Source organism: Sphingomonas sp. LR59 (assembly GCF_036855945.1).
GTDB lineage: Bacteria > Pseudomonadota > Alphaproteobacteria > Sphingomonadales > Sphingomonadaceae > Sphingomonas.
This window is the reverse complement of sequence record NZ_JASPFL010000001.1, coordinates 1666755-1724425: the sequence shown is the minus strand read 5'-3', so window position 1 is coordinate 1724425 and position 57671 is coordinate 1666755. Positions and strand designations below refer to the sequence as shown.

General features: G+C 66.1%; 45 protein-coding genes and 4 pseudogenes (2 of these 49 cut by a window edge). 26 read left to right on the top strand and 23 right to left on the bottom strand.

The annotated features are described in order from the left end of the window. From nuoH to QP164_RS07710, 11 genes are all read left to right on the top strand, one after another. Positions 1-387: the end of an NADH-quinone oxidoreductase subunit NuoH gene (gene nuoH, locus QP164_RS07760; protein WP_056058320.1), read on the top strand. It extends 660 nt beyond the left edge of the window; only the last 387 of its 1047 coding nucleotides appear in the window; the start codon falls outside the window, past its left edge; the stop codon is at positions 385-387. Then, positions 384-869 carry an NADH-quinone oxidoreductase subunit NuoI gene (gene nuoI / locus QP164_RS07755; RefSeq protein ID WP_055877898.1) on the top strand — a complete coding sequence of 162 codons (486 nt, stop codon included), beginning with the start codon at positions 384-386 and terminating at the stop codon, positions 867-869. Before nuoH ends, nuoI begins: the two co-directional genes overlap by 4 nt. Positions 870-912: 43 nt before the next feature. Beyond that, on the top strand, positions 913-1524 hold the full coding sequence (locus tag QP164_RS07750) for an NADH-quinone oxidoreductase subunit J (RefSeq protein ID WP_060524713.1): 612 nt from the start codon (positions 913-915) through the stop codon (positions 1522-1524). Continuing rightward, on the top strand, positions 1521-1829 hold the full coding sequence (gene nuoK, locus QP164_RS07745) for an NADH-quinone oxidoreductase subunit NuoK (RefSeq protein ID WP_082441002.1): 309 nt from the start codon (positions 1521-1523) through the stop codon (positions 1827-1829). The genes QP164_RS07750 and nuoK overlap by 4 nt, the downstream gene beginning before the upstream one ends. A gap of 5 nt (positions 1830-1834) precedes the next feature. After that, a complete protein-coding gene (gene nuoL, locus QP164_RS07740; protein ID WP_333922781.1) occupies positions 1835-3940 on the top strand; it encodes an NADH-quinone oxidoreductase subunit L in 2106 nt (701 codons plus the stop codon). Beyond that, a complete protein-coding gene (locus tag QP164_RS07735) occupies positions 3940-5475 on the top strand; it encodes an NADH-quinone oxidoreductase subunit M (RefSeq protein WP_333922780.1) in 1536 nt (511 codons plus the stop codon). The genes nuoL and QP164_RS07735 overlap by 1 nt, the downstream gene beginning before the upstream one ends. After that, positions 5475-6920, top strand: coding sequence for an NADH-quinone oxidoreductase subunit NuoN (nuoN, locus tag QP164_RS07730; RefSeq protein ID WP_333922778.1), 1446 nt, complete (start codon positions 5475-5477; stop codon positions 6918-6920). Before QP164_RS07735 ends, nuoN begins: the two co-directional genes overlap by 1 nt. Before the next feature lie 2 nt (positions 6921-6922). Further along, positions 6923-7654 carry a biotin--[acetyl-CoA-carboxylase] ligase gene (locus QP164_RS07725; protein WP_333924206.1) on the top strand — a complete coding sequence of 244 codons (732 nt, stop codon included), beginning with the start codon at positions 6923-6925 and terminating at the stop codon, positions 7652-7654. A 10-nt stretch (positions 7655-7664) separates the two neighbouring features. Next, positions 7665-8441, top strand: coding sequence for a type III pantothenate kinase (locus tag QP164_RS07720; RefSeq protein ID WP_333922777.1), 777 nt, complete (start codon positions 7665-7667; stop codon positions 8439-8441). 63 nt (positions 8442-8504) lie between these two features. After that, entirely contained in the window at positions 8505-10142 is a 1638-nt protein-coding gene (locus tag QP164_RS07715; protein WP_093397297.1) for a ribonuclease J, read from the top strand. Positions 10143-10146: 4 nt separating this feature from the next. Further along, a complete protein-coding gene (locus QP164_RS07710; protein WP_333922776.1) occupies positions 10147-10428 on the top strand; it encodes a DUF1467 family protein in 282 nt (93 codons plus the stop codon). A gap of 54 nt (positions 10429-10482) precedes the next feature. Here QP164_RS07710 and QP164_RS07705 read toward each other — a convergent pair whose 3' ends face one another. Together QP164_RS07705 and QP164_RS07700 are read right to left on the bottom strand one after the other, a co-directional pair. Then, positions 10483-11262 carry an SDR family oxidoreductase gene (locus QP164_RS07705; protein WP_333922775.1) on the bottom strand — a complete coding sequence of 260 codons (780 nt, stop codon included), beginning with the start codon at positions 11260-11262 and terminating at the stop codon, positions 10483-10485. A 101-nt stretch (positions 11263-11363) separates the two neighbouring features. Continuing rightward, positions 11364-13649: a hypothetical protein gene (locus QP164_RS07700; protein ID WP_333922774.1), complete on the bottom strand. Its 2286-nt coding sequence runs from the start codon at positions 13647-13649 to the stop codon at positions 11364-11366. A gap of 292 nt (positions 13650-13941) precedes the next feature. Between QP164_RS07700 and QP164_RS07695 the strand changes: the two genes are divergently transcribed. The 3 genes from QP164_RS07695 (at position 13942) to QP164_RS07685 (ending at position 17630) form a co-directional block, all read left to right on the top strand. Continuing rightward, complete coding sequence (locus QP164_RS07695; RefSeq protein ID WP_333922773.1) at positions 13942-15123, top strand: hypothetical protein; 1182 nt, start codon at positions 13942-13944, stop codon at positions 15121-15123. 35 nt (positions 15124-15158) lie between these two features. Then, complete coding sequence (locus QP164_RS07690) at positions 15159-16256, top strand: DUF2336 domain-containing protein (protein WP_333922772.1); 1098 nt, start codon at positions 15159-15161, stop codon at positions 16254-16256. A gap of 111 nt (positions 16257-16367) precedes the next feature. Next, on the top strand, positions 16368-17630 hold the full coding sequence (locus tag QP164_RS07685) for a sensor histidine kinase (protein WP_333922771.1): 1263 nt from the start codon (positions 16368-16370) through the stop codon (positions 17628-17630). Here QP164_RS07685 and QP164_RS07680 read toward each other — a convergent pair. From QP164_RS07680 to gltX, 3 genes are read right to left on the bottom strand one after another with little or no spacing between them, the layout of a single operon-like run. Next, the gene (locus QP164_RS07680; protein ID WP_107962026.1) at positions 17604-17807 is read right to left on the bottom strand and encodes a hypothetical protein; all 204 of its coding nucleotides are present in this window, start codon (positions 17805-17807) and stop codon (positions 17604-17606) included. The genes QP164_RS07685 and QP164_RS07680 overlap by 27 nt on opposite strands. Beyond that, on the bottom strand, positions 17807-19090 hold the full coding sequence (locus QP164_RS07675) for a citrate synthase (RefSeq protein ID WP_056048581.1): 1284 nt from the start codon (positions 19088-19090) through the stop codon (positions 17807-17809). Before QP164_RS07675 ends, QP164_RS07680 begins: the two co-directional genes overlap by 1 nt. Positions 19091-19115: 25 nt before the next feature. After that, positions 19116-20546 (bottom strand): glutamate--tRNA ligase, encoded by a 1431-nt coding sequence (gene gltX, locus QP164_RS07670; RefSeq protein WP_435368353.1) that lies wholly within the window; start codon positions 20544-20546, stop codon positions 19116-19118. A gap of 191 nt (positions 20547-20737) precedes the next feature. Between gltX and QP164_RS07665 the strand changes: the two genes are divergently transcribed. Continuing rightward, positions 20738-22252, top strand: a complete 1515-nt coding sequence (locus tag QP164_RS07665) for a ComEC/Rec2 family competence protein (RefSeq protein WP_333922768.1) — start codon at positions 20738-20740, stop codon at positions 22250-22252. Then, positions 22252-22845: a hypothetical protein gene (locus tag QP164_RS07660; protein ID WP_333922767.1), complete on the top strand. Its 594-nt coding sequence runs from the start codon at positions 22252-22254 to the stop codon at positions 22843-22845. Before QP164_RS07665 ends, QP164_RS07660 begins: the two co-directional genes overlap by 1 nt. A 681-nt stretch (positions 22846-23526) precedes the next feature. On the opposite strand, the gene lexA is transcribed toward QP164_RS07660, so the two are convergent. After that, positions 23527-24198 (bottom strand): transcriptional repressor LexA, encoded by a 672-nt coding sequence (gene lexA / locus QP164_RS07655; protein WP_132896753.1) that lies wholly within the window; start codon positions 24196-24198, stop codon positions 23527-23529. 68 nt (positions 24199-24266) lie between these two features. After that, positions 24267-25447: pseudogene (locus tag QP164_RS07650) on the bottom strand (molybdopterin molybdotransferase MoeA). A gap of 586 nt (positions 25448-26033) precedes the next feature. Here QP164_RS07650 and QP164_RS07645 point away from each other — a divergent pair. Further along, the gene (locus QP164_RS07645; protein ID WP_333922766.1) at positions 26034-26726 is read left to right on the top strand and encodes an energy transducer TonB; all 693 of its coding nucleotides are present in this window, start codon (positions 26034-26036) and stop codon (positions 26724-26726) included. 91 nt (positions 26727-26817) lie between these two features. Here the strand turns inward: QP164_RS07645 and moaC are convergent, their stop codons facing one another. From moaC to QP164_RS07625, 4 genes and pseudogenes are all read right to left on the bottom strand, one after another. Next, positions 26818-27285, bottom strand: a complete 468-nt coding sequence (gene moaC / locus QP164_RS07640) for a cyclic pyranopterin monophosphate synthase MoaC (RefSeq protein WP_333922765.1) — start codon at positions 27283-27285, stop codon at positions 26818-26820. Then, positions 27282-28058 (bottom strand): indole-3-glycerol phosphate synthase TrpC, encoded by a 777-nt coding sequence (trpC, locus tag QP164_RS07635; RefSeq protein ID WP_333922764.1) that lies wholly within the window; start codon positions 28056-28058, stop codon positions 27282-27284. The genes moaC and trpC overlap by 4 nt, the downstream gene beginning before the upstream one ends. A gap of 1 nt (position 28059) precedes the next feature. Continuing rightward, a pseudogene (gene trpD / locus QP164_RS07630) lies at positions 28060-29053 on the bottom strand (anthranilate phosphoribosyltransferase). 36 nt (positions 29054-29089) lie between these two features. Further along, positions 29090-29730: pseudogene (locus tag QP164_RS07625) on the bottom strand (anthranilate synthase component II). 197 nt (positions 29731-29927) lie between these two features. On the opposite strand from QP164_RS07625, the gene QP164_RS07620 reads away from it, so the two are divergent. Then, entirely contained in the window at positions 29928-30332 is a 405-nt protein-coding gene (locus QP164_RS07620; RefSeq protein ID WP_333922763.1) for a hypothetical protein, read from the top strand. A gap of 167 nt (positions 30333-30499) precedes the next feature. Here QP164_RS07620 and trpE read toward each other — a convergent pair whose 3' ends face one another. Together trpE and QP164_RS07610 are read right to left on the bottom strand one after the other, a co-directional pair. Next, on the bottom strand, positions 30500-31993 hold the full coding sequence (gene trpE / locus QP164_RS07615) for an anthranilate synthase component I (protein WP_333922762.1): 1494 nt from the start codon (positions 31991-31993) through the stop codon (positions 30500-30502). 4 nt (positions 31994-31997) lie between these two features. Beyond that, positions 31998-33953: a peptidylprolyl isomerase gene (locus tag QP164_RS07610; RefSeq protein ID WP_333922761.1), complete on the bottom strand. Its 1956-nt coding sequence runs from the start codon at positions 33951-33953 to the stop codon at positions 31998-32000. Between the two features lie 147 nt (positions 33954-34100). Between QP164_RS07610 and tpiA the strand changes: the two genes are divergently transcribed. After that, positions 34101-34847 carry a triose-phosphate isomerase gene (gene tpiA, locus QP164_RS07605; RefSeq protein WP_333922760.1) on the top strand — a complete coding sequence of 249 codons (747 nt, stop codon included), beginning with the start codon at positions 34101-34103 and terminating at the stop codon, positions 34845-34847. A 151-nt stretch (positions 34848-34998) separates the two neighbouring features. After that, entirely contained in the window at positions 34999-35673 is a 675-nt protein-coding gene (locus QP164_RS07600) for a hypothetical protein (RefSeq protein ID WP_333922759.1), read from the top strand. A gap of 221 nt (positions 35674-35894) precedes the next feature. Here QP164_RS07600 and QP164_RS07595 read toward each other — a convergent pair whose 3' ends face one another. Continuing rightward, entirely contained in the window at positions 35895-37277 is a 1383-nt protein-coding gene (locus tag QP164_RS07595; protein WP_333922758.1) for a leucyl aminopeptidase family protein, read from the bottom strand. Beyond that, positions 37274-38665 carry a serine hydrolase domain-containing protein gene (locus QP164_RS07590; protein WP_333922757.1) on the bottom strand — a complete coding sequence of 464 codons (1392 nt, stop codon included), beginning with the start codon at positions 38663-38665 and terminating at the stop codon, positions 37274-37276. The genes QP164_RS07595 and QP164_RS07590 overlap by 4 nt, the downstream gene beginning before the upstream one ends. A 164-nt stretch (positions 38666-38829) precedes the next feature. Between QP164_RS07590 and QP164_RS07585 the strand changes: the two genes are divergently transcribed. Continuing rightward, complete coding sequence (locus tag QP164_RS07585; RefSeq protein ID WP_121903249.1) at positions 38830-38976, top strand: lmo0937 family membrane protein; 147 nt, start codon at positions 38830-38832, stop codon at positions 38974-38976. Positions 38977-39083: 107 nt separating this feature from the next. Here the strand turns inward: QP164_RS07585 and rimO are convergent, their stop codons facing one another. Next, positions 39084-40436, bottom strand: coding sequence for a 30S ribosomal protein S12 methylthiotransferase RimO (gene rimO / locus QP164_RS07580; RefSeq protein ID WP_333922756.1), 1353 nt, complete (start codon positions 40434-40436; stop codon positions 39084-39086). A gap of 106 nt (positions 40437-40542) precedes the next feature. On the opposite strand from rimO, the pseudogene QP164_RS07575 reads away from it, so the two are divergent. Next, positions 40543-41683: pseudogene (locus tag QP164_RS07575) on the top strand (anhydro-N-acetylmuramic acid kinase). A 237-nt stretch (positions 41684-41920) separates the two neighbouring features. Here the strand turns inward: QP164_RS07575 and QP164_RS07570 are convergent. From QP164_RS07570 to QP164_RS07540, 7 genes are all read right to left on the bottom strand, one after another. Further along, positions 41921-42247, bottom strand: a complete 327-nt coding sequence (locus tag QP164_RS07570; protein ID WP_333922755.1) for a hypothetical protein — start codon at positions 42245-42247, stop codon at positions 41921-41923. A gap of 89 nt (positions 42248-42336) precedes the next feature. Then, a complete protein-coding gene (locus QP164_RS07565; protein WP_333922754.1) occupies positions 42337-43515 on the bottom strand; it encodes a vWA domain-containing protein in 1179 nt (392 codons plus the stop codon). A gap of 12 nt (positions 43516-43527) precedes the next feature. Beyond that, positions 43528-45441, bottom strand: coding sequence for a CocE/NonD family hydrolase (locus QP164_RS07560; RefSeq protein ID WP_333922753.1), 1914 nt, complete (start codon positions 45439-45441; stop codon positions 43528-43530). 160 nt (positions 45442-45601) lie between these two features. Continuing rightward, positions 45602-46165: a CHAP domain-containing protein gene (locus tag QP164_RS07555; RefSeq protein ID WP_333922752.1), complete on the bottom strand. Its 564-nt coding sequence runs from the start codon at positions 46163-46165 to the stop codon at positions 45602-45604. A gap of 139 nt (positions 46166-46304) precedes the next feature. After that, positions 46305-47624 (bottom strand): hypothetical protein, encoded by a 1320-nt coding sequence (locus QP164_RS07550; RefSeq protein ID WP_333922751.1) that lies wholly within the window; start codon positions 47622-47624, stop codon positions 46305-46307. Positions 47625-47801: 177 nt separating this feature from the next. After that, entirely contained in the window at positions 47802-48683 is an 882-nt protein-coding gene (locus QP164_RS07545; protein ID WP_333922750.1) for an AAA family ATPase, read from the bottom strand. A gap of 67 nt (positions 48684-48750) precedes the next feature. Beyond that, positions 48751-49467, bottom strand: a complete 717-nt coding sequence (locus QP164_RS07540; RefSeq protein ID WP_333922749.1) for a DUF6975 family protein — start codon at positions 49465-49467, stop codon at positions 48751-48753. 266 nt (positions 49468-49733) lie between these two features. Between QP164_RS07540 and QP164_RS07535 the strand changes: the two genes are divergently transcribed. From QP164_RS07535 to QP164_RS07520, 4 genes are all read left to right on the top strand, one after another. Then, positions 49734-51980 carry a S9 family peptidase gene (locus QP164_RS07535; RefSeq protein WP_443027430.1) on the top strand — a complete coding sequence of 749 codons (2247 nt, stop codon included), beginning with the start codon at positions 49734-49736 and terminating at the stop codon, positions 51978-51980. A 6-nt stretch (positions 51981-51986) separates the two neighbouring features. Next, on the top strand, positions 51987-52703 hold the full coding sequence (locus QP164_RS07530; RefSeq protein WP_333922747.1) for an MgtC/SapB family protein: 717 nt from the start codon (positions 51987-51989) through the stop codon (positions 52701-52703). Positions 52704-53070: 367 nt separating this feature from the next. After that, on the top strand, positions 53071-54096 hold the full coding sequence (locus QP164_RS07525) for an aspartate-semialdehyde dehydrogenase (protein ID WP_056482153.1): 1026 nt from the start codon (positions 53071-53073) through the stop codon (positions 54094-54096). Positions 54097-54650: 554 nt separating this feature from the next. Then, on the top strand, positions 54651-57671 hold the 5' portion of the coding sequence (locus tag QP164_RS07520; RefSeq protein ID WP_333922746.1) for a YadA-like family protein. It continues 1935 nt past the right edge of the window; the window shows 3021 of its 4956 coding nt (coding positions 1-3021); the start codon lies at positions 54651-54653; its stop codon lies beyond the right edge, outside the window.

Below are 57671 nucleotides of genomic sequence, written 5' to 3'. Positions count from 1 at the left end.
CGTGCGCCGTTCGATCTGACCGAGGCGGAGAGCGAGCTCGTCGCCGGGTACCAGACCGAATATTCGTCGATGTCGTTCGCGCTGTTCTGGCTCGGCGAGTACGCCAACGTGCTGCTGATGTGCGCGCTCAACGCGACGCTGTTCTGGGGCGGGTGGCTGCCACCGGTCGACTGGGCGCCGCTGTACTACGTGCCGGGGATCATCTGGCTGTTCGCCAAGATCCTGTTCTTCTTCTTCCTGTTCAGCTGGGTGAAGGCGACCGTGCCGCGCTATCGCTACGATCAGCTGATGCGGCTCGGCTGGAAGGTCTTCCTCCCTGTTTCGCTGTTCTGGGTTTTCCTCGTGTCGGGCTATCTAATGCTGACGCGCGTTGGAGTGGGTTCATGAGCGTCGCTCAGATCATCAAGTCGTTTACCCTGTGGGAATTCGTGAAGGCGCACGCGTTGACGCTTCGCTATTTCTTCAAGGAAAAGGCGACGATCAACTATCCGTACGAGCGCAATCCTGTGTCGCCGCGGTTCCGTGGCGAGCATGCGCTGCGTCGTTATCCGAACGGCGAAGAGCGGTGCATCGCGTGCAAGCTGTGCGAGGCCGTGTGCCCCGCGCAGGCGATCACGATCGAGGCCGAGCCGCGTGACGACGGTTCGCGCCGCACGACGCGCTACGACATCGACATGACCAAGTGCATTTACTGCGGCCTGTGCGCCGAGGCGTGCCCGGTCGATGCGATCGTCGAGGGACCGAACTACGAGTTCGCCACCGAGACGCGCGAAGAGTTGATCTACGACAAGTCGAAGCTGCTCGATAATGGCGACCGTTGGGAAAGCGCGATCGCGGCGAACCTTGCCGCCGATGCGCCGTACCGTTAATGGCGCGCTCATTCTTCTCGTGGGCGTCTAAGGGGCCGCAATCGTGATTCAGGCCTTAGCCTTCTACCTCTTCGCCTTCGTCGTTGTCCTGTCGGGCGCGCTGACGATCGCGTCGCGCAATCCGGTCCATTCGGTGATGTGGCTGATCCTCGCGTTCTTCAACGCGGCAGGCCTCATGATCCTGGTCGGTGCCGAGTTCATCGCGATGCTGCTCGTCATCGTCTATGTGGGGGCAGTCGCGGTGCTGTTCCTGTTCGTGGTCATGATGCTCGACATCGACTTCACTGAGTTGCGCGCAGGCGTCGCCCGGTATTTCGGGATCGGTCTCGCACTCGCCGTCGCACTCGCCGCCGAGGTGATGATCGCGATCGGCGCGTGGAGGACGGGTCCGATCCAGCTCGCGCGCCGCGCTGCTCCGATCGACGACACCGTGCCCAACATCCAGGCGATCGGTAACCTGCTCTACACGCGCTATCTGTTCGTGTTCGAGGGTGCCGGCCTGGTGCTGCTGGTTGCGATGATCGGGGCGATCGTGCTGACCCACCGCCAGCGTGGCGGCGTCAAGGCGCAGAATATCAGCCGCCAGAACGCGCGCCGTCCGCAGGACGCCACGCGCAACACGAGCCCGGTCGTCGGGCAGGGAGTCGAACTGTGACGATCGGTCTCGTCCATTATCTGGTCGTCGCGGCGATCCTGTTCACGATGGGGGTGCTCGGCATCTTCCTCAACCGCAAGAACCTCATCGTCATCCTGATGGCGATCGAGCTGATCCTGCTGGCGGTGAACATCAATCTCGTCGCGTTCTCGGCGTTCCTCCACGATCTGGTCGGACAGGTGTTCGCGATGTTCGTGCTGACGGTCGCCGCGGGTGAAGCCGCGATCGGCCTCGCCATTCTCGTGATCTATTTCCGCGGTCGCGGCACCATCGCGGTCGACGACGTCAACCGGATGAAGGGGTAATACGGTTGATCCAGCTTATCGTCTTCCTGCCGTTACTGGCCGCGATCGTTGCCGGGTTCGGCAATCGCGCGATCGGCAACGTGCCGGCGAAACTCGTCACCACGGCTGCGCTGTTCGCATCGTGCCTGTTGTCCTGGCCGATCTTCATCGGCTTCCTCTCGGGCACCAGCACGGCGACCGTCGCGCCGCTGCTCGACTTCATCCACTCCGGCGACATGAACGTCGCGTGGTCGCTGCGTGTCGATGCGCTGACCGCGGTGATGCTCGTCGTCGTCACGTCGGTCTCGGCGCTCGTCCATCTGTATAGCTGGGGCTATATGGACGAGGATCCCGACCAGCCGCGCTTCTTCGCGTATCTGTCGCTGTTCACCTTCGCGATGCTGATGCTCGTGACCGCGAACAATCTTGTCCAGATGTTCTTCGGCTGGGAAGGCGTGGGTCTCGCATCCTACCTCCTGATCGGCTTCTGGTTTCGCAAGCCATCCGCCAGCGCAGCCGCGATCAAGGCGTTCGTCGTCAACCGCGTCGGCGATCTTGGCTTCATGCTCGGTATCTTCGGCACGTTCCTGGTGTTCGGCACGGTCTCAATCCCCGAAATCCTCGCGGCGGCTCCCGGCATGGCGGGCTCGACGCTTGGTTTCCTCGGCTACCGGCTCGACACGATGACGGTGCTCTGCTTGCTGCTGTTCGTCGGTGCGATGGGCAAGTCGGCGCAGCTCGGCCTGCACACCTGGTTGCCGGACGCGATGGAAGGCCCGACCCCGGTGTCGGCGCTGATCCACGCGGCGACGATGGTCACCGCCGGCGTGTTCATGGTCTGCCGCCTATCGCCGATGTTCGAGATGAGCCCGGTCGCGCTGACCGTGGTCACCTCGGTCGGTGCCGCGACCTGTTTGTTCGCCGCGACTTGCGGCCTCGTGCAGACCGACATCAAGCGCGTGATCGCGTATTCGACCTGTTCGCAGCTCGGCTACATGTTCTTCGCGGCGGGTGTCGGCGCATACGGCGCGGCGATGTTCCACCTTTTCACGCACGCATTCTTCAAGGCGCTGCTGTTCCTCGGCGCCGGCTCGGTCATCCACGCGATGCACCACGAGCAGGACATGCGGTACTATGGCGGCCTGCGTAAGAAGATCCCGGTGACGTTCTGGGCGATGATGGCGGGTACGCTCGCGATCACCGGCGTCGGCATCCCCGGTATCTTCGGTAACACCGCGATCGGCTTTGCAGGCTTCCATTCGAAGGATGCGATCATCGAGGCGAGCTGGGCTGCGGGCCAGCCGGGCGTGTGGTTCGTCGGCGTGCTCGTCGCGTTGCTAACCAGCTTCTATTCGTGGCGTGTTATGTTCCTGACCTTCTGGGGCAAGCCGCGCTGGGCCGCATCGGAGCACATCCAGCATGCGCTCCACGACGCCCATGGTCATGACGACCACGCCCATGACGCGCATCATGCGGACGACCATCATGCGAACCCGGCGCAGGCCGAGGACGCTGGCCACGCGCCACACGGTCATCACGACGCAGCGCATGCGCCGGCTGAGGGCGATGGTGGGTATCACCCGCACGAGAGCCCGTTGCCGATGCTGATCCCGCTGATCGTCCTGTCGATCGGTGCGGTTCTCGCCGGCTTCGTGTTCCACGGCTTCTTCATCGAGCCGACCGCAGGCGAAGAGTTCTGGAAGGGCGCGCTCGCGTTCCGCGAACATCTGATGCACGAGATGCACGGCGTGCCGTTGCTGATCAAACTGTCGGCGACGATCGCGATGCTGCTCGGCCTGCTGACCGCCTGGTACGCCTATATCAAGGCCCCCACCTTCCCGGCGAAGGTCGTCGAACAGTTTGGCGTGCTCTACGACTTCCTGCTGCATAAGTGGTATTTCGACGAGCTGTACGACCTGATCTTCGTCCGCCCGGCGTTCGCGATCGGCCGCTTCCTGTGGCACCGCGGCGACGAGAAGACGATCAACCGGTTCGGGCCCGACGGCGCGACCTGGGTCGTCCAGATCGGCAGCCGCGTGGCCAACCGCTTCCAGACGGGATACCTCTACACCTATGCCTTCGTCATGCTGATCGGGCTGACCGCAGCCGTAACCTGGGCGATCGGACTGTAATGACCGGCTTTCCTATCCTCTCCGTCCTGATCGCGGTCCCGATGATCGCGGCCGTCGTGTGCCTGTTCGTCTCGGCGAACACCGCGCGGATGCTGGCGCTGGCGGCGACGCTGATCGACTTCGTTCTCGGCATCATGCTGTGGATGAACTACGACATCGGTGGCGCGCAGTGGCAGTTCGTCGAGCATGCGCCGGGTATCTTCGGCCCGTTCGGCTGGTCGCTCGGCATCGACGGCTTTGCGCTGATGCTGATCATGCTCAGCGTGTTCCTGATGCCGATCTGCATCGGTGCCAGCTGGCGCTCGATCACCACGCGCGTACCCGAATACATGGCCGCGTTCCTGTTCACCGAAGTGCTGATGATCGGCACGTTCGCGGCGCAGGACCTGTTCCTTTTCTATGTGTTCTTTGAAGCCGGCCTGATCCCGATGTACCTGATCATCGGCATCTGGGGCGGCGCGAACCGGATCTACGCGTCGTACAAGTTCTTCCTGTACACGCTGCTCGGCTCGGTCCTGATGTTTATCGCGATGCTGTACATGGCGAAGACCGCGGGTACGACCAGCATCCCGGCGCTGATGAACTACGACTTCCCGGCCCACGTGCAGACGTGGCTGTGGCTGGCGTTCTTCGCATCGTTCGCGGTCAAGATGCCGATGTGGCCGGTTCACACCTGGTTGCCCGACGCGCACGTCCAGGCGCCGACCGCAGGCTCGGTGATCCTGGCGGGCGTGCTGCTGAAGCTCGGTGGATACGGCTTCCTGCGCTTCCTGCTGCCGATGTTCCCCGAAGCCTCGGGCCAGTTGACCTGGCTGATCTTCGGCCTGTCGGCGGTCGCGGTGATCTACACGTCGCTGGTCGCGCTCGTGCAGTCGGACATGAAGAAGCTGATCGCCTATTCGTCGGTCGCGCACATGGCGATCGTCACGATCGGTCTGTTCGCGTTCAACCGGCAGGGCATCGAAGGCGCAATGATCATGATGCTGAGCCACGGCCTGGTATCGGGTGCGTTGTTCCTGTGCGTCGGCGTGATCTACGACCAGCTCCATACCCGCGAGATCTCGCGCTATGGCGGCCTCGCGATCAACATGCCGAAGTACGCGATTTTCTTCCTGTTCTTCACGATGGCATCGATCGGACTGCCGGGCACCAGCGGCTTCGTCGCCGAGTTCCTGTCGCTGATGGGCACGTATCAGGTCTCGACCTGGACCGCGCTGCTCTGCACGACGAGCATCATCCTCGGCGCCGCGTACATGCTGTTCCTATACCGTCGCGTCGTGTTCGGCGAGATCAAGTCGGACGACGTCCGTGCGATGGTCGACCTGTCGGGCCGCGAGATGTGGCTGCTCGCACCGATCGCAGCCGTCGTGCTGTGGATGGGCGTGTATCCCGAGAGCTTCCTGGCACCGATGCGGAAGGACGTGGGCGTGCTTCTCGCCCGTGTCGACCGCGCCAAGCCTGCCAGCGATTCAAACCCAACTGCGGGGAAGCCCGCCGCAACCGTCCATAGTGCCGCGCACGGGGAGGCACACTGATGGATTACGCCGCTAATATCGCAATGACGCTGCCCGAACTGGTGCTGGCGTTGGGTGCGATCGCCCTGATGCTCGTTTCGGCCTGGGGCGGGGACAAGTCCACGCGAGCCGTCTCGATCGCCGCCGTGTTCGTGCTGGTCGGAGCAGGGATCGCATTGGTCGGTCCGGCGTCGTCGGGTGGCTATGCGTTCGACGGCCTGTACCGTGCAGACGCGTTCGGCGCGTTCGCCAAGGTGCTGATCTACATCGCCTCGGCGGTCGCGATCGTCATGGCGCCGAGCTTTTTCGCCCGCACGCACGGCGACGATCTGCGTCCGGAATATCCGGTGCTGATCCTGCTCTCGGCATGCGGCATGGGCATCATGGTCTCGGCCACCGACATGCTGACGCTGTATGTCGGTCTCGAGCTCCAGAGCCTTGCGGCCTACGTCCTCGCCAGCTTCATGCGGCGCGACGGGCGTTCGGCGGAAGCCGGCCTGAAGTATTTCGTGCTCGGCGCGCTCGCCAGCGGTATCCTGCTGTACGGCATCTCGCTGGTCTACGGGTTCAGCGGTACGACGTTGTTCTCGGGTGTCTCGGAAGCTTATGCCGGCAGCAAGTCGCTCGGCCTTCTGTTCGGTCTCGTGTTCGTGTTCGCAGGGCTCGCGTTCAAAATCAGCGCCGTGCCGTTCCACATGTGGACGCCCGACGTGTACGAGGGCGCACCGACCCCGGTCACCGCGTTCTTCGCGTCGGCACCCAAGGTCGCGGCGCTGGCGCTCAGCGTCCGCGTGGCGGTCGATGCGATGGGCCCGGCGACCGATCAGTGGCGCCAGATCGTGATCTTCGCTGCACTCGCCTCGATCATCCTCGGTGCGGTGGCCGCGATCGGCCAGACCAACATCAAGCGCCTGCTCGCATACTCGTCGATCAACAATGTCGGCTTCGCGCTGATCGGTCTTGCGGCGGGAACGCCAGAAGGCGTGTCGGGCGTACTGATGTACCTGACGATCTACGTCGCTATGACGCTCGGCTCGTTCCTGGTCGTGCTGCAGATGCGTGGTGACGACGGGCAGCCGGTCGAGACGATCGATAGCCTCGCCGGCATGTCGCGGACGCGGCCTGCGCTGGCAGCAGCGCTCGCGATCTTCATGTTCAGCCTTGCCGGCATTCCGCCGCTGTTCGGCTTCTACGCGAAGTTCGCGGTGTTCAGCGCAGCGGTCGACGCCGGGCTGTTCCCGCTGGCGGTGGTCGGCATCGCCGCCTCGGTGATCGGTGCGTATTACTACCTGCGTGTCGTCAAGACGATGTACTTCGACGATCCGGCACCGGCGTTCGCGCCGATGGAGAGCAAGGTCGAGGGTGGCCTGATCGCCGTCGCCGCGGTGTTCGTGTCGCCAGCCGGCTACCTCCTCATCCCCGTGCTTGGCACGTGGACGATGGCGGCCGCACGGGCGTTGTTCTGAGCATCATCCGCACCGTCGCGGAAACAGGATCGACCAACGCCGACCTGCTGGAGCTTGCACGCGGTGGTGCCGAAGACGGTCTCTGGTTGCGTGCGATCCGTCAGACGGCGGGGCGGGGGCGGTTCGGGCGCGAATGGTCGTCGCCCGAGGGTAATCTCTACGCCAGCACGCTCGTCCGTTTGCGACCGAACGATCCGCCGGCCGCCAGCCTCGCGCTGGTCGCCGCGGTCGCCTTGCAGGAAACGGTGTCGACGTTCCTCGTTGCCGGGATCTGCCAGGGCACGACCGATGCGAGCGAGACGCTGGTCCTGAAATGGCCGAACGATCTGTTGCTTGCGGATGCCAAGCTGTCGGGCATCCTGCTCGAACGCGCGGACAATGCGGTGATCGTCGGCTACGGCGTAAACATCGCGCACCATCCCGATCTGCCCGACCGTGCGACGACCGATCTCGCCGCGCACGGCGTGGTGGTCGATCCGGCGATGTTCCTCGACATCCTCGCCGACAGTTTCGCGCGCTGGATCGGTCGCTGGCGGACCGAGGGCATCGCGCCGGTTCGCGAGCGCTGGGTCGATTGCGCGCATCCCGCAGGCACCGCACTGACCGCTCGGCTTCCCGATGGCAGCGGCATCGACGGCCTGTTCGTCGGGCTCGACACCGACGGCGCGCTGATCCTCCGCTTGGCGTCTGGCGAGCGGCGTGTCATTCACGCTGCCGACGTCTTCCTGCTTTGAGGCCCCGCTGATGCTGCTCGCGATCGATGCCGGCAATACCAATGTCGTGTTCGCGCTCGTCGAGAGCGGCGAGATCGTCGCGCGCTGGCGGATCGCGACCGATCCGCGGCGGACGGCGGACGAGTATGCGGTGTGGTTGAGCCAGCTCATGCAGCTCGGCGGGCATGATCGCACTGCCGTCGAGGGCGTGATCGTCGCCACCGTCGTGCCGCGCGCGCTGCACAACCTCCAGGTGCTCGCGTCGAAATACTTCAACACCGACGCGCTGATCGCTGGCCATGCACCGGTCGAATGGGGCATCGCGATCGACGTCGACGAGCCTGCCTCGCTTGGTGCCGACCGTGCGGTCAACACGATCGCCGCGCATGCGCTGCATCCCGGCGACCTGATCGTGATCGACTTCGGCACCGCGACCACCTTCGACGTCGTCGACTATAGCGGCGCGTACAAGGGCGGGATCATCGCGCCGGGGATCAACCTGTCGCTCGACGCGCTGGTGACCGCCGCCGCGAAACTCCCGCGGATCGCGATCGAGGCGCCGACAGATACCAGCGTGATCGGGCTCAACACCGTCTCGCAGATGCACATCGGCATCTATTGGGGTTATGTCGCGATGATCGAGGGGCTGGTCGCGCGCATGAAGCGCGAGATCGGCCGTCCCGTGAAGGTCGTCGCCACCGGCGGCCTCGCCACATTATTCGAGAAACAGACCGACGTGTTCGACGTCATCGAAGCCGACCTGACGATCCAGGGGCTGGCGATGATGTGGGATCGTCACCATATCTAGGGCCATTGGGCTCGCGCCGACCGGCCTGCGGGCCATATTCCTGTATAATCCTGAAAGTAATCAATGACTCCGAAGAACGAACTCCTTTTCTGTGGCCTTGGCGGCTCCGGCGAAATCGGCATGAACGTCAACCTGTACGGCTGCCAGGGCAAGTGGGTGATGGTCGATCTCGGCATCACCTTCGCCGATCCGCAATATCCGGGCGTCGACGTGATCCTGCCCGACCTGTCCTTCATCGAAGACCGGATCGACGACCTGCTCGGCATCGTCATCACGCACGGCCATGAGGATCACATCGGCTCGCTGCCGTACCTCGCCGAAGACCTCGGCGTGCCGATCTATGCGACCCCGTTCACGATGGGGCTGATCCGCGGCAAGCTCGAGGAAGAGGGCATCGCCAACCGCGTGAAGCTCAAGATGATCCCGATGGGCGGCAATTTCCAGCTCGGGCCGTTCGGCTTCACCTTCGTCGAGATGTCGCATTCGATCCCCGAGGCGAACGCGCTGTTGATCGACACGCCTTACGGTCGCGTGTTCCACACCGGCGACTGGAAGCTCGACAAGAACCCGGTGATCGGCAACCCGACGACGCCCGAGGGCTTCATGGCGATCGGCGACAAGGGCGTCGACGTCCTCGTCTGCGATTCGACCAACATCTTCAACACGACCGCGTCGGGCAGCGAGAGCACGGTCCGCAAGGGCTTGTTTGAGGAGGTCAGCAAGGCCAAGGGCCGCGTGATGATCACCAGCTTCGCGTCGAACGCCGCGCGTCTGCACACGTTCGGCGAAGTCGCGAAGGAAACCGGGCGCAAGCTGTGCGTCACCGGGCGCTCGCTCGACCGGATCATCAAGGTGGCGCGCGCGACGGGCTATCTAAAGGATTTCCCAGACACGATCAGTCCCGACGAAGCGATGCGCCTGCCCAAGAACAAGGTGCTGATCATCGCTACCGGTGGCCAGGGCGAAGAGCGCGCGGCGCTGGCGCGTGTCGCCAATGGCCAGCACACGATCACGCTCGAAGCCGACGACACGGTGATCTTCTCGTCGAAGCAGATCCCGGGCAACGAGGTCCAGATCGGTCGCATCCAGAACACGCTGGCGGCCAAGGGGATCCGCATGATCACCGAGCGCCAGGCACACGTTCACGTGTCGGGCCATCCGGGTCAGCCCGAACTCGCGCAGATGTACGACTGGCTGCGGCCTGAAGTACTCGTGCCGACACATGGCGAGATGCGCCATATGATGGAGCATGCGCGCTTTGGCCTCGAGCAGGGCATTCCGCGCGCGATCGTGCAGAGCAATGGTGACATCATCCGTCTCGCGCCCAAGGGACCGGCGAAGATCGGCAACGCGACCGTCGGGCGCCTGGTGCTCGACGGCGACGTGATCCTTCCGGCGGACGGCGCGACGCTGAGCGAGCGGCGCAAGCTCGCGATCAACGGCCAGATTTCGGTCGGTGTCGCGCTCGGCAAGGACGGCCGGATGGTCGGCCAGCCGCAGGTCCGCGTGCAGGGCGTGCCGGTCGAGGAAGACCGCGCGGCATTCATCGCCGATGCGGTCCAGGCAGCCGCGGACACAGTGCGCGGCGGCAAGCGCGAGAGCGAGAAGATGCGCGAGCAGATCCGTCTTGCGGTGCGCAAGGTCGCGAAGCGCTGGACCGGCAAGCAGCCGATCGTCGATGTCCTGCTGATCGAGGGCTGATCGAATGCGCTGGACCTCGGCACTCGCGATCTACGTCCTGTTCTGGGCGTTCTCGGTGTTCCTGGTCCTGCCATTCGGCGTGAAGACGACGCGTGAGGTGGGGGGCGAACATGTCCCCGGCCAAGCCGAAAGCGCGCCGCATGAGTTTCGCTCGGGGCGGACGGCTTGGCGGGTGACGGTCGTCGCCACAGTGCTGTTCGTGCTGTTTCAGCTGAATTATTCGTACGGGTGGATCACCCCGCAGAGCGTCGACCTGTTCGACCGCGGCAACATGGTCACCCGCTGAGGGGCGGACCTAAACGATCCTCCCCCTGGCGGGGGAGGATTCATGGATCCGGCATCACCCCGGCGACGCAGCCGAACCCGCCAGCAAACCACCATCGATATTGATCTCGGTTCCCGTGATGTACGTGGCCTCGTCCGACGCCAGCATCACCGCAACCGCGGCGACCTCGTCCGGCATCCCGAACCGCTTCAACGGTGTATCCGCCACCAGCGCCGCCATCCGCGCCTCGCGGTCCGGCCCATCCCCGAGCATCGGCTCCCAGATCGGCGTCAGGATCGCGGCCGGATGCACCGAGTTGCAGCGGATTTTCCACCCCTGTTGCGCGGAATACAGCGCCACCGTCTTGCTGTGATTACGGATCGCCGCCTTTGACGACGCATAAGCCGCGGCGAGGGGGATGCCGACCAGCCCGGACCGCGACGAGATGTTGATGATCGAGCCCGTGCCCGCGGCCTTCATCGCACCGATCGCATAGCGGCAGCCGAGGAACGTGCCGTCCAGATTGACCGCATGGACCGCGCGCCAGTCCGCCAAGCTCGCATGTTCGGGATCGTGCGCGACCATGCCGTGCTCGAACCCCGTCACGCCGGCATTGTTGACGACCACGTCGGCGACCGGAACGATCTCCGACAGTCGCTGCCAGTCCGCCCCTTCGCGGACGTCCAGCTTTTCGAACCGGCAGCCGATCGCTGCCGCAGTCTCGGCGCCAATGGTTTTGTCGATATCGGTGAGGATGACGATGGCGCCCTCGTCATGGAAGCGCTCGGCGATCGCGCGGCCGATGCCGCGGGCTGCGCCGGTGATGACGCATATCTTGGTGTTCAGTCTGGGCATGTAAGCCTCGAAATATGAGTCCGGTCGGCGGATTGCTCCGCCGGCGATGGCCGCGTCAGCGGTGGCGCTGGATCATTTCGAGAACTCCTATTCGGTCGGGCTCAGCGCAAGCGTTCGATCGCCTGTGCCAGTGCCACGTACAGCTTGCCCATGTCGGACGACAGCAATGTGACCCCGAGCGGCGAGCCGTCGCGTTGCGTCAGGATCGTGCGGAGCATCGCTTCGAAGTCGTGGATGTAGCGGTTGACCATCTCGCGGAAGGTCTCGTCCTCGTCGTAGAGGCCGGCAATCTCGCGGACTTCGCTGGCGTCGAGAATGCGGACCGCGCGGCGGGTGAACACCCCGCGGTCGCCCTTGAGGTACGCGCCCCATGCGCTGTCCGAGATTTCGGGTGCGATCGCCTTGGTGATGTCGATCGACGCCGAGTTGAGCGACTCGATCAGCAGCGACACGCGACGCGCAAAGGTGTCCTGGTCGGCGTCTTCGCGTTCGGTGCGCGCCTCTTGGATCCGCGTTTCCACGATTGCGGTCTGGTCGACGATCGTCTGGACTTCACGCGCAAGGCGTTCGGTCGCGCCGGTGGCGGCATCGACCGCAGCGCCGGTTGCGTCGGTGAGCGCCTTGACCTGGCGTTCCACGGTGTCGTTGGTCGCGCGGCGCATCGCGTCGGCGCTGGCGGCTTCGAGCGCGGCTGCGGCCTCGGGAATGACCTTCGACAGCGTCTCGCGCGCCTTGTCGGCTGCGACCGCGGCGGTTTCGCGGACGCGGTGGAGTGCCTCGATCAACTGCGGTGCGGCGTCTTCGGCAAAATGTTGCGTCCGGCCGATCGCCTCGTCGACCATCTGGCCTAGCGCATCGGCCTTCGCGCGACCGGTATTGAGCGTGTTGAGCAGGTCAGTCGACAGCGTGTCGAGGACGAGGCGCTGTTCGGAGATCACGCCCGCGATCGCCTCGATCGCGTCGTGCGTGCTCTCGGCCGCGGTAACCAGCGCGAGCAGTTCGGGGCGTGCGGAGACGACGATGCTCTTGCTGGCGAGCACCTGCGAATCGAGCCGGCCCAAAGCTTCAGGCATCGTCTCGTCGATCTCGCGTGCGGCCGCGTCGAGCGCGACGAGCAGCGTTTCGGTCGTGGCGATCGTGCGGTGCGCCATGTCGTCGCCCGCGCGCAACGCTTCGGTCATCGCATTCGCCGAGCCGCCGAGTGCGCTGATCGATGCGGCGAGGTCTTGCGTGCGCTCGGTCCCATGGCGGTGGAGCAGTTCGATCCGCGATTCGACTTCGCCGAGCCCAGTGTGGAGGTCGTCGACGATCCGGTCGCCGGCGCTACGCTGTAGATCGAGGCGGATCGCGACGCGTTCGATCGCGTCCTCGACCGCGGCGATACGGTGCGCGAGCGCTTCGGCGCTGTCACGCGCGGCGCTGTCGAGCGCGGCCTGGTTGGCGCCGACCATCGCCAGCATCGCGTCGCCCTGTGCAGCGATGCCGCGACGCGACAGATCGACCGCATCGGCGGTGCGGTTGAGCAGCGCGTCGACCGCAGCGGACATGCCGTCGGTCACCGATTCGAGATGCGCACCCGCGGTCTGGCTGGTCGCCTCCATCCGGACGATGTGCGCGGCGAGGCGTTGCGCGGCGCCGCTCGCCATCGCGTCGGCCTCGCGGCCACGTTCGGCGAGCGCAACGATCTGCGCGTCGAGAGCAGCGGCGTGTTCGCTGGCCGACAGACCCGTGCGTTCGAGACGCTTGGCGACGTCGTCGATATCCGCCTGTGCACGGGGAAGGGTGGCGATCAGGACGCCGAGGCTGGTTTGTGCGCCGGCAGTCGAGGTTGCGAGGTTGCGCGCGTGGGCTGCAGCCTGGTCGATTTCGGAGACCATGCCGCGACCGATCGCGGCGAGCTGTTCGGTCGCGCCGCCGCCCATCGCCATGAGCGCGTTCAGTTGTTCGGCGAGGTGCTGGCGATTGGCGTCGATCGTGTTCGACAACGCTGCGACGGTGCGCTCCAGGCTGGCCGCTTCGTCACGCATCGCCTGCGCGGTGAGGCCGAAGCGGTGCGCCTCGGTGCGGCTGGTGCGCATGGTGAGCAGCCAGACGATGCCGACGAGCGCAGGGACGATGCAGAGCGCGGCGATGAACTGGACCAGCGCGACCGGTTCGATCGTCGCCAGCGAATCGCGTGCGATCCACAGCATCGCGGCGAGCCATATCGCTACGATCGCAACCGCGATGCCGGCGAAAAGCGGACCGCGTTCGGGCGCAGGCTCTTGCGCGGGCTCGTCGAAATGGGGTTCGGTGACGGTGTCGGACATGTCTTCTATCACCGGATCCATCACGATGTCCGCGCGAATGGGATGGGCATTGCCTGCCGACGCGCGAAACCCGATCATTGACGAACCCCCGTTCATGAATTGCGGAAGTATCATGGATTGTCGTCGGACAAAACGGATGATGCGACGGTTCGGCGAACATCCGTCCGGTAAGCGGGGCGACACGGCGTATGATCGTGGTGGCGCCGCGAGAAGCCGCGGTCGATCCTTGTGATAAGCACGGGAGGATGTGGCAGTATAGTCGCCCCAGCCGGGTGGTTTCTCGCGCGTAACGTCGAACCGAACCGCGGCGCAGGGCAGTTCGACCTAACGCGGGCTTTGCAGGACGGCGCGTACCGCCTAACAGCCTGCGATGCTTGCCGGCCTATTATTTGCAATTCACGACGCCGACGATCGTCCCGATCGTCTGGCCGCGACGCTGCCGTTCAGCGGCGTCACGCTTATCGAATACCAGGCACGGTTGCTGATCGCCGCCGGCGTGTCGCAGGTGATCGTCGTCGTCGCGCGGATGACGCCCGAGCTTTTGGGGGCGATCAACCGGATCGGGCGGCGCGGCGTTTCGGTCGATACGGTGCGCTCGGCGACCGAAGCGGTCGAGAAGCTGCATCCGCTCGCCCGCGTGCTGATGCTTGGCGACGGGCTGGTCACCACCGAGGCGATCGTCAAGGCGATGGCGGGTGAGGAGGGCGATTGCCTGCTCGTCGTACCAGAGAGCGATGCGGGGCCGGGGTTCGAACGCGTTGGCGGGCAGATGGCGTGGGCCGGGGTCGCCCGGCTGAGTTCGAGCCGGATCGCCGAGGTCTCGGCTTTGCCACAGGATTACGATCTTCAATCGTCGCTGCTGCGTCTGGCGGTGCAGTCGCGCGCGACGCAAGTTTTGCTGCCTACCGATGCGGTGCGCGGTGGGCACGGGATCGAGCGACAGGCGCGGACGCTGGAGGAACGCGGGCGTGCGGTGCTGATGACGATCGTGTCGGGGCGGCGCGGCTGGTTCGACCGGTTCGTGCTCGCGCCGATCGCGCGGCTGGCGTTGCCGCTGCTGGTCGATCGCGGCGTGGCGGGGACCACGGTGGGCGCAGCTGGGCTGGCGCTGGGCGTCGCCGGGCTGGTGACGATCGGCATAGGCCTGTCCTCGACCGGGCTGATCCTGGCGCTGGTCGGGTGCATCGCATTGGCACTTGGTTCGGTGTTAAGCGGGCTTCGCGACGAAGAGCCGATGGCGCATGGCCAGACGGTGGCGATCGGCGGTGTCGTTGCCGCCGCGATCCTCGTCTTTGCGTTCTTCGTCAGCGGCTATGCAGGCGAGAACACCGCGCTGGCGATCGGTACCGCCCTCGTCGCGATCGGCGGACTGGCCGAGCGCGCGATCGTCGAACGCGAGCGCCAGTTCTGGTGGGGCAGTCCGACGGCGTATCTGCTGATCGTGACGCTGACCGCGCTGGTCGGTTTTCCGGTAGTGGGATTGGGGTTGACCGCGGCCTATGCGACCGCGACGCTGGCGGCGGTGATCGAACGATTGCGCCGCGCGCCTTAGGCGGACCTTAACGACCGGAGGCTAAGCACGGGGCGATGTCGGTCGGCCGAGACCCAGTTGACGCTATGCCGTCCTATGACGATCCGCTCGCGCGGGCCGAGACCGTGCGTTTGCGCGCGGAGACGCGACTGGCAGGGACGATCGCCGACTTTTTCCTCGATGCGGATGCGCGGTTGGAAGACCGGACGCGGCTGATGCTGGCGCATGTGCTGGATGCGATCGTCGGTTCGATCGAGTGGGATATCCGCCGCCACGCCGCGCGGTCGCTTGCCGGAAACGGATCGACGAAGGCGGGCGAGGCGATCCTCAAGGCGGGCGCGGGGGGCGTCGTCGATCGACTGACGCGCGCTGGATTGCTCCGTGACGAGGAGTTGATGGACGAACTGATCGCGCGCGTCCGTCACGATCTGATCGCGGCGTCGCTGCCGGTCGAGGTGGCCGAGCCCGACGAGGCGAGTCTGCTGGTCCGTCTCGCTGGCGTGCCGGACAGTATCGTAGCGTCGGCGGCGTCTGCCCTGCTCGCGGCCGAGAGCCGGCGGCGGGTCGCGAACGAACAGGGTGTTGTCGGTGGGAGCGAACTGCCCGCTGAACTCCATCACCGGCTGGTCTGGTGGGTAGCGGCGGCAATCCGCGACGGCTTGCGGCATGCGACGCGCGAGAGCGACCGCGCGATCACCGACGCGGCGCAGCGCAGTCTCGCGGCGCATGACGAGGGCGAGCGACCCGATGCGGTGGCGATGCGGCTGGCGGGGGCGCTCGATGCGCGACCAAACGAGTTGGCGGCGGTACTGGTCGAATCGATTGGCGACCGGCGGCTGTCGCTGTTCGTCGCGGTGCTGGCGCATGCGCTCGGCATCGCGTTCGATCAGGCGCGGGCGATCACGTTGGAGCCCGAGGGCGATCGGCTGTGGCTTGCGTTGCGCGCGCTCGACATGGATCGGCCGACGATCGCCCGCATCGGGCTGGCCCTGTCGGAAGCGGACCCGCGGCGCGATATCGAGGCATTTGCGGATGCTCTGGATGCGATCGTTTCGGTCGGTGTCGAGGATGCGCGGGCGTCGATCGCACCACTGGCACTGAACCGCGATTTTCGGATGGCGTTGCGGGCGCTGGCGCGTACGGATCGGCGATGAGCGTGTTCGACCCTTCGACCGAAAGCCCCATTGCCCACGCGATCGTCGCACCCGACGGATCGCTGTCGTTCGCGGACCCGGCGTTGATTGCATTGAACCAGCGGGCGGGGGATGCGCGGTGCGCCACTGGCGGTGCCGCAACTCGCGACGATCGCGCGGTTGGCGCGACGGCTCTGCATCGTCGTGTCGCGCGGTGTCGTAGTTGCCGACGACGAAACCGACGTCGATCTGTGGGTGCGCGCGCAACCGGACGGCGAGAACGTCCGTCTTACGGTCAGCGGCTGGCGCGAGGTCGCCGCATGGCGCCCGGCGCGGCCGGCACCCGATGCGCAGAATGATTTTCTCGGCAGCGATACCGATTGGCGGTGGGAAACCGACTCTGCGTTACGGCTGACGTTCGTGACACTGGATGCGGGGCCGAAACATGGCTTCGACGCGTTCGCACTGCTCGGCCAGCCGCTGACGGCGATGTTTGCGCTCGATGCCGGAACGGACGGGACGTTGCCGATCCTCGATTCGCTGGCCCGGCGGCGGGCGATGGCCGCGCAGCCCGCGCATCTGCGAAGTTCGGGCCGCGCGGTGACGCTGACCGCCAATGTCCGGCACGATGCATCGGGCGATTTTGCTGGGTTCGTCGGCGTGGCGCGGATGGTCGTCGAGGACGCCCCGGCGCCAGTTGCCGCCGACACGCTATCGCCGACTTTCACCAGCGGGCTCGACAAGGCGTTGCGCATTCCGCTCGCGCGGATCGTCGCCAATGCCGACAGCATCAATGCGCAGGCCGATGGCCCGGTGCAGCACGACTATGCCGATTACGCCGCGGATATCGCCAGCGCCGGCCGCCATCTGCTCGAGCTGGTCGACGATCTCGTCGATCTGCAAGCGGTCGAGCGGCCCGACTTCACGCTCGCGCCTGAGCCGATCGATCTGGCCGATGTCGCACGCCGCGCCGCTGGGCTGCTGACGGTCCGCGCCGCAAACGCCGAGGTGACGATCGTCCGGCCAGCGATGGACGTGCGTGTCCCAGCGCTTGGGGATTTCCGGCGGGTGTTGCAGGTTTTGGTCAATCTGGTCGGCAACGCGGTGCGCTATTCGCCGCCGGGATCGCAGGTCTTGGTATCGGTGGAGCGCAACGACACGCGTGCGATCGTCGTCGTCGCCGATCAGGGCAAGGGCGTCGCGCCCGAGGATCAGGTCCGGATTTTCGAGAAGTTCGAGCGGGTCGATCCGTCGGAGGCCGGTGGCAACGGGCTCGGCCTGTATATCGCGCGGCGCTTGGCGCGGGCGATGCAGGGGGATCTCACGGTCGATAGCGCGCCCGGCGAAGGTGCGCGGTTCGTCTTGACGTTACCGGCGGATCCGGCGCGCCACTAGGATCAGCGCGAGACCGAACGCGGCGAGGAATGCGCCGCGATCCGCCCACGGCCGCTGGTCGAGCATGAAGCTCGACTGCGGCCAGTGGACGTAACCGAGCCCCTGGCCGATCCAGAGCAGACCCATCAGCGCGCTGAGCACGCCGACGATCATCAGGATCGGCCGGAGCGTCTTCATCAGCGGGACGCCATCGGGACGTAGTCACGCGCGGTCGGGCCGCTGTAGAGCTGGCGCGGACGGCCGATCTTCTGGTCGGGATCGGTGATCATCTCGTTCCACTGCGCGACCCAGCCGACGGTACGGGCGAGCGCGAAGAGGACGGTGAACATCGACGTCGGGAAGCCGATCGCCGACAGGATCACGCCTGAGTAGAAATCGACGTTCGGGAACAGCTTCTTCTCGATGAAGTACGGATCGCTGAGCGCCAGACGCTCGAGCTCGATCGCGACGTCGAACACGGGGTCGGTGACGCCCAGCTCGCCGAGCACTTCCTTGACGGTCGTCTGCATGACCGCCGCGCGCGGATCGTAGTTCTTGTAGACGCGGTGACCGAAGCCCATCAGGCGGAACGGATCGTTCTTGTCCTTGGCGCGGGCGATATACTCGGGAATGCGGTCGACGGTGCCGATCTCATGCAGCATGTTGAGCGCGGCTTCGTTCGCGCCGCCATGTGCGGGGCCCCACAGGCAGGCGATGCCGGCCGCGATGCACGCGAACGGGTTGGCGCCCGACGAACCGGCGAGACGGACGGTCGAGGTCGACGCGTTCTGCTCGTGATCGGCGTGGAGGATGAAGATGCGGTCCATCGCCTTTTCGACGATCGGGTTCACGACATACTTCTCGGCCGGAACGCCGAACGTCATCTTCAGGAAATTGCCGGTGTAGCTCAGCGTGTTGTCCGGATAGACGAACGGCTGGCCGACGCTGTACTTGTACGCCATCGCGGCGATCGTCGGCATCTTGGCGATCAGGCGGTGCGACGCGATGACGCGCTGTGCCGGATCGTGGATGTCGGTCGAATCGTGATAGAACGCCGAGAGCGCGCCGACGACGCCGCACAGGATCGCCATCGGATGCGCGTCGCGGCGGAAGCCACGGAAGAACTGCGCAAGCTGCTCGTGCACCATCGTGTGGCGCGTGATCGTGTTCGAGAAGTTTGCCAGCTCGTCTTCGCTCGGCAGTTCGCCATTGAGCAGGAGGTACGCGACTTCCATGAAGTTCGACTGCTCGGCCAGCTCGCCGATCGTGTAGCCGCGGTGCAGCAGCGTGCCCGCGTCACCATCGATATAGGTCAGCTTCGACTGGCACGACGCCGTCGAGGTGAAGCCCGGATCATAGGTGAAATTGTCCGTCTGCGCGTACAGCTTGCGGATATCGATGACATCGGGTCCGACCGTTCCGGACATCACCGGATACTCGAAATCCTTGCCGTCGACCTTGAGGGTTGCGGTCTCGCTCATGCTTGTATCCTTCCTCGAAATCTTATCAGCTAGCCATCCGGTCGGCGATCCGTCCCAGGCTCTCGTCACGCCCGAGCAGATCGAGCACATCGAAAATCCCCGGCGACGTCTTGCGTCCCGTCAGCGCGGCGCGAAGCGGCTGTGCGACCTGGCCGAGCTTGACGCCCCGCGCTTCGGCCACGCGCCGTACCGCGCCTTCGAGCGCCTCCGTATCCCACGTGGCGAGCGCGTCAAGTTCGGCATGGGCATTGACCAAAATTGCACTCGCTTCACCCTGCAAAAGGCTCGCTGCGGCGTCGTCCATCGCCAACGGGCGCTGGCTGAACAGGAAATTCGATCCTTCGGCCAGCTCATTCAGGTTTGCGGCACGTGGCTTCAGGACGGGCATCGCGCGAGTCAGAAGATCGAGTCCGCCGGTCGGCAGGTCATGGCCGAGCCGATCGGCGGCGAGCAGCGCAAGGCGCGCGTCGTCGGCTTCGCGGATGTAGTGGCCGTTGAGGTTCTCGAGCTTCTTCAGGTCGAAGCGCGAGGGCGACTTGCCGACGCCCGACAGGTCGAACCATTCGACCGCCTGTTCGCGGCTGATGATCTCGTCGTCGCCGTGACCCCAGCCGAGCCGGAGCAGGTAATTGTCGAATGCCTCGGGCAGGATACCCATCTCGTCGCGATACGCTTCGATGCCGACCGCGCCGTGACGCTTCGACAGCTTGGCGCCGTCCGGGCCGTGGATCAGCGGAATGTGCGCGTAGATCGGCTCGGGCCAGTTCATCGCGCGGTAGATCGGCAGCTGCCGGAACGCGTTGTTGAGGTGATCGTCGCCGCGGATGACGTGCGTGACGCCCATGTCGTGATCGTCGACGACGACGGCCAGCATGTAGGTCGGGGTGCCGTCGGAGCGTAGCAGGACGAGGTCGTCGATCTCCTCGTTCTTGACCGTAACGGCGCCTTGAACGCGGTCCTCGATCGTGACGGCGCCTTCCTGCGGCGCGCGCAGGCGGACGACGTGGGGGAGGTTCGGCGCTTCGCTCTCGGGACGATCGCGCCACGGGCTGCGGATGCGGAGCGGCTTCTTCGCGGCCTGTGCCTCGGCACGCATCGCGGCGATCTCGTCGTTGGTCATGTAGCAGCGATAGGCATGCCCATTTGCCACCATCTCGTGTGCGACCTGGGCGTGGCGCTCGGCACCGGCGAACTGCATGACGACGTCGCCGTCCCAGTCGAGCCCGAGCCAGCGCATGCCGTCGATGATCGCGTCGATCGCCGGCTGGGTCGAACGGACCCGGTCGGTATCCTCGATGCGCAACAGGAACTTGCCCCCGTTCGCCTTTGCGAACAGCCAGTTGAACAGCGCGGTGCGCGCGCCGCCGAGATGCAGGAACCCCGTCGGCGACGGAGCGAAACGGGTAACCACGGGTGCGGCCGAAGCGGCGGTGCCCGTATCAGATATTGCGCCCAACCGCGGGTGCTCCCAGACTGATGAAACGATGAAGAAACGATGGCCATGACAGCCGTCGCCGCCCCTAGCATGCGTCCTTGGCGGCGACAAATGGGCGTGCCGCGATGGGGGGCTGTCGTGGGGCTTGCCGTGGAGCGCGGGGGGCTGGCGGTCGAGCGCTGGCTGGAGGCGGAGCGCGACCAGCTGGTGCTGTGGCTGCCGGTGATGCTGGGGGTGGGATAGCGCTGTGGTTTGCGCTGCCCGACGCGGCGGCATGGTGCGTGATGTTGCTGCTGCTGGTGGCGAGTGGGTTGACTTGTCTGGCCGTGGGGCAGGGCGGGCGTGCGGCGCGCGCGCTGGCGATTGGTCTGCTGACTGCGGGGCTCGGTCTTGGGCTGATCTGGGCTCGGTCGGAATCGGTGGCACGACCGGTGTTGGGCGGCCCGACGATCGCGAGCTTCTCGGCGAAGGTTGAGGCGATCGAACCGCTGGTGGCGCGGAAATTGGTGCGATTGACGGTTCTGCCACTTGGCAAAGGTGTGGAGACTAATGGGCAGCCGGTTGCCTTGCCTTACCGGGTCCGCGTCAACCTCGCGGAGACCGATGCGCCTAAGCTGCTCGGGACCGGGGCAGTCGTACACCTGCGCGCTCGCCTGATGCCGCCGCCTTTGCCAGCGGTGCCAGGCGCCTACGACTTCGCCCGGGTTGCGTGGTTCGGCGGTATCGGCGCGACGGGACGCGGTTTTGCACCGGTTGCTGTGACGACGCCGAGCGGATCGGGCGCCGGCATTCGCGTCGCTCTGTCGCACCATATCGTCTCGCGACTGGACGGCAGCGCAGGCGGCATAGCGGCAGCGCTCGCAACGGGTGACGTTGGTGCGATCAGCGAAGAGGATTCGGAGGCGATGCGCCGGGCGGGCCTCGCACATCTGCTGTCGGTTAGCGGGTTGCATATCACCGCGGCGGTGGCAGCGACGATGTTGATCGTGCTGCGGCTACTGGCGCTCAGTCCTTGGCTGGCGCTTCATGCGCGACTGCCGCTGATCGCTGCATTGGCGGGTGCGGCGGCGGCGATCGGCTATACCTTGCTGACCGGGAGCCAAGTGCCGACGATCCGGTCGTGCGTGGCCGCGTTGCTCGTGCTGGCGGCACTGGCGATGGGACGCGAGGCGATGACGTTGCGGCTCGTCGCGGCGGGAGCGGCGTGCGTCATGCTGGTATTGCCCGAATCGGCAGCCGGACCGAGCTTCCAGCTGTCGTTCGCGGCGATCACCGCGATCATGGCGCTGCACGAGCATCCTGTGATCCGCGCGTTCTTTGGTCCGCATGACGAAGGACGCGGGCGCAAACTCGCGCGGGGTGTCGCATCGCTGCTGTTGACGGGCCTGCTGGTCGAATTCGCGCTGATGCCGATCGCGGTCTATCATTTCCACAAGGCGGGGCTGTACGGCGCGTTCGCCAACATCGTCGCGATCCCGCTGACGACGTTCGTGGTGATGCCGCTGGAAGCGTTGGCACTGCTGCTCGATGCGGGCGGTCTTGGCGCGCCGATCTGGTGGCTGGTCCAACGCTCGCTCGATGCGTTGCTCTGGCTGGCGCATATCGTCGCCAGCGCTCCCGGCTCGGTGCGGTCGTTGCCCGCGATGCCGACGGCGGCGTTCGCGCTAATGATCGTCGGGGGATTTGGATTGCGCTCTGGCGGACCCAGTGGCGACGCCTCGGGCTGATGCCGCTGGCGGCCGGCGCGATCTGGGCGCTGACCACGCCAGCGCCTGACGTTCTGGTGACGGGAGACGGTCGCCACGTCGCGGTACGAACCGCGGCGGGGCTGGCGATGCTGCGCGACCGGGCGGGCGACTATACGCGCGACATGCTGGCCGAGAATGGTGGGGTGGATGGCGAGCCGCTCCTGCTCGCGGACCAACCCGATGCCCGATGCAGCCGCGATCTGTGCGTCACAGATATCGCTGGACGAGGACGGATGTGGCGCATCCTAGCGACCCGCAGCGCCTATATGGTTCCGATTGCAGAGTTCATCGCCGCCTGCCGCGGCGCCGATGTCGTCGTCAGCGACCGCGGTCTGCCGAAACGTTGTGCGCCGCGGTGGCTGAAGCTGGATCGTCGTGTGCTCCGGCGGACGGGCGGTGTCGCGCTGACCTTGGGGAGCGGGACAGTCGTGACCATCCTGAATGCAGACGATCGTCACCCCTGGCGCGATCCGCCTCTCCTCGAACGCACCGCGCACTCGTTCAAGCCGGGACATGGCAGGTTTCATAACGCAGCGTCAGCGTTTCGCGCCAGCCGAGGCCGTCAAAAGTAGAATGTTCACGCGAAGGCGCAAAGGCGCGAAGGTGATGCGATTCGGGAGACATTCACACCTCCATGAACGATAAGTCGACGTCGGTTTTTCGGTGGTCTGCGAAGGCAAATAGACGCCGATCTAAGCACCACATCTTCGCGACTTTGCGCCTTTGCGCCTTTGCGTGAACAAAATCATCCGTAGCCGTATGCGATCCCAGCGCGAAGAATTGGTTCACGCGGAGCCGCGGAGAAGTTTTTTACGATGGATGAATCGGGCTGGCTATTGTTCGGTCTTACTGCCGCAGGCATTGGAACAGCTTCGTCTCTCGCCGAACGCAATACCTCCCCGTCTCCGCGTCTCCGCGCGAACAAATTCTTCGGCTGTGTGGGTGATTGGCGACGAAATGTTCGCGCAAAGGCGCAGAGGCGCAGAGATTGAGGGTTCGAGTCGAAGTCGCGCTTATGCATCGGAGCGGGAGAGGGGCTTCCGGACGCTTGGCGGTCCTTGCTTGGGCATGTCGAAGAACTGTTCCCGACAGCTCCGAGTATCGAGTATATCGCTTAGTCTGCCGATCAGACGCGGTCACCGTCGCTAGCGGGAACGAGCGACTTAGCTCACCAGCTTGAGCGGGCGCTTTTCCTTAGCAACTAAAAACCGTGATCGGCCTGCGTCGCTGTGGCGCAGGCCGGTCCCGGTCATTCAGTCATAGCGGCGGAGGATGCCGGATAGTTTGCCTTGGACGCGGACTTGGGCGGGGGCGTAGCGTTGGGGGTCGTAGGCTCGGTTTGCAGGGTCGAGGCGGACCATGGCGCCTTCGCGGCGGAAGTATTTCAGGGTGGCTTCGCTGTCTTCGATCAGGGCGACGACGATCTCGCCGTCTCGGGCGGTCTCGGTGCGGCGAATCAGGGCGTAGTCGCCGTCTAGGATACCGGCCTCGACCATGGAGTCGCCGGAGACTTCGAGCGCATAGTGTTCACCCGAACCCAGCAGTGCGGCGGGGACGGCCAACATCGTGCTGCCTTCGAACGCTTCGATCGGGACGCCGGCGGCGATGCGGCCGTGGAGGGGGATCTCGACGACGTCGTTCGCTGGCTGTGGCGCGGTAGCGGGCGCGGGCTTTACGTTCGACGCCTTTGATGGCGCCTTTTTCTCGGCACGCTCGGGCATGCGAAGCACTTCGAGTGCGCGCGCGCGGTTCGGCAAGCGGCGGATGAAGTTGCGCTCCTCAAGCGCGCTGATCAGACGGTGGACGCCCGACTTCGACTTGAGGTCGAGGGCGTCCTTCATCTCCTCGAACGACGGCGAGACGCCGGTTTCGTTAAGGCGATCATTGATGAAGCAGACGAGTTCGTGCTGCTTGCGCGTGAGCATGGCGGTTCTCCGTCCGGAACAGACTGGGAACTTCTATGGAACATAATTAACGCCGTCAAGCGCTCGTGTTACGCGATCACGAGGATTTCCGCCGATTCGCCCTCCCTTGCCGCCGGGGCGTCGCCGGGACGGACGATGAGGCAGGTCGAGCGTGCGAGCGTAAGCAGCATCGAACTGTCCTGGATCGTCGAAGCATAGGCTTTGCCGTCGCGCAGTTCGGCGCGGAGATAGTCGGTGCGGGCGTTGTTGGCGGGCAGGTCTTCGCCGAGCAGCGCGTGGGTCGACTGGGGGAGCGGGTCGCGCGCGCCCGCCATGTGCGCGACGACGGGTTTAACGAACAGCGTCGCGGTGACGAACGCGGAGACCGGGTTACCGGGAAGGCCGAGCACCATCATCTCGCCGATCCGGCCGGCCATCATCGGCTTGCCGGGGCGCAGCGCGATCCGCCAGAAATCGATGGTGCCGCCGGCGGCTTCGATCGCCGGGCGGACGAGGTCGTGGTCGCCGACCGATGCGCCGCCGGTGGTGACTAGGAGGTCTGCCTGAACGCTTGCGAAGGCTTTGCGGAGGATCTCGAGATTGTCGGGCAGGATGCCGAGATCGATGATGTCGACGGGCATGTCGGCGAGCATCGCGGCGAGCATGATGCCGTTCGATTCGGGGAGCGCTACGCCGTCGGTGGTGGAGCCGGGGGGACGAGTTCGTCGCCGGTGGCGGCGACGGCGACGCGGATGCGGCGGTTGACGGTGAGGCTGCCGTGGCCGCCGGTTGCGGCGACGGCGATGCGGGCGGGGCTGAGGCGGTCGCCGGCGGCGATCAGGCGGGTGCCGGTGGAGAAATCGAGGCCCTTGCGGCGGGTGTTGCGGCCGAGCGTCGGGGGGCCTTCGCCGGCTAGGATCAGGGTTGCGCCGTCACGCTCGGCTTCTTCCTGGACCATGACCGTGTCGGCGCCGTCGGGCATGGCGGCGCCGGTGAAGATGCGGGTGGCTTCACCTTGGCCGACCTTGCCGGTGAAGGGGCGGCCGGCGGCGCTTTCGCCGATGACGGTCCAGGGGCCGGGGAGGTCTTCGAAGCGGATCGCGTAGCCGTCCATCGCCGAGAGGTCTGCGGCGGGCTGCGTGCGGCGGGCGAGGATGTCCTCGGCGGCCCAGCGGCCGGCGGCTTCGCGCAACGTCACGGTCTCGTAGCCGACGCGAGGGGCCATGGCGAAGAGGCGGGACTGGGCTTCGGCGACGGGGACTAGGGTCATGCTTTTGGCTCTGATATTACGTGGTTTTCCTGCTGAAAGTGCAGGAAGTTCACACGCTGGGAGACTTTTGGCGGGCGCAGTTCTGGGGTTCAGGTTTGGAACGGTCTCGTCCGGTAGAAGGTCCGGCGGGAGGGTGTGAGTTTCGGCCTTGTCTGGCGCTTTGCCATGGGTTTGGGGTGTAGGACAGGTGTTGTCGGGACTGCGGCTGCTGGCAGGGCGGTCCGTCGCAGCTACTGCCTCCTTGTTCTCCCGCGAAGGCGGGAGCCCAGTCTGGGTCCCGCCTTCGCGGGGAAACAGGGGTTGGGCGGAGGGCGGTCGCTGTAATGTTGGCCTTCCCAATTGGGCCCCGGCCTTCGCCGGGGTGGTGCTAGTTCGCCGGGGTGGTGCCACTTCGCTGGGGTGGTGCTGGTAGGTTGGTGCCGTTTTTTCCAGGTCGGCGAGTGGATGCGGATGATGGCCTTCGCGTCCTTCGAACCTCTGGCCAGCGCGGGTTCATCCGGTGTGGGGCTTTGTTTGGGGAAAGAGACACCAGATCAGTATGATGACGCGTAATCAGCCTCGGGCGAGAGACAGGATCGGGGCGGCGGTGGGCGCCGTGCTGTTGCCGGGGGTGCTGGGCTATGCCCTGCTCAGTGGGCTGGTGGTGTCGATGCCGGCGGCGGTGAGCGATGCGTTGAAGGTGTTCGATGCGGCGCCGCCTCCGCCACCGCCGCCCGAGGAGAAGGTCAGGCCTCGGCCTTCGCCTAGCCGGAAGCCCGAGGGGGCTGCGTCGCCGCCTAATTTGAAGTCGAAGGCTACCGAGGTGGTGGCGCCGCCGCCGGTGGTGCCGGTTGTGGTGCCGCCGCCTGTCGTGATTGCGGAGAAGGCGGGGGTGGGGGCGCAGGCTACGGCGGGCGCTTCGGATGTGCGCGGGCCGGGGACGGGGAGTGGCGGGATCGGCAATGGCACCGGGAGCGGTGGGTATGGCAATGGCGACGGCGGGGGTGGTGAGGAGACGCCGCCGCGGTGGCGCAAGGGGCGGCTGAAGGACTCCGACTATCCGGACGACGGTGCCGAGACCGGGATCAGAGGGCGCGTATTCGTGCGGTACGTGGTCGAAACCGATGGGCGAGTCTCGCGGTGCCGGGTGACCCGGTCGAGTGGGAGCCGGGAGCTTGATGCACTGACGTGTCGGCTGATCGAGCAGCGGTTTCGGTATGATCCGTCGCTGGATGCGGCAGGGCGACCGGTGGAGTCGACGATCGTGGAGAGCCACGACTGGTCTATGGATGACGATTGAAGTCCAAAGCTACGCGCGTTCTGCTTGGCTTGCCCTCACCCTCGCCGCCTTTGGCGTCTATCCCTCTCCCCGTTGGGGAGAGGGTTTTCTTCTACGCGGCCCAGTTGCCGGATTTGCCGCCGGACTTTGCGCGGACGCGGATGTCGGTGAGGACCATCGTCTTGTCGATCGCTTTGGCCATGTCGTAGATCGTCAGGAGCGTGACCGTGGCGGCGGTGAGCGCTTCCATCTCGACGCCGGTCTTGCCTTCGGTCGAGGCGGTGGCGGTGGCGGTTACGCCGGTTTCGTCCACCACGAGGTCGATTTCCACCTTGGTCAGCGGGAGCGGGTGGCAGAGCGGGATGAGGTCGCTGGTGCGCTTGGCAGCCATGATGCCGGCGACGCGCGCGACGGCGAGGACGTCGCCCTTTTTCGCGGTGCCGGCGCCGATCGCCGCGGCGGCTTCGGCGGACATGGTGATACGGCCGGAGGCGATGGCTTCGCGTGCGGTGACCGCCTTGCCGCCGACGTCGACCATTCTTGCCGCGCCGGCTTCGTCGATGTGCGTCAAGCCGGTCACCCGACGAGCGCTCGGGTGGCGGCTTCGACGTCGTCCTGGCGCATCAGCGCTTCGCCGATCAGGAAGCAGTGGATGTCGTGCGCGGCCATCGCGTCGAGTTCGGCGCGCGTCGTGAGCCCGCTCTCGGCGACGAAGGTGCAGTCCTTCGGGGCTTTGCCGACGAGGTCGTAGGTGCGCTGGAAATCGACCGAGAAGTCGCGCAGGTCGCGGTTGTTGACGCCGATGAGGCGCGACTTGAGCCGCAGCGCGCGCTCCATCTCGTGTGCGTCGTGGACCTCGACCAGCACGTCCATCCCGCATTCGAGCGCGGAGGCCTCGATCTCGGCCATCTGGATGTCGTCGAGTGCTGCGACGATGATCAGGATGCAGTCGGCGCCGATCGCGCGCGCTTCGGTCGACTGCCACGGGTCGACCATGAAGTCCTTCCGCAGCACGGGGATCGAGACGGCGTCGCGCGCCGCGGTCAGGTAGGCGTCAGAGCCCTGGAACCACTTTTCGTCGGTCAGCACCGAGAGGCAGGCGGCGCCTCCGGCTTCATAGGCGCGGGCGTGGGCGACCGGGTCGAAGTCGGCGCGGATCAGGCCCTTCGAGGGACTCGCTTTCTTGATCTCGGCGACCAGCGCGTAGCCGGTCTTTGCGTCGAGTGCGGCGCGGAAGCCGCGGGGTTTCGACATGCGGGCGATGCCGGCGTCGATGTCGGCGAGCGAGGTCGTGGCTTTGCGGGCAGCGACTTCGGCGCGCTTGGTTTCGATGATGCGGTCGAGCATGGTCATGTCAGTAGGCGATCCAGCGGGCGAGCAGCGCGTCGGCGCTGCCGGTGTCGAGGGCGGCGGCGGCTTGCGCGGCGCCTTCGACAAGGGTGGGGACGGTGCCGGCTACCATCAAGGCGGCGGCGGCGTTGAGCAGGACGGCGTCGCGGTAGGCGCCGGTCTCGCCCTTGAGCAGGCGGCGGAGTGCGTCGGCGTTGTGGTGCGCGTCGCCGCCGCGAATGTCGGTGATGGCGTGGCGGGTAAGGCCGGCGTCTTCGGGGGCGACCTTGGCGGGCAGCGCGACGGTGCCGACCGAGGCGACGATGCTGGGGCCGGCGCCCGACAGTTCGTCGAGGCCTTCTTCGCCCGAGACGACCAGCGCTGCTTCGGTGCCGAGCTGTTCGAGCGCGTCGGCATAGAGCGCGACGTAATCGGGGCGGGCGATGCCGATCAGCTGGCGGGTGGTGCCGGCCGGGTTGGCGAGCGGGCCCATCAGGTTGAAGATCGTGCGCTTGCCGATGCGTTGGCGGATCGGGGTGATGCGCTTCATCGCCGGGTGGTGGTTGGCGGCAAACAGGAAGGCGATGCCGATCTCGTTGAGGCTTGCCTCAGCGGTGGCGCCGGCGCGATCCATGTCGAGGCCGAGGACTTCGAGCGTATCGGCGGCGCCGGCTTTGCTCGAGGCGGCGCGGTTGCCGTGCTTGGCGACGGGGACGCCGCACGCTGCGACGACGAGTGCGACGGCGGTCGAGACGTTCAAGGTGTGGTGGCCGTCGCCGCCGGTGCCGCAGACGTCGATCGCGCCGGCAGGGGCGTCGATCGGGATCATCCGGTTGCGGAGTGCGCGCGCGGCTTCGGCGATCTCGATGCTGGTTTCGCCGCGGGTCGCGAGGTCAGTGAGAAAGGTGGCGATCGCGTCGTTGCTCGCGCGGGCGTCGAGTATGTCGGCGAACGCTTCGCGGGAGGATCTCGCGCGAGAGAGGCGAGGATGGGTCTGGGAGGAGCGTGGTGGTGGTCACATTCCCCTCCCGCTTGCGGGAGGGGTTAGGGAGGGGCTACCTGTCCAGCCGACGTCGTGGGTGCGGCGCTGCCCTCCCCGACCCCTCCCGCAGGCGGGAGGGGAGTTGGTGGGGGATGTTCGCCATCTTGAGGAAGTTCGCGAGCATTTCGTGGCCATGCTCGGTCGCGATGCTCTCCGGGTGGAACTGGACGCCGTGGATCGGCAGCGTCTTGTGGCGGAAGCCCATGACCGTGCCGTCCTGCGCGGTTGCATTCACCACCAGCGTGTCCGGCACCGCATTGACGATCAGCGAATGGTAGCGCGTGGCGATGAACGGCGAGGGCAATCCGGCGTACAGCCCGGTATCGTCGTGGAGCACTGGCGAGGTCTTGCCGTGCATGAGCCCCCCGCGCTCGACCTTGCCGCCGAAATGCTGGCCGATCGCCTGGTGACCGAGGCACACGCCGAGCAGCGGCTTGCCGGCGTCGGCGCAGGCGGCGACCAAGTCGAGGCTGACGCCAGCCTCGGTCGGCGTGCAGGGCCCGGGGAAATGAGGAACGCGTCCGCGCCCGACGACAGAGCCTGCCCGGCGGAGATCGCATCGTTGCGGACGACTTCGACCTCGGCGCCCAGTTCCATCAGGTAATGGACCAGGTTCCAGGTGAAGCTGTCGTAATTGTCGACGACGAGGATCATGGCGCCGCCATAGCCTAAGCGGAGCCCGGTGCAATATGCCCGCGTACGGCGGCAGTCGTACCGGGTCATCGCGATTTCGTCGCGGGCGGGTCGCGATCGGCCGGAGCGAGCCCTATATGGCGGAGGCAGCGCAGGCATTCATTCAGTGCGGAGCAATGCCGTGTGACGGACGTTATTCGTTCAAAGGAGCCTGATCCATGTTTCGTACCGTCGTCCTTGCCGCACTGATTGCACTTCCCACCATGGCGTTCGCGCAGGATGCTCAGGTCGCCTCGCCACCGCAGCGCATCCGCAGCGTTACGCTGACCGGTGATCAGAAGTGTCCGCCGTCGACCAACGGCGAGGTGGTGGTCTGCTCGACGCTCGATCAGCCCTATCGTATTCCGAAGGCGCTGCGCGACGACAAGCCCATCGCGGCGCAGAACCAGAGCTGGGTGAACCGTGCCGCGTCGATGGACCAGCTTGGGCGCGTGGCTGGCGGGTTGCCGGATACGTGTTCGGCGGTCGGGACGGGTGGCCAGTCCGGCTGCTTCCTGGCGCGGAACAATGCTTATGCTCAGGAGCGTCGTGCGCCGGCTAGCGAGACGAATACGACTCCATGATTTGATCAGCTAGAGTTGGTCAGTAATTGTCGTCGAGCAACTACTTCTACCACCCCGGCGGAGGCCGGGGCCCAATTGGGGGACGGTTTTAACTGAGGTTGCGCGTTGTTACGGCGACCTTCCCAATTGGGCCCCGGCCTTCGCCGGGGTGGCGTTATCGGGCGGGCCTACTGACCGAAGCCCGGAGCTTTCGCCCGGCTGACTGCTTCGCGCGCCGCGGCGAGAATCGCGCCAGCCTTGGCTTCGCACTCGCGCTGTTCGTATTCGGGGACGCTATCGGCAACAATGCCGGCACCGGCCTGGACGTGGATCGTGCCGTCCTTCACCACCGCCGTCCGCAGCACGATGCACGAGTCCGCCGATCCGTCGGGAGAGAAATAGCCGACCCCGCCTGCGTACGCGCCGCGGCGTTCGGGTTCGAGTTCGGCGATGATCTGGCAGGCGCGGACTTTTGGTGCACCACTGACGGTGCCGGCCGGGAAGCCGGCGAACAGCGCGTCGAGCGCGTCCTTGTCGGGGGACAGCGTGCCGACGACGTTCGAGACGATGTGCATGACGTGGCTGTAGAATTCCACGCCGTAGCTGGCGGTTACCTTCACCGACCCCGGCGCCGCGGCACGGCCGACGTCGTTACGTCCCAGATCGAGCAGCATCAGGTGTTCGGCGCGCTCCTTGGGGTCGGCTAGCAGGCTGACGCGGTTTGCCTCGTCCTCGGCGGCGGACTTGCCGCGGGGGCGCGTGCCGGCGATCGGGCGGATCGTTACTTCGTCGTCGCGGACGCGGACAAGAATCTCGGGGCTCGAGCCGATCAGCGCGAAGCCGGGCAGGTCGAGATGATAGAGGAACGGCGAAGGGTTGATGCGCCTTAGCGAACGGTAGAGCTCGAACGGAGGGAGCGCGAACGGCGTGCTGAAGCGCTGCGCGAGCACGACCTGGAAGATGTCGCCGGCGAGGATGTAGTCCTTCGCGGTAGCGACCATCTCGCCGTAGCGGCCTTCGGGTAGCGCTGGCGTGTAGACGGGTTCGGCGACGTCGGCGCGGATCGGCGCGGGGACGGGTGTGCTGGCGAGCTTCGCGGCAACCGCATCTAAGCGCTCTTCGGCTTCGGTTACGATCGCGTCAGCGTTGCGGGTGGGATCGGGCCAGGCCGGTGCGACGAGGTACAGCGCGTCGGTCAGGCGATCGAACACGAGGACGACGGTCGGCCGCACGAAGATCATGTCGGGCAGCCCGAGCGGATCGACCGGCGGTTGCGGCAGGGTCTCGACCAGGCCAATCGTCTCATAGCCGAAATAGCCGACCAGGCAGGCGAGCGCGCGGGGCAGTTCTGCGGGAACGTCCGCGCGGCATTCGGCGACGAGTGCACGCAACGCATCGAGCGTCTGCACCGGGCACGGCTCGAACGTGTCGCGATCGGTCGCCCAATGACGGTTGATCTCGGCGCTGTGGCCATGCGCGCGGAACAGCAGATCGGGGGCGAGGCCGATCAGGCTGTGGCGACCACGGGTCTCGCCGCCCTCGACCGATTCGAGCAGGAAGTCGCCACGCCCCGGCTCGATCAGCTTCAGCGCGGCTGCGACCGGGGTTTCGGTATCGGCGACATGACGACGCCAGACGAGGGCGGGGCGCCCTTCGGCCAAGGCTTCCCGCGCGCTCGTCATACGATCAGTTCCCGGTGGCGCCGTTGCCGAGCAGGTCGGCGCGGACGCGGGCGAGCGATGCCGCGTTGGTCTTCACGCCGACGTCGGCGCGGACTGCCTTGGCGAACTGCTCGACATATTCGCGACCGACCGAGCGGCCGATATTGGCGCGCGCGGCCTTGATCGCGGCGTCATTGCCCGCCGCATTGCCACTGGCGATGCTGTCGAGCTTGATGACGAACCAGCCGCTGTCATCGGGCGCGGCCAGCGTCTTGGCGGTGTTCGGCGCCATGCTGAACATCAGCGCGAGGGCCGGCGGTGCACCGCGCGGATCGGCGGCGATCTGCGCACGCGAGGCGGTCAGCGGACGCGCGGCCGGCAGCTTCAAACCGGTCTGCGAAAGCGACTGCTGGATCGGCATGCCCTTGTTGATCCGCGCGAGCACGTCGGCGGCGACTTTCCGCGCAGCCTGACGCGAACGATCGGCGGTCACGTCTTGCAGCACGGCGGCGCGAACCTGTGCCAGCGGGCGGGGCGTCGCGGGGACGACGCGGCCGAGCGCGACGACGGCGAACCCGCCATCGGTGCCGAGTTGGACGAGCTGCGGGCCATCGCCTTCAGCCGCCTGGAATGCGGCGGCAACGAGCGGCGCGATCGCGGGATCGGGCTTGCTGGCCGCGTCATCCGGATTGACGCCGCTCGCGATCAGCGCAGGCGTGGTCACGGCCGCGAGCTTCTGGTCGGCGATCACTTCGTCGAAGGTCGCGTTCTTCGACAGCGAATCGTCGATCTTGTCATGGACGTCGGATAGCGCAGCGGCCGCCTTCTGGATGCCGAGTGCGGCAGCGATCTCGCCGCGGACCTGGTCGAGCGAGCGACCGGCGACGTTTTCGATCTTGTCGACCTTGGCGACGGTCCAGCCGAGCTGCGTGCGGACCGGGCCGATCACGGCGCCATTCGCGGCGGCGAACACGGCATCTGCGACCTGTGCGGACGCGGTGTTGGCATAGGCGGCCTTCTCGACGCCCGTCTGCGTGGACGCTTCGAGACCGGCAGCGCGGGCGGCGTCGGCGAGGCTGGTACCGGCCTTCACCTTGGCGGCGAGCGCGGTCGCGCCGGCCTGATCAGCGACGACGACCTGCGTGATCGTGCGCTTCTCGGTCGCGGCGTATTTTGCGCGGTCCTGCTGATAGGCCTTGGCGATCTCGGCGTCGGTCGGAACCGCCTGCGCCTTGACCCGGTCTGGCGAGACGATCGCGTAGCGGACGATCCGGCGCTCAGGGACGGTGTAGCGCGCGATGTTGCGCTTGTAGAAAGTGTTCAGGTCGGCGTCGCTCGGCGCCGGGCCGGCGGGGACGATTGCGGCGGGGATGAAGCCGATCGTTCCGGTGCGCTTTTCGAGGAGCAGCGAAGCGTAGGGAAGCGCGAGCTGGCTCGACACCTGCGTCGCACCGGTGCTGGGGATCGTCAATTGCTGCGCGAACGTATCACGAACGATGTCGCTGCGGATCTGCGCGTCGGTCAGCTTCCGCTGGGCGAGCACCTGGCGGTAGAGATTCTCGTCGAACTTGCCGGTAGGGCCCTGCAATGCCGGGATGCTGGCGATCTGGCCGTCGACAGCGCGCTTGCTGACGACCATGCCCTGTGCACGGCCGAACTGCTCGAGCGCCATGCTGGAGATGATCCGGTCGAGCGTGCCGTCGAGGCCGCCCTGGTTGACGAAGGTCGCCATGTCGAGCGTCGGCTGTTCCTGGCGGAAGCCTTCGAGCTGCGTCTGTGCCTGCGTCTTGACTTCGTTCGCGGTGACCTCGGCCTTGCCGACCTTGGCAACGTCGCCGCCGGTGATCCCGGCGCCGCCCGTCATCGAACTCAGGCCGGTCACGTCACCCGCGGCAAACGCGAGCGCGATCACGCCGAGCACGAGGAAGGTGATGATCACGCCGACCCTGGAGTGGGTAAGACGGCGGAAAAAAGCGAGCATGGACAGCCGATCGACAGGGATAGAACGGGGTTGCTTTACGGGGGCGCGGGCGGCTCTTCAAGTCGGGCGCGTCACGCGGCGATCAGGTCGTGCGGGGTTGTGTGGTGCGGGTGTGGCGCTATCGCTGGGCAAAATATCTGGGAGACGATGATGCGGCGTAAGCTTGTAGCCGGAAACTGGAAGATGAACGGGTCGCGGGCGATGCTCGTCGAACTCGACGCGATCGCTGCGGCGGCGAGTGCGGCGCCGGGGATCGACGTGTCGGTGGCGGTGCCGTTCACGCTGATCGCCGCGGCTTCTGAGCGTGTGCCCGGCCTCGCGATCGGTGCGGAGGACGTCCACGAGGCGGATAGCGGCCCGCATACCGGATGCGTGTCGGCGGGCATGGTCAAGGAGGTCGGCGCGTCGTTCACGATCGTCGGGCATTCGGAGCGGCGCGCGGACCAGCATGAGACCAGCCACGACGCATGGGCGAAGGCGGCGGCGGCGCGGCGGCAGGGGCTGCACGTCATTTTGTGCTGTGGCGAGACCGAGGCGGAGCGCGACGCGGATCGTGCCGAGCGCGTGGTGCAGGCGCAGATCGAGAAATCGGTGCCCGACAATGCCGACGGCAGCTGGTTTACGCTGGCCTATGAGCCGCGCTGGGCGATCGGCACGGGGCGTACGCCTACGTTGGAAGAGATTGCGGCGATCCACGCGATCGCTCGCGCGAAACTGCGGATGCTGATCGGCGATGCGGCGGCGGGGGTGCGCATCCTGTATGGCGGCTCGGTGACGGGGGCGAATGCGGCGTCGATCCTCGACACGCCGAACGTCGACGGGGCGCTGGTCGGCGGGGCGAGCCTGACCGCAGACAAATTCGTGCCAATCATCGAGGCAGCGGCCTCGTTATAGATGCGGGCGGCGATGGCTTGCGTTGAAAGTCGTTAAGTCCCGATAAACCCTAGCGTCTTATGATTAATGGGCGATTCGGTGGGCGGATCGCGGATCGGCGTGACGCTGCTTTGGTGCGAGGGTTGATATGGCCAGGTGGATTCCCGGGTGCATGAGCGCCTCGATTGCAGTCTGTGCGATTGTCACCGCGATCCCCGCTCGGGCGGAGACTCCGCGCGAACTGCTGACTCAGGCCGGGTTTGTCGATCGCGACCGGAACGTGGCTTTGGCGCGGATCGACAAGGCGGCGGCGGCGGCGGGGCAGGCGCTGAGCCGGTCGCCGAACGATCCGGAGGCGGCGATCATCCAGGCGATGGCGAACGGCTATCGCGCGAAACTGCTCGGCAATCGCGGGCAGGCGATCGCCGCACGGAAGCAATATGAGACGCTGGTGACGCGCTATCCACGCAATGCCGAGGCACAGGCGGCGCTGGGCGCGTGGCATGTCGGGGTGATCGCGAAGCTCGGGCGGTTCGTCGGGCGTGCGGTGGCGGGCGCGCAGAAGGCGACCGGATTGGAGGCGCTCGACAAGTCGGTGGCGTTGGGCGGCAACCGTGCGATGTTCGCCGGGCTGGCGGGGTTGTTGCGGCTTGAGCTGGATCCGAACGACGCTCGGGGACGGGCTTTGGTCGAGACCGCGAGCAAGGCGCCGACGCCGAGTGCGATCGATGGGTATGTGCGGAAGGCGGCGCTGGCGGTGCTGGTGCCGTTGCGCGCGGGCGATGCGAATGCGACCAAGGCGCTGGCGGACAAGTTGCTGCCGTTCGGGCAGTTCGCGACGGGGTGACATCGCCTTCCGTCATGCAGGGCTCGTTCCGGCATCCACGGTGCCGCACATCAGCGGATTGAGACTTTGCGGGACGGTGGCCCCCGGAACAAGTCCGGGGTGACTGGCTTAAAGACGGCCTTGTCGCTTTGCGGCCTCTTCGTTCCCCCGCGGAGGCGGGGACCCAGGATCTCATAGGGTAACTCTCGTAACCCTGGACCCCCGCCTCCGCGGGGAACGGGTCAGCTGTAACGCTTCGCCAACATCGCAAACGCGGCGCGTAGGGCGTAGGCCTCGCCACCCTTTGGTCGGCCCGGCTTCGTCGATGGTCGCCAAGCGAAGACGTCGAGGTGGGCCCACGCGGTATTCTTCGGCACGAACCGGCGAAGGAACAGCGCTGCCGTGACCGCGCCCGCAAAGCCGCCGTCGGGCGCGTTGACCATGTCCGCGACGTCGGACTTCAACATATCATCATAGGCGTTCCAGAGCGGCAGGCGCCACATCTGGTCGGTCTGGTCGATCCCAGCCGCAAGCAGGTCCGCGGCGAGTGCCTCGTCGTCGGTGAACAGCGGCGGCAGGTCGGGCCCCAGCGCGACTCGCGCCGCGCCGGTCAGGGTGGCGAAGTCGAGGATCAGCTCCGGGTTGCTCTCGCCCGCCTTGGTCAGCGCGTCGCCGAGGATGAGGCGCCCTTCGGCGTCGGTGTTGGTGTTTTCGACGGTCAGGCCTTTCCGCGTCGCGAGCACGTCGCCGGGGCGGAAGGCGTTGCCGGCGATCGAGTTCTCGACCGCGGGGATCAGCAAATGGAGGCGGACCGGGAGTTTGGCGGCCATCACGAGGCTGGCGAGCGCCAGCGCGTGCGCTGCACCGCCCATGTCCTTCTTCATCAGCCGCATGCCGGCGGACGGCTTGATGTCGAGCCCGCCGGTGTCGAAGGTAACGCCCTTGCCGACCAGCGCGATGCGGTGGTGAGACGGGTCGCCCCATTCGAGTTCGATCAGCCGTGGCGCGCGGTCCTTGCTCGCGGCTTGGCCAACCGCGTGGATCATCGGGTAGCCGGTCGCGAGCGCATCGCCGCGCGTGGTCGTAACGGTCGCGCCGTGGCGTTTGGCGAGCGTTTCGGCGGCGGCTTCGAGGTCGGCGGGCCCCATGTCGGACGCGCCGGTGTTGACGAGGTCGCGGACGAGTGCGGTGGCTTCGGCGAGGCGCACGGTCTCGTCAATATGCGCGGCGTCGGCGGTCAGGAGAACGCGAGGGCCGGTCGGGTCGGGCTTCACGTACCGCGTGAATTGGTGCTGGGCGAGCATCCAGCCGAGCCCGGCCGCGCCGACCGGCCCCTCTGCAAGGCGATACGTGCCCGCGGGCAGCGACGCGCCGAGCGAGGCGATCCGCCACGGCGACGTCACAGCTTCGTTGCAGACCAGCAGCATCGACCAGTCGTCGGCGGTGTCGCCTGGCAGCACCGCGCGATCGCCGGGCTTGCCGGTCAGGCGGTGTGCGGCGACGGTCGTACGGAAGCGCTGCGACTGTTTGGCGAGCCAGCCTTCATACGCGTCGGGGTGGACGACGTGGATCGTCCGTGCGGGCTGGCCGCGGTCGGGTTGCAGCATCGATGCGAAGTCGGTCATTGAGCAGGCGCCACCAGGAGTTGTTCGTACCGGCCGTTCGCGTCGGGCTCGGCATAGGTGCTGAGCGAAAGCGTGCGGTCGGGAAAGGTGATGCGGTAGGTGCGGTTGACGAAGCCGCCGCGCAAGCGGGTCTTGCCGGTTTGTGCGAACGCGGTGGGCTCGCCGAGCGTGCTCAGACTCGTCTTGTAGTCGGCGAGCGCGACCGGCTTGAAATAGTAATTCGCGTCTTCGGTGAGGCCTTTCCTATCGAGCGTGCCGGTGCGGAGCTGGTCGTAGACGGCGCGGGCGCGGCCGAGCGCGGCGGTGTCTTCGGCGTTGGCGGGCGCGGGCGGCAGGACGATCTTGGCGACCCCGGCGGCGATGCGGCCCGTCGCGTCGCTGAACCAGCTGTTGGTGAGGACGACGATGGCCGCTTTGTCGTCGGGGTAGACGGTGTTCTCGGACAGAAAGCCGACCGCTTCGCCGCTGTGCTCGACGTAGCGGCGGCCGTTGGCGCTGCCGGTGAAGACGCCGAGGCCGTAGCCGTTGCTGCTGCCGTCGGCGAGCTTGACCGGGGTTTCTTGTGCGGCCCAGTCGTCGGCCGGCAGCGTGGTGCGGTTGAGGCGTGCGACATCCCATTTGGCGAGGTCTTCCGCGCTCATCGAGAGTTCGCCGGCGGCGTAGAGCCAGCCATCCGCGCTGGGCGTCTCAGGGCGGACCGGGCCTAGCGCGAAGCGGCCATAGCCTTGGGGGAAGGCCTTGCCGATCGCCTTGTCCTGATCGAGCGCGCGGATGTCGAGCGGCTTGAAGATGCGTTGTTGGAGGAACGACAGGAGGGGTTGGTTGGCGACCTTTTCGACGATCAGGCCGGCGACGACATAGCCCGTGTTCGAATATTGCCACTGCGTGCCGGGCTGGAAATCGAGCGGTTTCTTGGCCCAGCGATCGACGATCTGTTGCGGCGTGACGGGCTTGGCCATCGCCGCGAAACTGTAATCCTGCGGCCAGTAATCTTGCAGGCCCGAGGTGTGGCTGAGCAGCTGCCGGATCGTGATGCGGTCGCCGCCGGTGATGCCGGGGATGTATTTGGCGACAGTGTCGTCGAGCCTGAGCTTGCCTTCGTCTTCGAGCAGCAGGATCGCGGCGGCGGTGAATTGCTTGGAGATCGAGGCGATCTGGTAGGGGAGCTTGGGGTCCGCGACGGCGATCGCCTCGGACGGTTTGCCGTACGCCTTCGCGAACACGATCCGGCCGCCGCGCACCACCGCGATCGAGGCTGAGGGCACGCCGGTATCGCCGAGCGCGCCGGTGACCAGCGTGTCGATCTGCGCGGTTTCGGCGGGGGTGAGCGACTGCGCGATGGCGGGGGCCGGGAGTAGCGCGGCGACGGCGAGAAGGCGGAGGATCATGCGCGCAACGAAGCAGAACCGGCGTGCGCGCGCAACGCCGTGATTTTTATTCCGTAACGGTTGAGGGGGTTAGGCTAGGGCAGAAATGTTGACGGAACACGCCGTGTTACACGCACGTTTCATCGTCCGACCGGGAGCCTTTTCACGTCTTAGGGGACACAACCATGCTGTATACCATCGCCGTCATCCTGCTGATCCTCTGGCTGGCAGGCTTCGCCTTCCATGTCGCGGGCGGATTGATCCATATCCTGCTGGTCATCGCGGTCATCGTCGTTCTGATCAAGCTGTTCACCGGCCGCAACGTCGTCTGACTTTCCGTCATGCCGGGCTTGTTCCGGCATCCACCGTTCCGCGTACCGGATACTATCGAGTTTGGGGAACGGTGGACCCCGGAACAAGTCCGGGGTGACGGAGGGATTTAGGCTGGGACGCCGTAGAGGTCGTGATCGTCGGCGTCTTCGATCGTGACCGGGACGATGTCGCCGACCGTCAGGTGGCCGGCATCGCGCAGGAAGACCTCGCCGTCGATCTCGGGCGCGTCCGCCTGTGAGCGGCCGGTGGCGCCTTCTTCGTCGACCGCGTCGATGATCACGTCGAGCGTGCGGCCGATCTTGGCCTGCAACTTGGCCGCGGAGATTGCCGCGGTCTTTTCCATGATGCGGGCGTAGCGCTCTTCCTTGAGCTCTTCGGGCACGTGGTCGGGGAGCAGGTTTGCCGCCGCCCCTTCGACTGGTTCGAAGCGGAACGCACCGACGCGGTCGAGCTGCGCTTCGTCGAGCCAATCGAGCAGATACTGGAAATCCTCCTCGGTCTCACCGGGAAAGCCGACGACGAAGGTCGAGCGGATCGTGATGTCGGGGGCGACCGTCCGCCAGTTGTGGATGCGCTGGAGCACTTTCGCGTCGTTACCGGGGCGCTTCATTCGGCGCAGCACCGACGGCGCGGCATGCTGGAACGGGATGTCGAGATACGGCAGCACGAGGCCCTCCGCCATCAGCGGGATGACGTGGTCGACGTGTGGGTACGGGTAGACGTAGTGGAGGCGGACCCACGGCGCGATCTTGCCGAGTTCGCGCGAGAGGTCGGTCATGTGCGCGCGGACGTCGCGGGCTTCGTTGCGGGACATCGGGCCACCGGTCTTCACCGGCCAGCTGGCGTGGCGGAGGTCGACGCCGTACGCCGACGTGTCCTGGCTGATGACCAGCAGTTCCTTGGTGCCGGCTTCGACGAGCTTCTCCGCCTCGCGCAGGATCGCGTCGGGGCGGCGGCTGACGAGGTCACCGCGCAAGCTCGGGATGATGCAGAACGAGCAGCGATGGTTGCAGCCCTCCGAGATCTTCAGATAGCTGTAGTGGCGCGGGGTCAGCTTCAGGCCGGCGTCGGGGATCAGGTTGAGGAATGCGGACGGCGGCATCGGGGCAGCCTCGTGGACCGCGCCGACGACCTGCTCGTATTCGTGCGCGCCGGTGATCGCGAGGACCTGCGGGAAGCGCGCGCGGATCGCGTCGGCTTCCTTGCCCATGCAGCCGGTGACGATGACGCGGCCGTTCTCAGCGATGGCTTCGCCGATCGCTTCGAGGCTTTCCTCCTTGGCGGAATCGAGGAAGCCGCAGGTGTTGACCAAGACGATGTCGGCGCCGGCATAATCCGGCGACATCTGGTAGCCGTCGCCGCGGAGCTGCGTGAGTATCCGTTCGCTGTCGACGAGGTTCTTCGGACAGCCGAGCGAGACCATGCCGATCTTCGGCGGGGAGGGGAGTGTTGTTGCCATGAAGCCCGCGCACATAGGCGCAAAGTTCGGTTTTTCTAGGCGGCGGAAAATGCATCATCCAAGAGGGGGCGCCATGGGTGGGCGGATTGCGCGGGAAGGAACCGATATGCTGGCGATTGGACTGATGTCGGGGACGTCGCTCGACGGGATCGACGCGGCGTTGATCGAGACCGACGGCGAGGCGTTCGTGCGGCCGATCGCGTTTCGTGGCGAGCCCTATTCGGATGCGGCGCGGGCGCAGTTGGCGGAAGCCACGCGGATGGCGCTGACGTTCGACAAGCCGCGTGCCAGTCCGCCGGTCGTCGCTGCGGGCGAACTGATCACGCGCGCGCATGTGTTCGCGGTGCATAAGTTGCTGGCGGATGCGGGGGTTGCGGTGGCGGAGGTCGACGTGATCGGCTTTCACGGGCAGACGATCGCGCATCGGCCGGATCGGCGCTGGACGTGGCAGATCGGCGACGGGGCGGCGGTCGCGCGGGCTACCGGGATCACGACGGTGTCGGACTTTCGCTCGGCGGATGTCGCGGCTGGTGGGCAGGGCGCGCCGTTGCTGCCGGTGTACCATGCGGCGTTGGCGGCTGGGCTCGAGGGGCCGGTCGCGGTGCTGAACCTTGGTGGGGTGGGGAACATCACCTTCATTCCCGGCGGGCGGGACATGCATGATTCGCGCGAGATGTCGCCGGAGCGGGCGCAGATGACGGACCGCGATGGGCTGGTGGCGTTCGATACCGGACCGGCGAACGGGCTGATCGATAGCTGGGTCGAGGCGGAGACTGGTGCGCGGTATGATGCCGGGGGGCGTTGGCGGCGTCCGGGCGGGTGGACGAAACGGTGCTGACGGCGATGCTGGATCACCCGTTTTTCGATGCGCCTCCGCCGAAGTCTTTGGATCGGAATGACTTCACGATCCAGCCGGCTAGGGGGTTGTCGGCTGCGGACGGCGCGGCGACTTTGACCGCGTTTACGGCCGCGACGGTGGCGGAGGCTTTGCGGCATTTGCCGGCTCGGCCGGTTCGGTTGCTGGTGGCGGGGGTGGTCGGCATAATCCGACGATGCTGGCGATGATCGCCGCGCGGACCGGGTTGGTCGTGGAGCCTACCGATGTGCTCGGGTGGAACGGCGATGCGCTGGAGGCCGAGGGGTTCGCGTATATGGCGGTGCGGACGCTGAAGGGGCTGGCGATAAGTTTTCCGGGGACGACTGGGGTGCCGGTGGCGATGGCTGGTGGGGTTGTGGATCGGGTTTAGTTTGCCGGCTGGCGTTTAAAAGTTGTTCTCCCGCGAAGGCGGGAGCCCAGTCTGGGCTCCCGCCTTCGCGGGAGAACAAGGAAGTGCGAGCCGTCCAGTGTTGGATATCCACCCCGGCGGAGGCCGGGGCCCAGTTGGAAAGGTTGCGGTAACGGAGCCCGCGCTCAGTTAGCGACGTCCCCCAATTGGGCCCCGGCCTTCGCCGGGGTGGTGCACCGGACTAGGTGCACCAAGCTATCAGTGCGGCTTCTTGGCCTTGGCTAGCTTCTTCGGCTCCGGCTTCTTTTCGGGTGGCTTCTTCTCCGCCGCGTCCTTCGCGCGCAACGCAGGCGCTGCGATCGCCGCTGCGATTCCCGCGATTACCGTCGCGCCGACCGCGATCGCGGTCTTCGGGTGCGACTTCACCGCATCCGTCGCCGTCGCGAGGCCGGCCTTTGCCGCATCGGTCGCATCCTCGACCCAATCGCTGGTCGCCGCGGTCTTCTTCGCGTCGGACTTCGGCTTGTGGTCGTCGTCGTGATGGACCTTGGCGTGCGGCATGGCGGAGTTGGGGATCGACGACATAGGGCTTGTCCTTCGGTAAGGGATGATGCCCGATAAACCGATCGCGTCCGTGACGGTTCCGTTACGGTCAGCCGCTTGCCGCGCCAAACTCACCGTTTGCGGGTCAGCTCGCGCATCGCGTCGTCGAGCCCGGCGAGGCTCAGCGGGTACATCCGGTCGGTCATCAGTTCGCGGATGATCCGCACCGACTGCGAATAGCCCCATTGCGCCTCGGGCACCGGGTTGAGCCACGCCGCCGCCGGATAGGTGTTCGTCAGCCGCTGCATCCACACCGCGCCCGGCTCCTCGTTGAAATGCTCGACCGAGCCGCCGGGGTGGGTGATCTCGTACGGGCTCATCGACGCGTCGCCGACGAAGATCAGCTTGTAGTCGTGGCCGTATTTGTGGAGCAGGTCCCACATCGGCGTGCGCTCGGCAAAGCGCCGCGTATTGTCCTTCCACACGCCTTCGTACGGGCAATTGTGGAAATAGAAGAATTCGAGGTTCTTGAACTCGGTGGTCGCGGCCGAGAACAGTTCTTCGCAGAGCTTCACGAACGGGTCCATCGAGCCGCCGACGTCGAGGAACAGCAGCAGTTTCACCGCGTTGCGGCGTTCGGCGCGCATGACGATGTCGAGATAGCCTTGCCGCGCGGTGCCGGCGATCGTGCCGTCGATGTCGAGTTCGTCGGCGGCGCCGTCGCGCGCGAAGCGGCGCAGGCGGCGGAGCGCCACCTTGATGTTGCGGGTGCCGAGTTCCTTGGTGTTGTCGAGGTTGCGGAACTCGCGCTGGTCCCAGACTTTCAGCGCGCGCTTGTGCGTGCTTTCGCCGCCGATGCGGACGCCTTCGGGGTTGTAGCCGCCGTTACCGTATGGCGATGTGCCGCCGGTGCCGACCCATTTGTTGCCGCCCTGGTGGCGTTCCTTCTGCTCCTCGAGGCGCTTCTTGAGCGTCTCCATGATCTCGTCCCACGAGCCCAGCGACTTGATCGCAGCCATTTCCTCGGGGCTCAAGAATTTCTCGGCGACCGCCTTCAGCCAGTCCTCGGGCACTTCGCCGGCCGGCGTGCCGTAGCTGGTGGCGAGGCCGCGGAAGACCTTGGCGAAGACCTGGTCGAACTTGTCGAGCAGCCCCTCGTCCTTCACGTACACCGCGCGGGAGAGGTAGTAGAAATCCTCGGGCGTCCGCTCGATCACCTCGGCGTCGAGCGCCTCCAGCAGGATGAGGTGCTCCTTGAGGCTGGCGGGAATGCCGGCGCTGCGGAGTTCGTCGAGGAAGTTCAGGAACACAGGCTCACGTCCTCACTTGGTAGCCGCGATCGGCAGTTCGATCGCGCTGGCTTGCGCGGCCGAGTGGAAGACGCTGATCGTGGCCTTGCGGTAGTCCGTGGGCTTCGCGTCGAAGATGTTGGGGACGTAGGTCTGCGGGTTGCGGTCGTAGAGCGGGAACCAGCTCGACTGGACCTGGACCATGATGCGGTGGCCGGGGAGGAAGACGTGGCTGGCGTTGGGCAGCACGACGCGGAAATGCGTAGGCTGGCCGGCGACGATCGGCGTCGGCTTCTCGAAGCTATCTCGGTAGCGGCCGCGCAAGATGTCCATCGAGACGGCGAGCTGATAGCCGCCCATCTCGGGCTTGTCGGAATATTCGGCGGGGTAGACGTCGATCAGCTTCACCACGAAATCGCCGTCGGTGCCGGTGGTGCTGGCGATCAGGTCCGCAACGGGCGCGCCGGCGATCGCGACCGGGCTAGTCAGCGGCGGTGTCTGGTAGGTGAGGACGTCGGTGCGGTCGGAGAACGGGCGCTGGTCGTCGACGAGCCATTGCCGCCAGGTCGAGCCGGTCGCGTAGGTCGGGCGGATCGGGCGGAGGCGGTAGGGGATCGGCTTGGCGGGGTCGGAGATATAGTCGTCGTGGCCGTCGCTCGCGGGGGCTGTCTGGGCGAGGCCGCTGGCGGGCTGAAAATAGAGTTTCTGCGTGGCGGTCGAGTTCGGCCAGCCCGCGAGCGTCTGCCACTGGTTGGTGCCGGTCTGGAACGCGGTGACGGGGGCGAGCGCGGGCGATGTCGCGCCGGTCTTCAGCGCGCCGTTCAGGAACGGGAGCAGAACGTTCTTCCTGAACCAGAGCGCAGTGTCCGCGTCGAAGCGGATCGCGCCGAGCGTCGAGCCGTCGCCGTTTGCGCCGCCGTGTGCCCAAGGACCGAGCGCGAGGTGGTTGACGTGGTTGGGGTCGACCTTCGACACGGCTTCGTAGGCTGCGACCGCGCCGTAGATGTCCTCCTGGTCCCATTGGCTGGCGACCCAGAGCGTCTGCACGGTCTGCGGCTGCTTCGGCAGGATCGTCTCGAGCGCCTGGCCCTGCCAGAATGCGTCGTAGGTCGGGTGATCATGCATGCGATTGACGAACGGGAGTTGTTCGAGGCCGCGACTCTTTACGAACGCGCTGGCGGAACCGGCGCGGAGGAACGTGTCGTAGTCGTCGTACGCGTCGCGCCAGAGGTCGCCGGCTTCGCCCTTGGCCGCGTCCTGCGTGTAGTAATAATCGTAGCCGATCTGGCGGAAGGCGCCGCCGTGGAAGTCGTCGTCGCCCTTCCAGGTGTTGATCACCGGGTTCATCGGCACCGCGGCCTTCAGCGCTGGGTGCGGGTTCACCAGCGCCATCGCGGCCATCATGCCGTCGTAGCTGCCACCGATGATGCCGACTCGACCGTTGCTGTTCTTGAGGTTCTTCACCAGCCAGTCGATCGTGTCGTAGGCGTCGGTGGAGTGATCGACCTTCGTTTTGTTCAGGGGGCCGATCAGCGGGCGCTCGTTGATGTACGCGCCGTTCGATCCGTTCTTGCCGCGAACGTCCTCGAACACGCGGATATAGCCGGCATCGAAGAACATCGCGTCGGAGGCCTTGACGTTCATCGCACCGCTGGGGCTCGAGGTACGGCCGGTGCCGCTTTCCGCATTGTAGGGCGTGCGCTGGAGCAGGATCGGGGCATCGGTGAGCCCCTTGCGCTGGATGATGACGGCGTGGAGCGTGACCCCGTCGCGCATCGGAATGTCGACTTCGCGGCGGTCGAAATCGAAGCTGGCGTTGGCGGGGATGAACTTGGCGGGAATGTCGCCACCGGGGGGCGGGGACTTTTCCTTCTGCGCGCCTACGATTGTGGGGGCGGTGGTCGCGAGCAAGGCCAGCGTGACCGTCGTAAGAGCCTTGAACCGCATCGCTATCCTCACCGTCTTTTCAGCGACGGTGGTGGCACGGTTTGGCAGGTGGCGGCAATCCATTCGCACCGTCATCCTGACGAAAGTCAGGATCCAGGGTTACGAACGCTGTCTTTCTTGGCTCTGGATCCTGACTTTCGTCAGGATGACGGACGCGGGTTCAGCGCGCGATCGGTTCTCCACTGACGGGCACATAGGCGTCGATCAGCGCGCCGACATAATCTGGGTTCCGGCTCGTCAATTCAGCGGCGGCGTGCGCGTGACCGTAGATGAAGCCGTAGACCGGGTAGACGCCGCCACCGAGGCCGTCGACGTCCTTGTACCAGACCTTCACGTCGCTCCAGTCGTTGTTGCGCGAGACGTCGAACAGCGTGACGTCCTGTTCGGCATGCCCGCGTTCGCCGTTCTGCCGCGACCAGTTGGCATGCGTCAGCATCACGACCCGCTTCTCGACGACGCGGCTGACAACCGCGACATGCCCCATCGGCAGGCGCGCGGTCTTGGCGAAGACGATCACCGCGCCTTCCTTGGGCTTGTGCGTGCGTTCGTATTTGCCGTCGGCCTGGCTCCACCAGGTCCAGGCATTGCCGTAGATCTGGATGCCCGATGCGGCGCGTGCGAACGGCACGCATTCGCCGACATAATTAAGCAGCGAGCTGGCATTGGCGCTGGCAGCCGATGCGGTGAGGGCGATGGCGAGGAGCGTTCGGGGGAGTCGCTTCATGGGCCGACGGTATCAAGCGGCTGATGACTGGTCGGTTGCGGCCTATGGTTAACGAGGCGCTCTGCCGCGTTTTCGGGCAGATCGCCGCGGGCATACAGCGCCCAGTCGACGCCGGACAGGAGCGCGCGTCGTCTGACGATCAGCAGGCGGTAACGCGCGGCGCATCGTACCACCGTGCTCGCGGCCGGGGCATCGTCGTCGAGATCGACGTGCAGGAACTCCGCCGCGGGGCAATCCTGCGCGATCGAAAGCGGATAGCCGCGTTCGGCGGCTCCGACGCGCAACGTGGCGATCGGGCGGAGATGATCGACGAGCACGATCGCGCCTGATGGGTCGAGCGCTGCCATCGCCGCGATCGCGGCGCCGGTATCCCCCGGCGCAACGTTGATTGGGAAAGATCGTCGCGGATGCTCGCGACGACGATCGTGGCGAGAATGACCATGCTGACGAAGCGGATCGTGCGGTGCTTGCCGAGGCCGTCGGCGAGCAGGTGCGCGAGCAGCACGAGGATCGCGAGCGAGGACAGGAGGAAATAGCGCGGCATGCCGGTGTTGCCGACGCGCAGGACGGCGAGGCCGAGCGGGAGGCCGACGATCGCGACGAGATAGAAGATCGCGACCGGCTCGCGTCTCCGGACGATCGCGACGAGCGCGAGCCCGATACCGATCGTCACGACGCCCGCGAACCACGCCGGTGCGGCGAGCCCGCCGACACTGGACGCGACCATCATGACGAGCGCATGGCCCATCGCGGCGGGCGAGAACGCGACGTAATCGCCGACCTGCATGCCGGTGGGGCTCACGGCGGCGGCGCCCAGCACGACGCCAAACACGGCTGCGGTCGCGACGATCGTCGGTAACAGGAGGCGGATCGTGCGGGCCGTCGCAACGTCCGCAGGATGACGATTTCGCAGCGCGACCGCGATCCAGAGGGTGATCGCGCAGAGGCCGAACACCATCGTCAGTTGCGAGAACAGCCCAAGCGTGGCGAGTGCGGCCAGTCGCCACCTCGGCCACCGTGTGTCCTCAGCCGCGGCAAACCAGCGCTGGACGATCCAGACCATCGTCATCAGCGCGAGCAGCATCGGCATGTAGCCCCGCGCTTCCGAACCGTAATCGACCATGATCGGCGACACTGCGAAGAGGGCGGCCGCGACGAGTGCGTGGCGGCCACTGCGCTGCGCGCCGATCCCGGCAGCGACGAGGATCGTCGCGGTCCCCGTGGCGATCGACAGCGCGCGCAGTGCGAGCGGCGGTGCGCCGTAGCCGCACAGCCACATCCACAGGCTGTTCAGATGATGGTTGTTGTCATGGTTGATCGCGGTGAAGATCCCGAGCGGGGTCCGGGTACGCTCGACCATGACGGCGGACCAGGCTTCGTCGACCCACAGGCCACCGCGCGCGCTCCACAGACGGAGGGCGAGGCCGAGAAGGGTGATTGCAGTGAGCGCGAGTGCCATGTGGAAGGTTCGCGGAGTGCGTCCGCGCGAACCTGTCGATCCTCCTCCGCCAGGGGGAGGTGGCAGGCGTAGCCTGACGGAGGGGAGGTGAGAGGCAACATCGGTTTCGTGTCCTCCCCCTCCGTCGCCTACGGCGCCACCTCCCCCTTGCGGGGGAGGATTGCAACGGTCCGGCAGCTATGGCGCGGTCAGGTTAAGGTCGTCCTTACCCTGGTTCTTCTGGCGTTTCGCCATGAACGCGAGGCGTTCGAACAGCATGACGTCCTGTTCGTTCTTGAGCAGCGCACCGTGTAAGGGCGGGATCGCCTTGGTCGGGTCGCGGTTCTGGAGGATGTCGAGCGGCATGTCCTCGTGGAGCAGCAGCTTCAGCCAGTCGAGGAGTTCGCTGGTCGAGGGCTTCTTCTTCAGGCCCGGCACGTCGCGGACGTCGTAGAACAGGTCCATCGCCTTGCTCACGAGGATCTTCTGGATGCCAGGGAAATGCACGTCGACGATAGCCTGCATCGTGCCGCGGTCGGGGAACTTGATGTAGTGGAAGAAACACCGGCGCAGGAACGCGTCGGGTAGTTCCTTCTCGTTGTTGCTGGTGATGATGACGATCGGGCGCTCGACCGCGCGGACGGTTTCCTTGGTCTCGTAGACGTGGAACTCCATCCGATCGAGTTCCTGCAACAGGTCGTTGGGGAACTCGATATCGGCCTTGTCGATCTCGTCGATCAGCAGGACGGGCGGCGCGGGCTGCGTGAACGCCTCCCAGAGCTTGCCCTTGCGGATATAATTGCCGATGTCGTGGACGCGCGCATCGCCGAGCTGTCCGTCGCGCAGGCGGGCGACCGCGTCATATTCGTACAGGCCCTGCTGCGCCTTGGTGGTCGACTTGATGTTCCACTCGATCAGCGGCGCGCCGAGCGCCTTGGCGATCTCGTAGGCGAGGACGGTCTTGCCGGTGCCGGGTTCGCCCTTGATCAGCAGCGGGCGGCGCAGCGTCACGGCGGCGTTGACCGCGACCTTCAAATCGTCGGTCGCGACGTAGCTCTGGGTGCCCTCGAAGCGCTTCATGCGATGTCCCGTCCGGTTCTGAATACCGGGTATGGATAGAGGGTTTTCGCAGCCCCGTGCAAGCCGGTTACAGATCGCCGCGGGCGCTCGCACGGGCTTCGAGCAGCGACCATAGGCCGCGGTGCTGCGCGAACAGCTGTTGCGCGCCGAACAGGATCGCGCGCTGGGTGCCGGGCGAGGTACCGAGCGCCGCGATCACCGCCTCGGTGTCGACGTCCGAGGGAAATGTCGGTGCAGGTACCGCGAGGCCGAAGCGTTCGGCGGCGATATCGAGCATGACGCGGATCGCGCCCCAATCGAGCAACAGCGCCGCGACCGCGCCGGTCGCGCAGCCGCGCCGCTCGGACCGGGCGAGCATTTCGAGTGCGTGGCGTTCGCCGACCAGCGCCGATTCGGTTTCCGCCTGGCCGGGAGTCGAGGGCAGCGGGCCGACCGCGGCGGTCAGCTGCGCGAGATAGGTGCGCTCGTCGACGAATCCGGCGGCGGCGGCGGTCAGCCAGTCCTGTGCCTCGGGCTGGACCGCGTTTGTCAGGACATCGGCGATCATGCCGGGATGGTCGCCGTGCACCGAGCACAGCGCGTGGACCGCGTCGGTCAGGTTGCGAGCCGCCTGCCCGCCGGCAACGAGGCGGCGATAATGGGGGTGCGCGACGCTGCTATCGACCTCGGCCAGCCGGACGAGCGCCTGCCATGCGCTGTGCTCGCCTACGGGCTCGATGCCCTGCGGTATTGTGGTCGAGACCATCATACTCCGGTCGTGCTGCGCCGTGGAACGATCGTCCACGGCGGGGTTCTCGTCGGTCCGTTTAAACGAAGCGCGTAAAGACGCGGTTTACGCGGTGGTAATTATCTCATGCTCATCGGTCGGCAATCGGAATGGCCGAGATCGTCGTTGCGATGCGCCCTTTACGCCGCCTCATGCCGTCGCGATAACGCGCCACCGAACATCTTCGGGCCGTCGGGCGGTATCCGGCGGGATGATCCCACGGAGTCTACAGGATGCGAACATGGTTGCTCGGGCTTGCGCTTGCTTCGGTCGGAACCGCCGCGATGGCTGCTGATCAGGTGGCCCCGGCGGTAGCGCCCGCCGAGCCGGTCAAGCCTATCGAGGCGGCTAAGCCCGGCGATCTGACGATGGCACGCGTCTTCGGCAATCCGGACCTGTCTGGCTCTCAACCGCGCGCGGTGCGGCTGTCGCCGGACGGCACGCTGCTGACGAGCTTGCGCAACCGCGACGACGAGAAGGAGCGCTTCGATCTCTGGGCGGTCGATACCGCAACCGGGCAGGCACGCATGCTGGTCGATTCGAAGAAGGTCGGCAGCGGTGCCGAGCTGACCGAAGCCGAGAAGATGCAGCGCGAGCGTGCTAGGATCGGCGGACAGAAGGGCATCGTCGCGTATGACTGGGCGCCCGACGGCAAGTCGATCCTCGTGCCGCTCGACGGCGACCTGTATCTCGCAGGGCTCGACGGCAAGGTCACGCGGCTGACCAACACGCCCGGCGGCGAGCTGAACCCGGTGGTCAGCCCCAAGGGCGGCTTCGTCTCGTTCGTCCGCGACCAGAACGTCTTCGTCCAACCGCTGAGCGGTGGCGCCGCGCGCGCCGTCACCACCGGGGGCGGCACGGTTCACTTCGGCGAGGCGGAATTCGTCGCGCAGGAGGAAATGGATCGCCGCACCGGATACTGGTGGTCGCCCGACGAGCGCTATGTCGCGGTCGAGCGGTTCGACGAGGCGCCGGTGCACACCGCAACGCGTGCGTCGATCGGCGCGACCGGGACCAAGGTGTATGAGCAGCGCTACCCGGCGGCCGGTACGCCCAACGTGCTGGTCGACCTGTATATCATGAAGCCCGATGGTTCGGGGCAGGTGAAGGTCGATCTGGGCACCAACCCGGATATCTATCTGGCGCGCGTAGACTGGACGCCGGACGGCCGGATGCTGCTGGTCCAGCGCCAGAGCCGTGACCAGAAGCTGCTCGAGATGCTGCGTGTCGATCCCGCGACCGGCAAGTCGACGGTGCTGTTCACCGAGAAGTCGGGCGTAAAGAGCTGGCTCAACCTGTCGGATGCGTATCATGTGCTCAAAGACGGCAGCCTGATCTGGCGGTCGGAGCGGAGCGGCTACGGGCATCTCTACCGGTTCGCGTCGGGCAAATGGACGCAGCTGACCAAGGGCGACTGGGTCGTGACCGATCTGGTCGGCGTCGATGAAACGAAGGGGCGGCTGTTCTTTCTCGGCAACAAGGACAACGTGCTCGAACAGCAGCTCTATTCGGTCGACGTCGCCAAGCCGAACGCGATCACCAAGCTGACCGAGGCCGGCTGGTGGAACAGCGCGACGATGGATGCGGCAGCCAGCCGGTTCATCATCTCGCGCTCGAACCCCAAGCAGCCGACCCAGGTCTATCTGGCGGACGCGACCGGCAAGCGGCTCTCGTGGATCAACGAGAATGCAGTGGTCGAGGGGCACCCCTATTACCCGTATCTGTCGAGCCATCAGGAGACCAAGTTCGGCACGCTGAAGGCGAAGAACGGCATGACGCTCTATTATGAGATGATCACGCCGCCGCTGGAGCCGGGCAAGAAATACCCGGTGTTCTTCGAACATTATGGCGGCCCCGGCACCGGCCAGCAGGTCACGCGCGGCTGGCAGGGCGGCTTGCCGCAATATCTGGTCGATCGCGGCTGGATCTACTTTAAGATCGACAATCGCGGCTCGTACAACCGTGGCAAGGCGTTCGAGGACCAGATCTATCATGCGATGGGGACGGTCGAGGTCGAGGACCAGCTGTCGGGTGCGAATTACCTGAAGTCGCTGCCATTCGTCGAGCCGACCAAGATCGCGACCTATGGCTGGTCGTATGGCGGCTATATGTCGTTGAAGATGCTGGAGAAGACGCCGGGCGTGTATGCCGCGGCGGTCTCGGGCGCGCCGGTCACCGACTGGCAGTTGTACGACACGCATTACACCGAGCGGTATCTGGGTGATCCGGCAAAGGATCCGGCAAGCTATTCGACCTCGGCGGCGGTTGAGGAGGCGAATAAGATCGTCGATCCGCTGCTGCTGATCCATGGCATGGCGGACGATAACGTGTTCCTCGACAATTCCACCAAGGTCGCCGCGCGCATGCAGGCGACCGCGACACCGTTCGAGATGATGTTCTACCCGGGGTACACGCACCGCGTATCGGGGCCTGGGATCAGCGAGCATGTCTGGGGGACGATCCTGAACTTCCTCGACCGGACGGTGAAGGACAAGCCGGTGCCCGAGGCGGCTGCGGTTCCGGTCAAGTAAACGCCGGTGCGGTTCGTCGAGACGTTTCACCTGTGGCCGTTCCTCGACACGCTGGTGAGCTATATCGCCGCGTTCGTGTTCGGGACGCTGATCGGGGCGGAGCGGCAGTATCGCCAGCGGACCGCGGGGTTGCGGACGAACACGCTGGTCGCGCTCGGGTCGGCGGCGTTCGTCGATCTCGGGCAGCGGCTGGGCGGCGACGTCGAGTCGATCCGGATCATCGCGTACGTCGTGTCGGGGATCGGCTTCCTCGGCGCGGGCGTGATCATGAAGGAGGGGATGAACGTCCGCGGCCTCAACACCGCGGCGACGCTGTGGTGCTCGGCTGCTGTGGGGTCGTGCGCGGGGAGTGACATGATTGCGGAGGCGGGGTTGCTGACGTTCGTCGTGCTGTTGGCGAACACCGCGCTGCGGCCACTGGTCGACGGGATCAACCGGATCCCGACCGAGGGGCGGACGATCGAGGCTACGTATAGCGTGATGGTGACGGTTGCGGCGGGGGATGCCGGGCCGATCGGCGATCTGGTGGTCGAGCATCTCGAGGCTGCGCAGTTGCAGGTGGCGGAACTGGACGTGACCGAGCGGGGGGAGGACCGGGTCGAGATTGCGGCTACGCTGGTGGCGACGAACGTGCCGGCTGGGGAGCTGGATGCGATCACGGATCACCTGGCGAAGGTGCACGGGATCGAGCATGCGACGTGGCAGGCGCGCACGCACGATTGAGGCGGGGGCGGATCTAGCTGTTCACCTTCCCAGCCACCACCCCGGCGAAGGCCGGGGCCCAGTTGGAAAGGTCGCAGTAATGGACGGCAGCGCTCAGTTAGCAACGTCCCCCAATTGGGCCCCGGCCTCCGCCGGGGTGGTGCTACTGCTCAGGCAAGTGCTGATCCACATCGCTGAGCACTAGCTTGTTCCCCCGCGAAGGCGGGGGCCCAGTCTGGGCCCCCGCCTTCGCGGGGGAACAAGGAAGCAGGTGCAACGGTCGCCGCGATCCCCCCAAACTCCCCTATCCGCGCAACAAGTCGAAAGCCGTTGGACCTCACCGCGCAACGTCGGTACTGCCCGCCCCAAGTCCAATCGGAGTGACAACATGGGTTATCGGGTGGTGGTCGCAGGGGCGACCGGCAATGTCGGGCGTGAGATCCTCAACATCCTGGCGGAACGCGAGTTTCCGGCGGACGAGATCGCCTGCGTCGCGTCGTCGCGCAGCCAGGGGTTGATGGTCGACTACGGCGACACCGGCAAGCAGATCAAATGCACGAACATCGAGCATTTCGACTGGAACGGCTGGGACATGGCGCTGTTCGCGATCGGCTCCGAGGGCTCGGCGATCTATGCACCGATCGCTGCGGCTGCCGGCTGCGTGGTGATCGATAATTCGTCGCTGTACCGCATGGATCCCGACGTGCCGCTGATCGTGCCCGAGGTGAACCCGGAAGCGATCGACGGCTACAAGGTCCGCAACATCATCGCCAACCCGAACTGCTCGACCGCGCAGATGGTCGTCGCGCTGAAGCCGCTGCACGATGCGGCGAAGATCCTGCGCGTGGTCGTCTCGACCTACCAGTCGGTGTCGGGCGCGGGGAAGGCTGGTATGGACGAGCTGTTCGAGCAGAGCCGCAACATCTTCGTCGGCGATCCCGCAGAGCCCAAGCTGTTCACCAAGCAGATCGCGTTCAACGTGATCCCGCATATCGACAGCTTCCTCGACGACGGCTCGACCAAGGAAGAGTGGAAGATGGTCGTCGAGACCAAGAAGATCCTCGACAAGAAGATCAAGGTCACCGCGACCTGCGTCCGCGTGCCGGTGTTCGTCGGCCATTCGGAAGCGATCAACATCGAGTTCGAGAACGAGATCTCGGCCGAGGAAGCGCAGAACATCCTCCGTGAGGCGCCCGGCATCATGCTGGTCGATAAGCGCGAGGACGGCGGCTACATCACCCCGATCGAATGCGTCGGCGACTTCGCGACGTACATCAGCCGCGTGCGCGAGGATCCGACCGTCGAGAACGGTCTGAACCTGTGGTGCGTCAGCGACAACCTCCGCAAGGGCGCGGCGCTGAACGCGGTCCAGATCGCCGAACTGCTTGGGCGCCGGCATCTGCAGAAGGCGTAAACCGCGCGGGGCGACTCGCCCCGATATCGACTGCTTCGATCCGCCTGACCGCGTCGCCATCAAGAATGGCGGCGCGGTTTCTGGTTTTCGGAGCGGGCCCAAAATTTTTCGGCGCTCGTCGCGGGGCCTTCAGACCCACTTCGACAATTGGCCACATAACAAACCTTGTTATGTTTTGGGTGAAATGTTGATCTTCGGTCAGGAGTGGGCCGGTTAACATGTGGAGATAAGCTCAACTTTGATGTTTCATAATACTATAGTATATAACCGATTTAAGTATAAATTCGGAATCCGATCATATTGGCTAGATATCAAACCCGTTTTAATAGGTAACTTACTGTTAGTAATCATGGGTCGAGGCTTCCCACGTTCCGGTCACTAGGTTGGAAGACAACCAGTGTCCGGTGACGGTTGGGCTGCATTTGCAGTCGCTTGTGGAGGTTATCGGCATGTCTATCGCATCGGCTTATGGGAATGCGTCGCAAGCTCGGAATTCGGGCGTCACCACATCCGGGACGGACCAAACCGCCCGGCCGCGGCGCGACACGAGCATCATGCGGCAGATCCGGGGCGGCGTATCGCTGATTGGGCTCGCCGCCACGACGACGCTCGCGTCACAACCAGCCGTTGCCCAAATTGTCCCGCCACCCAACGTCGTTGGCGTTTGCTCCGGCGTCAGCCTCCCGAAATCGGTCGTTACCGAGATCATGCGCCCGGTCATCGGCGGGGTCGTCACACCGATCGAGAACACGCTCAATCCGATCCTGACGACCGTGAACCGAATTCTCCTCGTGCCGTTGGTGGGCGGGCTGATCCCGGCGCTTCCCGCAACGACGCAGACCATCGACGTCGACGGGTTGCTGACCTCTGCGGCCGATGGCGACGACATCACGCTGAGCGTACTGGACATAAACGGAAATGCGATCGGGCCGAATTCCAACTGCGTTTCGCAGGCGGACGGTTTTGAGCTCCGGACCCCGGCCGGCATCGCGATCGGCGGCAACCGGATCACCGGGCTCGGCGCGACCGGGGCGGCGGCGTTTGCAGGCGAGGAGAACTCGATCGCGTTCGGCAATGGGTCGGTGACCGATGCGACCGCGCTGGGGTCGATTGCGCTCGGCACCAATGCTGGCGTCGGTGCGGGCGCGACGGGCGCGGTTGCGCTGGGTACGGGGGCGACCGCCACCGGCGTCAACGGCGTTGCGTTGGGGGCGAACAGCATTGCCGCGCGCGGGCCACAGGCGGATTACGCCGCGATCGGGCTTGCCGCGCTTCAGAACTCGGCGGGCGAAGTTTCCGTCGGCACCGTAGGTGGCGAACGCCAGATCACCAACGTCGCGGCAGGCTCGGCGGACACCGACGCGGTGAACGTCAGCCAGCTTGCCGGCGTCCGGGCGCAGATCGGCACGGTTGCCAGCGGTGCGGTCCAGTATGACGATGCGACCCGAGCAAGCGTGACGCTGGGCGGTGTCGGTGCGGCGGCACCGGTCGCGCTAACCAACGTTGCGGCGGGCACGCTCGACGCGACCTCGACCGACGCCGTCAACGGCAGCCAGCTGTTCGCGACCAACACCAACGTCACCAACCTGACGACCAACATCGCCAACGGCGCGATCGGCGCGGTGCAATATGCCGACGCGGCCACGCCGACGGTTCCAAACGGCGGTACCCCGACCAACGATGTTGCGCTGGTCGGTGCCACGGCAGCACCGGTCGGGCTGCACAATGTCGCGGCCGGCGTCGTCGCGGCAGGCTCCACCGATGCCGTGAATGGCGGCCAGCTGGCGACCGTGTCCGGCCAGGTCGGCGATCTCGCCACGCTGGCGGTGCAGTATGACGATGCGGCGCGCGCGCGGGCGACGCTCGGCGGTGTCGGTGCGGCGGCACCGGTCGCGCTGACCAACGTTGCGGCAGGTACGCTCGATGCGGCCTCGACCGACGCCGTCAACGGCAGCCAGCTGTTCGCGACCAACACCAACGTCACCAACACCAACACCGCGCTGACCAACCTGACCACCAACATCAGCAATGGCGGCATCGGCGCGGTCCAGTATTCGAACGCCGCGACGCCGACCGTGCCCAATGGCGGTACCCCGAGCAACGACGTCGCGCTGGTCGGTGCGGCGGCAGGGCCGGTCGGGCTGCACAATGTCGCCGCGGGTGTCGTCGCGACGGGATCGACCGATGCGGTCAACGGCGGTCAGCTTTCCACGGTCGTCGACCAGGTCGGCACCCTCAACACGCTGGCGGTGCAGTATGACGATGCGACGCGCGTGCGGGCGACGCTCGGCGGCGTCGGTGCGGCGGCACCGGTTGGCCTCGGCAACGTCGCGGCTGGCGCACTGGGTGCCACCTCGACCGACGCAGTCAACGGCAGCCAGCTGTTTGCAACCAACACCAACGTTACCAACCTCACCACCAACATCGCCAATGGCGCGATCGGTGCCCTGCAATATTCCAATGTGGGTACGCCGACCACGCCGAACGGTGGCGTGCCGTCGAACGACGCCACGCTGGTCGGCGGCGCAGCCGGTGCGGTCGCGCTGCACAATGTCGCCAACGGGGTGGTTGCAACCGGGTCGACCGACGCGGTCAACGGCGGTCAGCTGGCGCTGGTCTCCGGCCAGGTCGGCACGCTCAACGGGCTGGCGGTGCAATATGACGACCTGAGCCGGTCGCGCGTCACGTTCGGCGGGGCAGGGGCTGCGCCGGTGGTGCTTGGCAACGTCGCGGCAGGCACGCTCGGCGCGGGTAGCACCGATGCGGTGAACGGCGCACAGCTCGGCGCCACCAACGATGCGGTCGGCGTCAACACGACCAACATCGCGAACATCAACACCAGCGTTACCGCGCTTCAAACCGACGCCTTGCTGTACGACAGCACGCTTCAGGCGTTCAGCGCGAACCGTGGTGGCGCAGCGCAGCGCATCACGAACGTGGCTGCGGGTGTGCTGGGCGCCGGCAGCCTGGATGCCGTCAATGGCGGGCAGCTGTTCGGGCTGGGCAGCAGCGTTGCCTCCGCACTCGGCGGGAGCTCGATCTACGATCCGGGTACCGGCGCGGTGGCTGCTGGCATCCTCTATGGCGGCACCACCTATGGTAGTGTGCAGGGTGCCTTGTCCGCGATCGAGACATCGCTCGGCGGCATGCCGACGAGCGCAGATCTGCGCTATTTCAACACGACCTCGGTCATGGCGGACTCGCGGGCGATGGGTACCGATTCCACGGCGATCGGCCCGAACGCCGTCGCCAGTGCCGATGGCGCCATCGCCGCCGGGCGCAACACGGTCGCCGCGAGCGCGGGATCGGTGGCGATCGGCGACGGTTCCAGCGCGATCACCGGCAGGGCGGTGGCGATCGGCTTCGCCAATATCGCGTCCGGTGACGGCGCCGTGGCGATCGGCGATCCCAATATCGCGACCGGCGACGGTGCGGTCGCGCTTGGCCGCGACAACCAGGCAACGGGGATCGGCGCGGTGGCGCTGGGCGACACCAACTTCGCCACCGGCAACGGATCGGTATCGATCGGCCAGACCAACCAGGCGACCGGCAACGGGACGATCACGATCGGCACG

Coding starts and splice junctions, on each gene's coding strand:
- nuoI (WP_055877898.1), top strand. CDS start 384: ATGAGCGTCGCTCAGATCATCAAGTCGTTTACCCTGTGGGAATTCGTG.
- QP164_RS07735 (WP_333922780.1), top strand. CDS start 3,940: ATGACCGGCTTTCCTATCCTCTCCGTCCTGATCGCGGTCCCGATGATC.
- nuoN (WP_333922778.1), top strand. CDS start 5,475: ATGGATTACGCCGCTAATATCGCAATGACGCTGCCCGAACTGGTGCTG.
- QP164_RS07720 (WP_333922777.1), top strand. CDS start 7,665: ATGCTGCTCGCGATCGATGCCGGCAATACCAATGTCGTGTTCGCGCTC.
- QP164_RS07715 (WP_093397297.1), top strand. CDS start 8,505: ATGACTCCGAAGAACGAACTCCTTTTCTGTGGCCTTGGCGGCTCCGGC.
- QP164_RS07710 (WP_333922776.1), top strand. CDS start 10,147: ATGCGCTGGACCTCGGCACTCGCGATCTACGTCCTGTTCTGGGCGTTC.
- QP164_RS07705 (WP_333922775.1), bottom strand. CDS start 11,262: ATGCCCAGACTGAACACCAAGATATGCGTCATCACCGGCGCAGCCCGC.
- QP164_RS07700 (WP_333922774.1), bottom strand. CDS start 13,649: ATGATCGGGTTTCGCGCGTCGGCAGGCAATGCCCATCCCATTCGCGCG.
- QP164_RS07695 (WP_333922773.1), top strand. CDS start 13,942: ATGCTTGCCGGCCTATTATTTGCAATTCACGACGCCGACGATCGTCCC.
- QP164_RS07690 (WP_333922772.1), top strand. CDS start 15,159: ATGTCGGTCGGCCGAGACCCAGTTGACGCTATGCCGTCCTATGACGAT.
- QP164_RS07685 (WP_333922771.1), top strand. CDS start 16,368: ATGCGCGGTGCGCCACTGGCGGTGCCGCAACTCGCGACGATCGCGCGG.
- QP164_RS07680 (WP_107962026.1), bottom strand. CDS start 17,807: ATGAAGACGCTCCGGCCGATCCTGATGATCGTCGGCGTGCTCAGCGCG.
- QP164_RS07675 (WP_056048581.1), bottom strand. CDS start 19,090: ATGAGCGAGACCGCAACCCTCAAGGTCGACGGCAAGGATTTCGAGTAT.
- QP164_RS07660 (WP_333922767.1), top strand. CDS start 22,252: ATGCCGCTGGCGGCCGGCGCGATCTGGGCGCTGACCACGCCAGCGCCT.
- lexA (WP_132896753.1), bottom strand. CDS start 24,198: ATGCTCACGCGCAAGCAGCACGAACTCGTCTGCTTCATCAATGATCGC.
- trpC (WP_333922764.1), bottom strand. CDS start 28,058: ATGACCATGCTCGACCGCATCATCGAAACCAAGCGCGCCGAAGTCGCT.
- QP164_RS07620 (WP_333922763.1), top strand. CDS start 29,928: ATGTTTCGTACCGTCGTCCTTGCCGCACTGATTGCACTTCCCACCATG.
- trpE (WP_333922762.1), bottom strand. CDS start 31,993: ATGACGAGCGCGCGGGAAGCCTTGGCCGAAGGGCGCCCCGCCCTCGTC.
- QP164_RS07610 (WP_333922761.1), bottom strand. CDS start 33,953: ATGCTCGCTTTTTTCCGCCGTCTTACCCACTCCAGGGTCGGCGTGATC.
- tpiA (WP_333922760.1), top strand. CDS start 34,101: ATGATGCGGCGTAAGCTTGTAGCCGGAAACTGGAAGATGAACGGGTCG.
- QP164_RS07600 (WP_333922759.1), top strand. CDS start 34,999: ATGAGCGCCTCGATTGCAGTCTGTGCGATTGTCACCGCGATCCCCGCT.
- QP164_RS07595 (WP_333922758.1), bottom strand. CDS start 37,277: ATGACCGACTTCGCATCGATGCTGCAACCCGACCGCGGCCAGCCCGCA.
- QP164_RS07590 (WP_333922757.1), bottom strand. CDS start 38,665: ATGATCCTCCGCCTTCTCGCCGTCGCCGCGCTACTCCCGGCCCCCGCC.
- QP164_RS07585 (WP_121903249.1), top strand. CDS start 38,830: ATGCTGTATACCATCGCCGTCATCCTGCTGATCCTCTGGCTGGCAGGC.
- rimO (WP_333922756.1), bottom strand. CDS start 40,436: ATGGCAACAACACTCCCCTCCCCGCCGAAGATCGGCATGGTCTCGCTC.
- QP164_RS07570 (WP_333922755.1), bottom strand. CDS start 42,247: ATGTCGTCGATCCCCAACTCCGCCATGCCGCACGCCAAGGTCCATCAC.
- QP164_RS07560 (WP_333922753.1), bottom strand. CDS start 45,441: ATGCGGTTCAAGGCTCTTACGACGGTCACGCTGGCCTTGCTCGCGACC.
- QP164_RS07555 (WP_333922752.1), bottom strand. CDS start 46,165: ATGAAGCGACTCCCCCGAACGCTCCTCGCCATCGCCCTCACCGCATCG.
- QP164_RS07550 (WP_333922751.1), bottom strand. CDS start 47,624: ATGGCACTCGCGCTCACTGCAATCACCCTTCTCGGCCTCGCCCTCCGT.
- QP164_RS07545 (WP_333922750.1), bottom strand. CDS start 48,683: ATGAAGCGCTTCGAGGGCACCCAGAGCTACGTCGCGACCGACGATTTG.
- QP164_RS07535 (WP_443027430.1), top strand. CDS start 49,734: ATGGCTGCTGATCAGGTGGCCCCGGCGGTAGCGCCCGCCGAGCCGGTC.
- QP164_RS07525 (WP_056482153.1), top strand. CDS start 53,071: ATGGGTTATCGGGTGGTGGTCGCAGGGGCGACCGGCAATGTCGGGCGT.